Origin of the sequence: Kineococcus rubinsiae (assembly GCF_011839805.1) — a bacterium.
GTDB classification, from domain to species: domain Bacteria; phylum Actinomycetota; class Actinomycetes; order Actinomycetales; family Kineococcaceae; genus Kineococcus; species Kineococcus rubinsiae.
In genome coordinates this window covers 1-57,671 of record NZ_VWPY01000005.1, presented here as the reverse complement: position 1 = coordinate 57,671, position 57,671 = coordinate 1, and the positions used below count along the sequence as shown (strand labels likewise).

Here is a 57,671-nt window from a genome sequence, read left to right as displayed (position 1 = left end):
TCGTGCAGCTCGCGGGCGATCTCCTGACGTTCGGCGCGGCGCACCGCGGCGACGAGCATGCGCTGCTGAGAGTCGACGGCGCGCAGGCCGATCCCGGTCGCCGCGGCCGCGGTGACTCCGACCGCGAGCAGGGCGGCGTATAGCGGCGCGTCGCGCACGTCTTCCCGTAGGGACTGGGCGAGGACCGCCACGACCAGACTCCCCATTAGAACCCGGTCCTTTCGACCGGTCGCGGAGCGCCACCGCGAGGCTAGGAGCAGCAGCAGGACCGCGGTCTCGGTGAGTCCCCATGTTCCCAGGTACCGGTAGTCCAGACCGGCAAGAACTGAGGTCCCGGTGAGGGAGAGCAGCACCGCGGCCACGGCCAGGGCATCGCGGCGGTGCGGCTCTCCGATCGCCAGGGAGGCACCCGCCAGTGCGGGGACGCCGAACACCACCGCGTAGGGCCAGCCTGGCGTGATCACAAGGCCGTCGAAGGCGGCCAGCAACACCACCAGCATCACCAGGAGGCCGGTCCACGGCCTGCCCAACCAACCCAGTGCGTTCCTCACGGGTCCCACCGTGCCAGGTCGGCGACCCAGGGTCGCCACCTCATGCGCACGGAGCCACGACGCACCGCACATGTCGACGCCGCGTGGAAGGCCCACACCTGCTGCGCAAGACCAGTCTGCAAGACGACAAGGTGTCGGGATAGCATTCGGCGGCACCCACAGGTGCAATAGAACGAGGATCACTAGACCGGGCAGTGTGCCGCCTACGTCCAATCAATCCGCGTCGAAGGGTGCAGTTCATGGCGATCCGCTTCCCCTCCTCCACCCGCGTCGCCCTGGGCGGCGTCGGCGTCGCTGCCGCCGTCGCGGTCAGCACGCTGTCCGCTGCTCCTGCGCAGGCAATTGCGAACGGCGAGGATGTGCCGGACGGCCGGTACGGGTTCGTTGCGGACCTCGAGGCCCGCGGCATCCCGGCAGTCGGCGGCGGAACACGCGACAGCGCCTGCTCCGCGGCGCTGATCGCTTCGGAGTGGTTGGTCAGCGCCGGTCACTGCTTCCACAACGGCGACCCCGCCGGGCGCACGCCCACCTCAGGTTGGGTGGGACCGGGGCAGGCCGTGCCGTACCGCGTGGACGTCCTACTCGGCCAGGCCACCCGCTCAGGCACCGGCGGCCAACGGCGTCAGGTCGTGTACGTCCAGCAGGTCCCGATCGCCGGTACCGACCTCGCGCTGGCCCGCCTCGACCGTCCCGTGACGGACGTGGCGCCGGTCCGGCTGGCGGTGGAACCTGCCGCGTCCGACGAGGTTGTCCGGCTCGCCGGGTGGGGCGCCACCGCAAGCCCCGCTTCTATTACGCAGCGGCCGAACCGGATGCAAACCGGTCTGTTCACGGTCACCGGCACAACGACGACGAACCTGACGGTACGCGGCCGCAGCCCCGAGGCCACCACCAGCCCCTGCCCGTACGACTCCGGGGCCCCGTACTTCCGTGAGACCCCGACAGGGGTGCGCCTGGTAGGCATCGAGTCCGGCGGCCCGGCCTGTCCGCACGACCAAGACGACATGGCCACCCGCACCGACCTCGCAGCGGTGCGGAGCTGGGTCGGCGGCGCGCGGCTGCGCGGGCTGGCGGAGAGCACCAGCCCGCGCTGACCCGGCGCCAGCACTCGCGCACGCCATGACGTTCGCCTGAGAACTCAGAAGGCGAGCGTTTGTCGGGACTGCGACGCCGGCAGCGCGAAAGCTCAACGCCACAGCGCTGGACGTGCGGACCGACACACCCAGCTCGGTCGCCTTACCGGACACCGAACCGTCAGCGGCCGCCGGCGACCCGCTGAGCTACAACGACGTGCCGTGCTGGGTGTACGACGCCCTGTTCGAGCTGAACGTCGAGGTCGACTTCGTGCCCCACGACGCCATCAATCTTGCCGAGTAGGCCCTCGTCCTCACCGCGGCGCTGTACGCCGCGCGCAAGCACTGTGGACGCCCTGCCCGCCTACGTTACGCAGGGTGGCCACCTCTTCGCCACGATGCGGACGGCCGTGGCCGGTGACAACCTCACGGCCTGGTACGACCGCGCCCGCACGGACTCACCGACGTCTTCGGCGTCACGCACAATCAGTTGTCCACTCCCGAGGATGCGCGGCTGTCGTTCGTCGACGTGCTTGGAGAGCGCCTCGGTGGCCCTGCTGACGTGGGGGTACCGCAGGCGCTGGCGGTGCTGGAGCTCTTGACCCCGGCCGAGAGCACTGAGGTGCTTGCTACGTACAGCCACGCCGCGTGATCGCGCTACGCCGCGCTGACCGAAAACGCCTTCGGCGCCGGCACGCCCGCACCCGAGGTCGCCGACGAGCTGGACCTCGTCATGCTCAATGACGTGGTGCAGGAGGAGTTGGTGACGGGTCCGGGAGGACAAGTGGGGGCGTCTACTGGCTCCAGCGCGGCCGGCTCGTGTCCCCAGACCGGCCCTTCGGAGAAGTCACTTCCCGGACCCGCGACGCCATCGTCCACCCGCACTCATCGGCCCCGCAGGAGCATTGGTTGATAGAGAGGGGTGCCATGACCGGAAGGTGCCCGTCGCTCGGGTGGAGGAGTGCAGTCTGCTTCTCCTAGCGCAGCCCTCGTCGACCTGGCAAGGTCGGCCGACGTGACCGGGAAGGCAGGGGAGGAGCGTAGGGAGCAGGTGTCGTTGACGGAAGTGGTGCAGCAGGCTTTCCCAATGTCGATGACTTCCGCCGTGGCCCAGGCGGCGCGAGTGCTGAACGACCAGCATCCCCGCCGTTGGCGGGAGGTGTTCGTCGATGGGGAGCTGCTGCGCATCCCCGTCCGCATCTATGAGTCCGCGGCTCCGATGGAGCTGTTCGACACGCTCGATGGGGACGCGCGGCTGATGGCGCAGTGCGCCCTGACCCGCCACCACGACGGGTACGTGCGCCAAGCGCACCTGAAGAAGATCATCGACGTCGATCGGGCGTGGGTGGCCCCTTACGTGCTGGCGTTGTTGGGTGAGTACGTCCTCGAGATCGTCCAGGACGTGCACGCGGGGTTGAGCGAGGTGGCGGTTGCCGGATCGTGGCAGCGAGCGCGGTATGCCCGTTTCGCCAGCGAGAACGCCGGCTTCATGGAGCTGACCCGTCAGCGGGCGCTGAGCTACTGGGACCTCTACTACCGCGGTCGTTACCGCACCTTCGCTGACTACCCCGCCGCGCAGACCCTGGCGATGATCGAGGCCGTCGCAGCTGAGGGCGCTTAACCCTTCAGGCCAGCCTCCTGTGTAGGCAGCGCGGCCCGGGTGAGGGGGCGCACAAGACCCCTGACGAGTAGTCATCGACATGACTACAAGGTCGCCGGCCGCGCGTCAGCGCACGACCAGCGGCATGGGCGCGCGCAGCTAGACGCTGACGCCAGTGCGCGTGAACGCAGCCCTGTGCGCCGATCGAGTGATCGACGCACTCGGCTGCAGGGCTAGAGCCATAGTGGCTTCATGCTCTTGCGCCCACTCCCGTCGTCGATGCGTGGCAGCGTGACCTGGGTGGTGATGGGGGCCGTGTACGCCGTACTGGTTGCCGGGTTCGTAGTGATCACAAGAAACTGGGCCTTGTCGCCGCTCGTCGTGTTGGGACTGTCTTGGATCGCGCGAGGACTCCTGCTCCGGAGGGCCAAGGTCGTCGTCGATGAGCGGGGGCTCCTGGTGAATACTGGTGGGTTGAAGGACCACTTCACCGCATGGCAAGACGTAGATGCGGTGAGCGTGGATCCTCCTGGTGGGCCCCGCCGGATGCGCGTTCGTCGTCGCGATGGCGGGGAAGTGCTGTTGCCTGAGCTCGCTGAGCTGGACCGCGCACGCGTGTTGGAGGCCTGGCCGCGTTGATCTCTATTGCTCTACGGGTGCCGCGGTGGGTGACTGTGGCGCCCCCATCTCGGCATAAGCGCGCCTTCACGTGAGCATCGTCATGCGCGCTGGCTGGGCGTGCATGCCGCCCCGTCACCTGCCGATGCTCGGATGGTGAGGCCACCACCGTTTGCAGGCTCGCCGTCATCGCACAAGGCCCGTCAGTGGCGCACGTCCATGGCGGCTTGGCGTCGGCAGGAGCCCTGGTCTGCGGAGGAGGACTTGCTCTTGGCCGGCTGTGACACGGCTGAGGAGCTCGAGGCGTTCGCGGTGCGGTGGGGGCGCACTTTCGCTGCCTGCGAGCAGCGTCGCCGTCGGCCTAAACCCAGGGTGGACCTGTAGGGACGCGACCGGACCTGACTGGTTCCGCACGACCAGCGGCATGAGCGCACGTTGGTCGAGCCTGCCTGACATGCTTGCCGTGTGGATGAGCCGGAGGGTGAACGTATCTGGGACCAGTTCGACAACACTTGGTTAAGAGACTTCGCGGGCCTGTCGCTCGAGGCGGCTATTGCGAAGGCGACGGCCGAGGGTCGAGCCATAAGGGTCATACGACCAGGCTCTGAGGTGACGCTGGATTTCCGTCCCGACCGCCTGAACCTGCGTTTGAATGCAGGCGGTGAGCTCGACGAGCTGAGCGCAGGATGAGGTGCATCCCGGCTTCGGCCCGGTGCCCTAACCAGCAGCGGGAGCTGCCCTTGAATGAGCGTGCCCGTCGGCGTCGAGCAGTTGCGCACCGCCGTCGACGAGCTGCGGTCAGGACGGGTGTGAGCGACCAGCCGGCGGCCAGTCTGCCGAGCGACCACGACGGGCAACCGCATAAGGGCGCTCAGCTGTCGGCGAGCAGGTCCCGCGCTGCTTGGAGGATGTCGGCGTCGTAGGCGGCACGGTGTTCGGGGTTGTCCTCCCACTCGCTGGCCGGCCCGACGAAGCGCATCAGGGCGTCCGGTTGGTCCAGGTCGAAGGAGGCGTCCAGCCAGATGCGCCGGGCAGCTTCGTAGGGCGTCATGGTCCCCTCCACGGCGGCGTGGGCCCAGGCGCGGGACATCTCCCAGAGGGCGTCCTCTTCGGTCAACGTGGGGGCACCCAGCTCGTCGAGGGCAGCGGTGAAGGCGTCTCGGACATCTCGAGCATCGCCGCCGTCCATGCCTGCGACCTCCCCCAACAAGGGGGAGTCGTACCCGTTGACCAGTGCCTCCGTGGCCCAGGCGGGCATCTGCTCCGGTGTCAGCAGGCGCAGCAGAGCGCGGGCTCGAGCACGGCGAAGGCCTTCCACTTCGGCCATGATGCCGTCTCGGATCGCCCGAAGGGCGAGAAGACCGCGAGGTGCCCGGCCGCTCGTCACGCACCCGTATCGCGGCATGAGCGGTGGACGGCCCGAGCCACCGAGACCTGCTGTGTACAGGCTGGGCGGATTGCGCTGGTGCGAGTTCAGACGCTGACAGCCTCAGAGATGCGCACGTCGCTCACATCTTCATCGATGCTCCAGCGCCCGTGCTGGATGAGCACACCGTTGTCGGCGCTACCCGCCCCACCCTCGATGAAGGGCAACGACTGCCACTGCCCACCGAGGCGTCCCTCGAGTGCCGGCGCCTCCGGCAGCGGCGACCTCCATGGCTCCAACGCGTAGGACACGAACAGGCAAGCCAGAGCATCGCCACGTGCGATCGCTGGCCCCCAGAAGCCATCGACGTCACCGTCGGTCAGGGGTCGAGCAGCGGCGGGTACGGGTGTGGAGATCGTCGCACCGCTGTGCCAGCCGGTGGCGGGTCGGAAGGCTTGCGCCTGGTGCGGGCGTCCCAGCGGGTGACCTGCACCTCGGGGTCGCTGAGGCTGGCGTGAGCGCTGAGCCATTGCAGGGGGGTCCAGACACCTCCGACCAGCGCCTCGATGGTCAGGGGGGTCGGTTCGTGGTCTGCCGGGCCGTCCAGCACCGCGACGCAGTAGGCCACCTCGCGGGAGACGACGACCGGCGCGAAGGAGCCGCGTCGTCCCGCAGTGTTGATGATTTCCTGGGTCGTACCGAAGGTCCGCAGGGCGGGCGGCGAGTCAGGTGCGCTCATGAACGCAACGTAGCGGCAACGATGGTGCCTCCTCAGGCAACAGCCCAAGTTGTTGGCGACCGCGCGACCAGCGGCATGAGTAGCCCTGTGTCAAGCGGCCGCCGCGAGGACGGTCTGCAAGGCGCGGTGTTGGGCGGGGTCGTAGGCCACGCGGTCTTGCCAGCAGCGCCAGATGACGTGCAGCCAGGCGCGGGCGAGGATGCGGGTGGCGTGCGGGTGGTCGCAGCCGCGGGCGCGAGCTTTGCGGTAGAGGTCCGCGGCCCAGGCGTTGGCGTGGTGGGAGTCGCTGGCGAAGTCGGTGACCGCCCCGCGGAGTTCTTTGTCGACGGCCCAGCGGAAGCTGACGATGCGGACCTTGCCGGACTGTCTGGTCGATGGTGTCGCCCCCGGCGAGGCTGGTCAACGACTCCGGGGTGGGGTAGCGGCCGCGGCAGTCACCGATCTCGACGAGGAGTCGGGCGGCGCGGACGATCCCGGCCTTGGGTAGCGAGGTGAACACGACGGCGTCGGGGTGCGCCAGGAGCTGGGTCTCGATCTGCTCTTCCAGTGCCTTGATCTGGGTCCGCAGCGCGGTCAGGCCGGCGACGAGGGCGGCGGTGATGTGGGCGCGGGCGTCGGCCTGGTCCCCGACCGTTCCGCGGGTCGCCGCGGCCAGGTGGGCGTGCAGCTGCTGCGCGCGGGCGGGCTGGGGGTAGTGCTGGGTGCGAAGCCAGTTCTCCAGCCGCTTCGGGGTGAGCCAGTCGACGCGTGCCTGGGTGGGGAAGCGGGTCAGGAACGCTAGGGTGATCGCGGAGTCGACGTCACGAAACAACTTGATCGCCCCGGGCAGGACGTGTTCCAGCTGCGCGCGTAGCTGATTAGCCATCCCGACGCGTGCGGCGACGAGGTCCTTGCGTGCCCGCACGGTCATCCGCAAAGTGACCGTGGCGGGGGAGTCCGGCGTCAGCGGGTGCAGGCGGCGGCGGTCGGTGCGGACGGCGTCGGCCAGGACGTAGGCGTCGAAGTGGTCGTCCTTGTTCCCGGCCGCGCCGTAGCGGTGGCGCAGGTTCTTACCTGGTTCGGGGCGATGACGAAGACGGTGAACCCGGCCTCGAGGAGCGCGTCGACGATGGGCCCGTCGCCGCGTTCGATGGCGACCTCGTTGACACCGGCGCGGGTCAGCAACCGGGTCATCCGCGCCAGGCCGGCGGTGGTGTGCTCGACCATCTCTCGGACGGTCTGGACGCCCGAGGCGTCGACGACGGCGACGGCGTGGTCAGTGCTGGCCCAGTCGATACCGCCGGTGGGTGCGGTGAAAGGGTCCTTGACCTCTCGACGTGCGGCGTTGACGTGTTCGACACTCATGGTGTCCTCCTTGCTGTTGGAGCAGCAGGTGGGCACCTGGTGGTCTCAGGACGCCGGTCGCTCACTGATCGGCGCTCGATGGCGCATAGCCCTGTCGCCAGTCACTCCCGTCCTGGGGCCACCGGACCCCGCAGTACTTATGCCGGACCTCTCCGGGTCTGCGCGAGGTGGGCGGTGGTCCGGTGGTGTCCAAGTGCACCAGCAGCCCCTTGCCGCTGGCACCGCACACGGTGCCGCAGGCGACCGCTGGCGGGAAGAGTCTGCGCAGTGAGCGCGCGTGTGGAGGGACGAGCGACTTCGTTGGGTGAGGGCAGGATCGTTCGGCTGGTCCAGGGGTGGTGGCGGTGACGGCTACGCGGGTGGGTCTTGGGCGTGAAAGCGGAGCTGGAAGGTGGCACCACCTGAGGGGGTGGGTACGACGCGGATGCTGCCCTCGTGGTGGTCGATGATCGTGGAGGCGATGGCCAGGCCTAAGCCGGATCCGCCACCGGTGCCTCGTTGGCGGGAGTCGTCCACTCGATAGAAGCGCTCGAAGACCTTCTCAGACTGCTCCCGCGTCAAGCCGGGTCCGTGATCACGAACTTCGACGACGGCTTCGGCTCCTGTTGGGGTCTCTGTGGTCCCGACCGCAACCTCGATGGGTGTCGTGGGTGGTGTGTGGTGGATGGCGTTGGCCAGCAGGTTGGTCAGAACTTGACGCAAGCTCCCGTCCTGTCCGAGCACTGGGGCAGGGCCGGGCCCGGTGTCATCGCGGAGGCCCATCAGTCGCACGCTGCGCTGCGGCGCGAGAGCTCGCGCGTCGTGAACGGCGTCTGAGGCCAGGACAGCGAGGTCGACGATTTGGTACTCGTGCTTGTGCTGGCGCTGGCTTTCTTCCAGGCGGGCCAGAGTCAGCAGGTCTTCCACCAAGACGCCTAGCCGTGTGGACTCCGCTTCGATGCGGCCCATGACGTGGGCGACGTCATCGGCCTTGCTCACCGCTCCAAGACGGTAGAGCTCCGCGAAGCCTCGGATGGCGGTTAGGGGGGTGCGCAGCTCGTGGCTGGCGTCGGCGACGAAGCGGCGCATCTGGTCATCGATGCGCTGTCGTGCGATGAAGGCTTGCTCGATCTGGCTGAGCATCGCGTTCACGGCGCTGGATAGCCGGCCTACTTCTGTAGTGGCGGCTGTGGCCGGCACACGTTGCGTGAGATCACCTGCGGCGATGGCTGAGGCGGTGCGCTCGATGCTTTGTAGGGGCCGGAAGGAGCGGCGGATCGCCACAGCGGCCAAGACAGCGCCTCCGAGCAGGGAGACGGCCTGGAAGTCGTCGACGGTCTGGCTGGTCCCGCTGAGCGGTAGGGCAACGGCGACGTTGATGGGGTAGTCGGCGGCGCTGCGGATGATCACACGCCAGTCGTCACCGCCGTCGGCGTCCGGCACGGTGAAGGGTGTCCCAGCGTGGGCGTGCACCGCGGCTGTGGTCATCCTCGGCAAGGTGGGTGCTGGGCCTTCTCCACCCTCCATATCGGACGGGATAATGTACGGAATCCCGTGTTATGATGACCAAGGAGGTACACGTCGTCGGTCTGTCAGCGTCGGCGTGGTCCGCACTGCAGCGTGCGTGGTCTGACTGACGCACGAGATCGTTGCCGTAAGACGGGAATGGGCCAAGTGAGCCTCACGCGCTGGAAGCGGTTGACGCAGTGCCTCTCATCGTGGTCCGCAGATCACGTTGATGGCGGTGATCGTCCTCTTGACCTCAACAGGGGTCGACGACGACGGCTGTGGGGCATGCGTCATTGCTCACCACGTAACCTGCGGCGACTCAGCAGCTAGGTGCAGATTCGAGCCGTAGACGTGCCGGACCATGGAAGGGTGCCGTACCTCGCCTGACCTGCAGACGTGTAGCAAAGCGGGTCACGGCCCTGAGAGGTGGGCACGCTGGGGCGACCGCCGAACCACACCTCGATGGTTTTCCCAGCAGGTACAACGAAGGCGCGCTCTGCATCACGCGACCATTGAGGCAGCTGGCCGGGCCAATCGACCCCACGATCGTGCATGTACCTGACGTACCGGTCTTCACGCCACGTGTTCGTCAGCCGGACGCCGTAGCGGACCTGCTTGACGTAGGGCCCAGGGGCGATCTGTACGCACGCGGTTGCGATGATCACGCGGTTCACGGACGGGCTGGGGTCGCACTCCACCCCGGTACCCGACGCCGAGGCGGCAGGAGCAACGACCAGCATGCTGAGGGCCAGCGCGGCAGTGCCGAACATTGCGGGGATCAGTCGACGGGGTCGGTGACTCATCACGCCTCCTAGAAGGTTGTCCCCCGTAGCCGGGACGTTCAGTGTGAGCATGCTGTGACGAACGGTCAATGGTCGCCTTATTCGCGCGGTCACCCCTAGTGCAGGGGCGGACTGGGATGGGCTGTTTGGGCCGTGACTCGCGCTACCCGCGGCCCGGGCCTGGGCCAGCAGGTCCAGCGGTGCCGCCGCCGCCTGCTTCCGCTCCTGCGCCTTCTGCTCCCAACGGGGAGGCGCGGTGAGCCTCACGCCACAGCACTATCGTCACGGGTTACAGCGGCAAAGAGCCATTGCTTACCTATCACACAACCGATAGGCACAACTGGCCCTTGTCCGTCGTCATTACCACGCTAAACCAGCAGGGTTACTCGGGTACGACTTGGTATCCGTCTATCGTGACCTGATCGATAAAAGGTAGGCACCCCTTATGTCGGAGAACGTGCGCCATCCCACATAAGGTGGTTGTCATCTCTTAGTAACCAATTTCCTCCGCGGGCCAAATCGAGATACAAGCATAATGGTGATGCCGATAACTAGTAAGAAAACGGCAGCCGCTAACAACCAACGGACCACGTCCCACTGCGCCTTACTGGCGCTATAGCACTGTTGAGTCACGCTCAGCCGGGTCGCGTTAGACATCTCTCCGCCGAAAACTTCACGACTCATTCGGCGCACGTGCCAGACCGAGCCGCATAGGACGCCACTGTCCAACCTGACTGATGAACGGAGAAGTAGCGCAGTCAAGAGTAGAAGAGCGGCGGTCATGACCCCCACCGTCCAGGCTGTGATGCGGGCAAAAGTGCTCATGGTGTGGAGCATGCTCTACGCAGTGCATCAACGTGGTCCTTCGACTGCTCGATCATCGACTCTGCTAGCACGAGACGGCCGGTGCCGGTGGTGTCGACGGACTCGAGCACCTCGCCGTCCGGCACATTCGCGACGACCGCGTCCAGTAGGACGCTGACGGGGTCGGGTACGCCCCTGGGGCTGCCCAGAGATAAAGGACGTTATCTGCGGGCGTGACCGCTAAAGCTGCTCTAACGGTCATTTCCTCACGGGGGTGATTCGAGCTAAAGCTTCCGCGTAGGAGAGCTTGAGGGCGGCGAGACGTCTGTCGACGGGGTGGCGGACTCAGAGACATCGATGACCCGATGATCCGGAGGTGCAGGCTTAGGAGGTGCAGGCGAGGCAGTCGACACGCTAGCCACCAGGCCGGCGGCAACCTGAGGTGAGACTGCGGCCAACGCAGTGAGCTCCGGCAGTTGGGCCATGAGGTTTCGGTGGGCCCGTGAACGTCTGCAGGCGTCGATGAGCGAGGGCACTGAGCGGACGAGCCGAAGGAGCATCCAGAGCGCGGTCACGAGTGCTGCTGGGCCGGAGACGGTGGGCAAGGAGTCAACAAAAATATGCACATAAAGGTATTCGGCTTGAGCACGCTCCGACTTGACTCCATTACGTCCGCCACGTCGTGCATCGGCAGATCTGCGCAGGACTTGAGGATCCGACTGGTGTGACTTGGGTCACTGCTAAGGCAATGGCTCTGCGGTCAGCTCAGCAGGATCGAACAGACTTAGCTGACGCTGCGCCACCTTGGGCGTCAGTGCTTTCCGAGCAGACGACGGTGGTGGTGGCGGCTATGTTGCGCTGGTGGTTACTGCTGTGGAGGTGCGACTGGGAGGCGCTGCGGCCGGTGTGCCCGCTCGCGCCTACGCCAGTGTGCTGCAGCAGGTGACTTTCGCGCTTGAGGAGATCGACCGGATCACCCACCCGATGCGGGCCACCCGGCCGGCATGGTCGGTCACCCGCACCGACTGGACGGCCAGCAGTGGTCCGGTGGTCATCTTGACTCCCGATGCCGACCCGCGGCGCCGTTCGGAGGAAGACATCAGCCGGCCCGCACGGGCTCTGGTCGACGGCGTCTTGACCCTCAGCGAGGTGCCGGAGATCCCCGACGGCTTCAGCGAGGGGGTCATCGAGCGCATCGGCAATGTGCGTCGGCAGGTCGACGGACGCCACCGCGGCCTGCAGGCGGTCACCCTCATCAGCGTCAACGGCGCCCGCTCTATCCCGGCGGAGGTCAGCGAAGCCGTCGACCGCAATGCCCGAGCGGCGGTGACGGGCACTTCCTACGCCTACGGCTCACTGGTCGGCACGCTCGACGTCATCAGCGCCCGTCGACACAAGCGGCGCATCGGCCTGCTGCCTGACTACGGCCCTGCGGTCAGCTGCAACGTCGACAAGCTGGCCGATGACGTGGTGGTTGGCTTCTTCAACAAGCGGGTAATCGTCGGCGGGCTGCTGCGCCGCAACAGCCGTGGACAGGTCGTGCGCTTGGACGCCGACCACTTGGAACTGGTCCCAGGCTTGTCGCCAGTGCGGGCAGCGGACCTAATCGGAGCCTTGCCGGATCTCGGGGACGGCTTGAGTGTCAGCGAATACCTCGCGAGGCAACGTGCCCGTTAGTCGTCCTCGCGTCTACGCCGATGCCGACCTCTTCCTCAGCGTCTTGAAGGGCGAGCCGCGCCACGCAGAGGCCTTGCGGGTCCTAGAGGCAGCCGAACGCCGTGACATTCAGCTGGTCGCCTCCAGGCTGTTGGCCGTCGAGGTCGGCGGCTACGGCGGCGACCGCCCAGGCCCAGGACCCGCCGAGGACCTGCTCACCCGCTTCCTGGACGGAGTGGGCACCGAGTGGGTCGAGGTCGACCTGCTCGTGACCCGGGAGGCTCGACGCCTGGCCTGGGAGTACCGCCTGCGTGCCGGTGATGCCGTCCACCTTGCGACCGCGGTGCGCCGCAAGGCCGACCACTTCATGAGCTTCGACCGGGGCTTCCCGCACGGCCAAAACGTCGAAGGCACCGCCGTCAGCGAGCCTGTGGTGGTCTGGCAGCCCACCCTCTACGACCAGTAGTCGCCAGCACCGGATTAACTGTCCTGCAACGCTCGATACAAGGTGGCGCGCGAGACGCCTACGGCGGCCGCGGCCCCGCCCACTGAATGTTGCCCATCAGTGAGCAGCGCCTTCGCCGCGGCCAGCTTGGCTGGGGTCATCAGCGCCGGCCGCCCGCCGCGTCGCCCGCGTGCTGCTGCGGCCTGCAGCCCCGCGGCGGTGCGCTCACGAAGCAGGTCACGCTCGAACTCGCCCAGTGCGCCGAAAAGGTGCAGAACGAGGCGGCCGGTGGCGGTGGTGGTGTCGATGGACTCCGTCAGAGAGCGGAAGCCCACTCCCCTGCTCGCCAGCTCGTCGACGAGCTGCAGCAGGTGGCGCAGAGAGCGGGCCAGGCGGTCCAGTCGCCACACGACGAGGACATCGCCGGGACCTAGGCGTTCGAGGACGTCGTCCAGCGCAGGGCGGGCGGTCAGGGCACCGGAGGCGGTGTCGGTCCACACCCGGTAGCAGCCGGCCGCAGTGAGGGCATCGTGCTGCAGGGCGGGGTCCTGGGCGGTGGTGGAGACGCGGGCGTAGCCGAGCAGGTGAGCAGGCGCAGAGACGGGCACAGCCGGACGGTCTCAGAAAGCGCCGACGTCGCGTGGGTGAGACGCCGGTTGTGGACACGGGTTCTGAGACGGCGTGTCGGGCTTTCCGGCCACTCCCCCGTCGCGTCTCACAACCGGTCGGTTCCGAGACGCCCACCAGCACCATGAAGCGCCATGACTCCTTAACGATCTCTCGGTCATGTCGAAGGCGGGAGGTCGCCAAGGCGTCAGGGCTGCGGCGCCACAGGCCAGCGACGAGCCCGGCAGGGGTGCAGGACACCTACGATCCAATGGTGTCTCTCGGGTACTTCTCGTTCGTCGCCTTCGCTGCCGTCCTGACGATCATCCCAGGCCCCGCCATCGTCTTGATCATGAAGAACGCGGTCCTGCGCGGCCGCAAGGGTGCCCTGATCACTGCGGCTGGGGTGTTCTCCAGCGACCTGGTCTGGGTGAGCGCCTCGATCGCCGGTCTGACCGCGCTACTCGTCGCCTACCGCCCCGCGTTCGAGGCGCTTCGCTTCCTCGGGGCGGCCTACCTGATCTACCTCGGTGTCCGGCTCTTCCTCAACCGCGGGCACGGCAGCGACGAGGACCAGGCGCCGGCGCAGTCCGCGCGGGGCCGTACAGGCCGGGCCTACCTCGAGGGGGTCCTGGCGGAGCTGTCCAACCCCAAGACGCTGCTGATCTTCACCACGCTGATCCCGCCCTTCCTGCCCGCCCACGCCACCCCCGCAGACGTGGCCGTCTACGGCCTGACCTTCGCCGTGGTCGGCTTCGCAGCGAGCGTCGCCTACGCGCTGGTTTTCAGCGCCTCCCGACGCCTCGTGGCCGGCCAACGAGCCAAGAAGCTGCTTCTGGGCGGCAGCGGTGGCGTCCTCACGGCGTTCGGTGTGGGCCTGGCCGTCGAGGGAGTCCGCGAGATCTAGACGCCCCGCCCCCAGGGGTCGGTGACGCATGAGGCGGGCACTAGCCCGCCGGTGCTTAGCGAGTCGCCGACCACTCCTGCGCCAGCAAGGCGTACCCAACCCCGTCCAGCCACCCCAGGTCGCGGTGCAGGAGCTCAGCGGGGGCGTAGAGCACCCGGCGCATCCCCACCCGTTCAGCCAGCCGGCACGAGGCCTCGTTCGCAGCAAAGGCGTTGGCCACCACGCGGCGCACGTGCAGGTCCTCGAAGCACATCCGCAGCACCTCCCGCAGTGCCTCGGTGGCGTATCCGTGTCCTCCCACGCCCGGGTCCAGCGCCCAGCTGAGCTCAGCCTGCACTCCGCGGGCGTGGTCGCGGATCTCACGCTGGGCCCAGCCCGCCACGACCTTCACCATGAAGTCGCCCACGATGCGGCCGTCGAGCTCGATGACGAGCACGTCGCGCAGGCGCGGCGCCAGAATCGTCCGCCAGTCCTCCTGATCGACGGGGCCCCAGGACCCCCACTGACTGACGTCGTCCAGTCGCCGGTAGACCCACATCGAGTCCTCGTCCTCAGCGGTGGCCCGCCGGATGCTCAACCGGGCAGTGTGCAACGGCCACGACACCGTCTGGAGCGGGGTGGGGTCCTCTTGATCAAGATCAGTCACCGATCAAGCCTGCCAGGTAGCCCGCGAAGTATTCACGATCACGCCGCGCTCAGTGCGCAGTCGGCCCGCCATGTAGCGCCGTCAGCAAGACGCCGCTCACCGCTGCAGGTCACACGCTGAGGCCGTTCCTCCACCGCGTCTCACAACCGGTCGGCTGTGGGACAGGAGATGCCGTTGTAGAAATCTCCAAGGTGACTGACCGGTGTTTGGCCGCGCCCGACGACGGCTCCGTGGGGTGACCCTCATCCTGAGGGGCGGGCGCCACGCAGAGTCGGCACCTCGGTCCCGCGTCTGGCCTGGGCAGGAGCGGCGTAGCCAGGCTGTAGGCATGTCCGACGTCAGGCGACTAATCATGTGTCCATCGACATCGACGAAACGGCGGACCTGAGTCCAACAACGATCGCCGGATGTCCACCCCCACCAGCGAGACGACGTCCCCACTACCTGCACGCTACTGACTGCCGCTTATCCACTTAGCGGCAAACGAAAGTGCCCCGGCCACCTTGGGTCGGGGCACTCCCATTGTTCTCGGTTCGCGAACTCAGACGAGAGGGCACTTTAGCGCTCTTGCCCCTGCTCGCCGCTGTAACTTGCTTGCGAGGTCGGCAAGGAGCGGTCGAAAGCTGGTATGTGCCCCTCGGGAGAGGGTCGTCCCCTCAACCGACGCCAGCTTTCGTGCAAGCTGTAACGAAAAGACGCGGCGCGGGATCGCAGTGTGATGTGTGGATGCAAGTGCTCGAACTTCATTGTCTCCTCCACCTGGAACCCCAGATAGTCAGCAGCTGACGCGAAGGTAGTTTAACGACTGCACGGATCCTGTGGAGGTGCCGCCGGCCGCCTTCCCAGTCGTGACAATACGGTAGGTGTAGGTACCGTCGCCACTGCAGTCATAGCCGACGCCGTAGAGCTCCGAGAAGGAACTCGAGCTCCAAGACGACGACTGACTGTGCATGCCCTGCCACCCGTACCAGCGGCTGCGCTGCACGGAAACGGTGAACCTCTGAGGAGCGTAACCGGCGCCACTGCAGAACTGGCTGCCGTCCCCGTCGATGAAGATGCCGGCCTTGCGGGGGTCAGATGCGTAGACGGTGCAGACCCAAGAGGCGGCAGCAGCCTGAGCGAGGCTGGCAGGCGCAACGGCCTGACCGCTGCCTTGGGTGGTGTAGTTCGCATGACCCTTGGGTAGATCAGTCGAGGTGGCAGGGACGATGGTCGTGGTTGGTGTCGGCGCTGTTGTAGCGCTCGGGACGGGACTGGCGGCGTGGGCGGCTGCCGTTGGCAACAACGTGACGACGGCGGCCAATGCCGCAGCCCGTACAATCGAACGTCCGTTCATGAGGACCCCCCGTTCGAGTAAGGCCGGCCATCTTCGCCCGGCCCGGAAATCCTAACGCTGGACAACAGTTTCGCGGCCCCCCTTAGGGGCGCAAAACTCTGGGAGATCTATGCATTTTCCTGTGCGGGCTACTCATGCCGCTGACCTTGCGCGGTCGACGTCTCATAACGGGTCGGCTGTGGGACGCGGGATGCTGTATGGATAACTGCTAAAGGGACCGATCGGTGCTGGCCGGGTCCGTGCAGGACCGTCGTGAGTCACGCTGCAGGCATGTGCGATGCCAGGCGACTGATCACGTCCATCGACATCGACGAGACGGCAGGACCTGAGCCCAACGACGATCGACGTCTGTCCGTCTCTGCGCTGCACGAGCTCACTGGTGGACGGCGACTGACGTTGCTCGACGACCGCGGCTGAGCCGCCAGTGGCCCCAGCGGTATCTGGTCCTACGAGTCGGTGGAAACGCTGACGCAGACCGCACGCACGGTGGTCGGGCCCGACGAGCCGCTCGAAGGGCGCTCCTATGAAGAGGGTGCGGCGCTGCACTGGGCCTACCTGGCGGGTATCGCCCAGGAGCAGGGGGTGCCCGTTGGGGCGGGCGAGCTGGCGGCGTTTCCCCACGACGTGGACATCAGCGCCCAGATCCGAGCACGGCTGACCGGCGTCCCGAGCCCCGGGTAATCTTGCCCTCATGTCGAGATGCGGGCGATCTCAAACAAGACCACCAGCTACCTTCGATCAATAGTGCTCACCCACCGACGAAGAGGTCACCATGGGCAGCGAAGCCTCGTTCTTCCCCATCCCAAGCGACACCCTGGCTGCCGACGACCTCGATGACGTCCCTTTTTCCACCCCCGTCTGGGCCGCGCCGCCGGCCGACCTCATCCCCGGCGTCGTCGGTTTCAGCGTCGAGCTGGGCCGCTCAACCAACACCGTGGTCCTGCTCGAGGGAGCCCGCGCCTACCCCCACGGCGTCGAGTTGCGGCTGGTGTTGCGCTTCCGCGAGACCCACCGCCGCGCAGCACGGGACCTGGTCGAACGGCTAAATCTGCACCACGGCCGCGGCAGCCTCAGCCTGGCGCTGCCCGCCGGCGGCCTGCGCTGGGGAGTGCAGTTCGCCGACGGCCAGAAGGTCACCTCACTAGATGAGTCCCCATGGGAGGCCACCGGGGTGCCTGAGGGCGTGGATCTTGCCGAGTGGCTGGTCGATCACCCGGTCATGGAGGCCACCACCCGCCCCAGCACTTTCATGAATACCTGGAGCCGGGACGTCTGGTTATGGCCGCTGCCGCCGCCCGGGGTGCTGCGCCTGGTGTGCTCCTGGGCCGAGCGGGGCATCGGCGAAACGGTCACCGAGGTCGACGCCGAGGTCTTGCGCCAGGCCGCCGAACACTCCCGTCTCCTGTGGCCCTGACTGGTCACCTGCGCGCTCATACCGCTGGTCGCGCGATCATGCCGCCACGGTGGCGCCTCAGTGCATCAGCCAGCGGCCGTCGCGGGGACCCCAGGCGTTCCCCCGTCGCTAAGCAGGGGGTCCTCGCCAAACAGGCGCAGTAGACCTCGCGCGTCGGCATCGCTCGTTTCGACGTAGGCGACGAAAACGCGTCCTTGAGCGTGACGGTGCGCCCACTCCAAGACCTCCTCGACGTCGCCGGCTCCGCTGATCCGTCGCTCATCGCAGGCCCGTGCGACATCCGGCCCCGGCAAGCCCCAGAAATACACGCGGTAGACCGGCTGAGCTAGCTCCCAGCTGATGTCGCGGGGATCTACGCCGTGGACGTCCATCCCGCCATGGTCACAGGTCGCACACTCGCCCGAGGCGGAACGTCCGGTCATGCCGCCGTCCGCGCGCGATCAAGGACGGTCGACGACTTCACGATCTTGCCGACGAGCGAGTGGCATGCTGCCCTTTCGCACCGACACGCGCAGGAGGACCACCCGTGGACTTCTTCCCCGACCCGCCCCCGCCCTCCGACGACGGGGAGCACGACGACCCGCCGCAACCGGTCTGGTCCAACGCCCCCGATGACGTCGTCCCCGGCGTGGTGCCTCTCGAGCTGGTCCTAGGCCGCTCCGAGAACGCGGTGGTCCTGCTGACCGGTGTCCGTGCCTTCCCGACCGGGCTCGCCATGACCCTGGGTGTGCGCATCCGCGGGCGGGCACAGGGCCACGACCTGAATGCCGAGGTCTTCGACGGGCCCTACGCCCACAGCATGGGACCCGATTGGCAGGCGGGGCGGTTGAAGTGGGGCTTCGAGCTGGCCGACGGACGCCGGGCCACCAACGTCGACCCCCCGGTGTGGGACGAGCAGCCCAACCAGGACCATCAAGGCGCGGACGACCGTCTGTGGCAGCCCGACCGCCCCGTCCTCAACGGCGGCGGCGGAGGCGGCGGTCCGCGCTCGGTCGACCGGGACTACTGGCTGTGGCCGCTACCGCCAGTGGGGCAGCTGAAGCTGGTTTGCCAGTGGATGGACCGGGGCATCGAGACCACCGTCCACGAACTGGACGCCCAGCCCTTCCTTGACGCTGCCGCTCGCGCTCAGCCGGTATGGCCCTCCCTCTGACCTGTTCATCAGCACCTCGAAGAACGAGCGGTGATGCCGCGACCAGGACGTCGACGACGTCACGGTCTTGTCGAAGAGCGCTGAGTCGCTGATCTTTTACGACGTCCGGTGACACACTTCCTGCCCTAGTGGACAGGTAGGGGATGTGAGAGCACTGCAGCCCGAGCGTGAAGCACGCTTCCGGGCGCTGTACGCAGACGCACACGCCGACGTGCTGCGCTTCACGCGCCGTCGCGTGCACCCCACCCAGGCCGAAGACGTCGTCGCCGACGCCTTCCTCGTGGCCTGGCGACGCCTGGACGATGCACCCAGCAGACACGACGACGCGCGAGCGTGGCTGTTCGGCATCACCCGCCACTGTTTACTTAACACCCACCGCGGCCAGCAACGCCAGCAAGCCCTCGCCGTGCGACTCATCGACGCGGCCGCACTCGCCTCCACGGAGAACTTCAGCGCCGCCGACGCCCAAGCCGACCTGATCGCCCAACGCCTGGACCTGGCCGCCGCCTGGCGACGTCTGAGCATCGTGCAGCAAGAGGTCCTCGCCCTGACGTCGCTGGACGATCTGACCTCCCCGCAAGCAGCCCAAGTCCTAGGGATCAGCGCCACCGCCTACCGCCTGCGGCTGGTGCGCGCCCGCCGCGCACTGCGCGCCCACCTCACCCCCACCGACACTCCCTCCACGCAGCTGGAGACCCAGCCATGACCACGCCCACCACCCCCCGCCCCGACGACTCCGACCTCAGGGCTGCACTGCGCTCTCTAGACCCGGCTGCCGCGGCCCTTACCGCCCAGGAGCAACAGCGCGCCGGCGCGACGCTTGAGCGGATCCTGGCCACCGACCCCTCCACCGAGCCCGCCACCGGGGCCGGCCACCCGCACGCCCCCGCACGACAGCCTGCGCGACGACACCCCGGGCGGCGTGTCCTTCTGTCCGGCGCAGCCGCGGCCACCCTCACCTTCACCTGCCTGACCTTCCTCAACCCAGGAGACGACGACATGGCCTACGCGTCCTGGACCCCGCAGCCCGCACCTCTGAGCGAGCATGAAATCGACGTGGTGGCACCCGCCTGTCGAGCCCAACTGCGCGGAGGTTCCCTGGACCTGCAGCAAGCCCGCCTAGTATTGGCTGAGCGGCGCGGCGATCACGTCGTCCTGCTGTATCGCACCGAGGACCCGGACATGTCCGGCGCCTGCCTGGCGCGCAATCCCCGCGGAAGCGCTGACGTCGACGACGTTTCCGCCGGCGCAGCGGGCAGCGACGGACCGGCCCAGGTCGCTTCGGCGAGGGCTTTCACCCAAGGGGCAATCTTCGAGTACCACGAGGCGTCAGTCACCGACGGCGCGGTGGGGACCGAGGTGCTGGGGGTGACCATCCACGCCGGCGCGATCCTCGTGCGCGCCTCGGTCGCAGGTGGGCGATACGTAGCCTGGTGGCCAGGAACCGCTTTAGAGCACGAACCCGCCCAACCCAGCGGTCGGCGAGGGCCAGAGCCGGTCCTGACCTACGACCTCACCCTGGTCGACGGCACCGTCTTGCACGATGTCCAGCCGACCCTGCCCTCTTAAGCAGTCAGTGCCGCCAAGCAGCCAGGCTCCTGCGGCATCGACCACGCGGCGCTACCGCCGAATATCTGCTCATGCCGCTGGCCGCCCGGAACGCGTGCTCATGCCGCGTTGCGGGAGGTCAGGACAGGCGCAGCGCCCATGCTCTAGCGGCGACCAACGCAGCGCCGGCCAAGCCCAGCACCAGCCCGAACTCCGCCGCCACCACCAGGGGCGCACTGCTGAAGCGGCTCACATGTCCAATGGCCACCGCCAACGGCACGGAAACGGCGGCCGAGACAGCAATCAGCACTGCCCCCGCACTCAAGGTCTGGCGCAGCTGCACTGCAGCCTTGAGCCCCCACCGCACCGCAGTCAGCACCGCCGCCACGAACCCCACCCCGAAGAGTGCGTACATCGCGTACACGATCCCCGCGTTCAGGCTGCTCTCGCGATAGCCCTCGGCGTCCGAACCAGCCCACACGAGGACGTGACCAACGGCCGCGAGCACCAGGTACATCGACGGAAGCACCAGGGCGAACCCAGCCAGTATCGCGGCCGCTGCGCCCACGGCTGCACTGGCCAGTAGACGTCCGTACATCGGCCACGCCACCAGCCAGCCGTTCTCACGGGCCACCTGCTCGGCGAACTCCGCCACCGTCATCCCCAGAACCGTCTCCGGGGTCCGTCCTTGACCGTAGGCGGCGTGCAGGTCAGCGCAGACGTCCGCGACCACCGGGTCCCGCAGCGCACGGGGCACGCCTAGTCGTCGCCAGGACCGTTCCGCGTCCCGGACCACCGACTGCACCGCGGCCGGCGCGTCCCGGTCCCGGCCTGACGGAGTGATCATCGTCGCTCCCCCGCCCAGACCCCGGTGGCCCGCAACACGGCCTCGACGTCACTGGTGCTGCGCTGCCATAGCGCCAGCCAGTCGGTGAGGGCCGCGCGCCCGGCCTTGGTCAGGGAGAAGACCTTTCGGGCTGGACCCAGCGGGCTGAGTTGTTGCTGCTCGTGCAGCAGACCGGATCGACGCAGCCTGGTGATCAGCGGGTACACGGTGCCGTAGCTGACCTCACCCAAGCCCGCCTCGGCCAGGCGGGTGGCGAGCTCGTAGGCGTGGCTGGGTTGCTGATCGAGTGCGGCCAGGACACACAAGTCCAGCGATCCGCGCAGCAGTTGCGCTCGTCGTTCACCATCTGCGGCGGTACCGGGCCCAACTATCATGCCTCACAAGGTAGCGGCCCACTACTGAGTCGTCGACCTCGTCGAGCAGGCCCCGAACATTTACCGCTCATGCCGCGGCGCGGGACGAACGATCAAGTCGCGAAGCGCGTTGTCACGCAGTCACGGCATCCTCTGCGGGACCTTGTGATGTCGTCACACTTTCCGCGCGAGCTCGTGCAACCTCCCGGACGGCTGCTGCGTACATGAGGCAGGAGGTGGTGCCTGATGAGACAGGAGCTGGAGGCGTCGTTCGACGCCTTCGCCGTTGCAGCCATGCCCCGGCTACGGCAACTGGCCTTCGCCTGGAGCCGGGACTGGCACCGCGCCGACGACCTCGTCCAAGACACCTTCGAACGCGTCTACGCCGCCTGGCCACGAGTGCGCCGCGACGAGCACCCCTTCGCCTACGCCCGCACCACCATGCTGCGCCACCTCATCTCCGAGCAACGCCGCCCCTGGCGCCGACGAGAGACCACCGGACTCCACCTCGGCCTCCACGCCGACGAAGACCCACCAGACCCGCAGACACCCACCGCTGAGGCCACCAGCCTCAACCTCGACCTGCTCACCGCCATCGCCGCACTACCAGCGCGGCAACGCGCCGTCGTCCTGCTGCGCTACGTCGAAGACCTCACCGTCAGCGAAGTCGCCGACACCTTGAACATCAGCGAAGGCACCGTCAAGAGCCAGGCCCACCACGCCCGCACCGCTCTGCAGGCCCATCTCGGACCCGGCTACCGCGATGACTACGGCGACCACCACCGCGGCGGCCCCGAACCTCGCGTCAGCCCCGCTCGTCCTTCAGGTGAGTGCACGAAGACCGGAGGCCAGTCATGACCCGCTCCTTCGACACCACCGGCCCGGCCGGTCCGGGCGGGGCCACCGACCCCCTCGCGCGAGCCGTGGCCGACGCCATCACGGGCGTCCGCCCCCCACCCCCGAGTATTGACCTGGACGAGGTACGTCAACGCGGCCGCCGCCGACGCACCCGGCGCCGCACCCTGGTGGCCCTACCGACCGCCGCCGCCCTGCTCGTCGTCACCGGTGCGCTGTGGACCTCGCACGGGTCGTGGACATCCACCACCCAGGTACCGGTCGCCAGCGCACCGCCGGCCAGTCCGAAGCCGGCTGTCCCGTCCCCGTCGCGGATCCCTGACCCGCAGTCCATCGCCACCACCGTCTTCCGCGACGCCCTCCTCAGCATCGACGCCGACCTGAACCGGACCGTCTCAGTCGGACCGGTGAGCGACGGCGACACCGGGAAGATGCTGGGCTGGTCGATGACCTACCAGGACCGGCGCAGCACTCCCCTAGCTGCCCTCAGCGTCCAAGTCGGCAGCCTGGCCGACGGCTTCATCTCCACCGAACAGACCACCTGCCTGCCGCAGGCCCAGTGCACCACCGAGCAACTGACCGAAGGCATTCGGCTGGTCACCACACGAATCCTCGACACTCGCCTCGTGCGAGAAAATCAGTCACCTGGGGGCGAGCTGCAGGGCTGGCACACCAGCGTCACCGCGATCTACCCCGATGGGCGCGTCGTCAGCGCCGACACCCGTCTCGACGCCAGTACCGAAGCCGACCTAGCCCCTGGCCGCTCCTTCGACTCCCCTCTCATCAGCACCGCCCAGCTACGAGCCCTGGCCACCAACCCGTCCTTCACCGACATCTCCTGGCCATAGGAAGCCGTCCAGGCAGGCCGCTGGCTGTGCGCTCACGCCGCCGTCCGTGCGGTCGCGCGGCTGACGGCGACCGCAGATGCCGCTCGGCCAGCGTCTACCGGATGCCCGCGAGCTTGTCCTCCACCGGGGCCGCCGAAGGCAGCTGGTCCTCCTGGCGGTCGCGCGGGCCCAGATGCCTGCTGCCTCGCGTTCGGCGTCGATACCTTCCGCCAGCTCGACCGTCAGCTTCTCGTCCGTGGTCCGCATCAGTCCATGCTGCCGGGCGTCGGGGACCAGCCAGCCAACGCACCTTCACGGGAGGGTCCCAGCAGGGCCTGGCTACCAATCGTGACGCCCCCAGGTCCCGGTGATCTTCGACAAGGACAGGTTGGATGAGACAGGTCGGGCCCCGACCGTCTCAAGTGACCTGTCCTACCGCTGGTCACAGCCTCGAGCTGGGACAAGATGACTGAGAACGGACAGGCGGCGGTTTGTGTCCCGTCCCAGTAAAGATGTCCCAATCCCAGTGAACCTGTCCCACGTCCCAGTCTTGTTGTCCCAACGTCCCAGCTACTTGTCCCAGCGACCCCAGGCTGCACCCGGCAACGAAGGACACGCCAGCACCGAAGGTGCTTCGACTGGACGCGGGTCAAGCAGCACCTGAAGGGGCTCCAACGCCCCATAGGTGGCCGGGCGGACCTGACCGTGACCGCGACCAATTCGGACTCAGGGCCGGCGCCCAGTAATCACCTGGCGGCGGCCGGGTCACCTAACGGACGCTGAGAGCCGCCAGCAAGATGACGGCACACAGGGTGATCTACTCCCCCGCCGAGGGACGACGTCATGGTCACCGCCAAGCGCATGTAGGGACCCTCCTGCGTGCGGTTGCCTGCCGGGGTGCGCAGACACGTCTTGCTGCGCACGTCGCCTCGGCTGTCACGCTCTTGGCCCGTGACGCATAGGAGTGTGGTGACCAACGAGTCGACAGATGGTGAGCTCTTGGCCCGGTCGTTGCTGCGCCCGGAGGCCTTGGGTGAGCTCTACGAGCGGCATGCGGCGGCAGTGTTCCGCTTCATCGCCCGGCGCGCCGGGCCGGTGGCGGCTGAAGACCTGCTCGGTGACGTCTTCGTCGCGGCGCTGGAGGCTCGGGAGCGCTACCGCCCCCACAAGAGCGGCTCAGCCCTGCCCTGGCTGTACGGCATCAGCGGCAACATCGTGCGGGCCCACCTGCGCAAGCAGCGACCCAGCGCTGTGATCGACACCGACGTGGGGGTCGACTGGCATGCGGTCGACGAGCGAGTCGATGCCCGCGCGCAGCGCGACCAGCTACGCCAGGCACTGGCATCACTGAGCCCTGCCGAACGAGAGGCCTTCCTCCTCGTCGCCTGGGAAAGACTCAGTGTCACCGAGGCCGCACAAGCCCTCGGGGTGGCCTCGACGGTCGTTCGTACGCGTCTCTTCCGGGCCCGCCAGCGGGCTCAGACCTTCTTGGCCACTGCTGCTCGCTCCCTCGTTCCGTTGGAGGACTCCCCATGAACATCGACATCCTCGCCAAGCAGGCCGGCAGCGTGAGCGAGCCGACCCACGATCAGCTGCACACCGGGCACCGTCAACTCCAGGACGCGATGGGGCAGGCCGACACCGGCGTCGTAGCGCTTCGCCGTCGTCGCTCGCGCCGCTGGGCCATCACCGCTCTGGCCGGCGCAGCCGCTGTAGCCGCGACGGTCTTGGTTCTGCCTCTGGCCACTGCCCCGTCAGCCTCAGCAGAGCAAGTGCTGCTCGTGACCGCTAAGGCGGCAGGTCAGCAGCCCGACCCGGCCACCGGGGCCCCGTACTGGTACGTGCGCTCCGAAGTCGACTACCCCGCTACCAAGCCGTACCAGCGCGAGATCTGGTTGGGACGAACCCAAGAGAGCGTCATGCGTGATGAGGGCAGCGGTGTGACCGGGGATGTCGTCGACCCCACGAAGGTCCGGACGGATTCAGACGGTGTCCCGGCCAGGTTTCCCGCCGGCGGTGGCGCCGCGTTCTCCTGGCAGGACCTCGAGGCCCTGCCCACCGACCCCGACGCACTCGGGGCCCTGCTGCGCGAGAACGTCGCCGGCCATCCTTCCGGGGAGGACAACGAGCTGTGGGAGACCGTGACCGGCATGTTGCGGGAGAGCCCCGCATCACCGGCACTGCGTCAAGCGCTGTGGGAAGTTGCCGCGCAGATCCCCGATGTCGAGCTCGTGGGTCCCATGACCGACGCCATCGGCCGTCACGGCACCGCGATCGAGCGTGATGAGCTCGACCAAGGCTGGTTCCGCATCGTCTACATCCTCGATCCCGAGACCGGGACCCTGCTCGAGAGCCACTACCTCGACGAGCACGGGGACGTGGAGTGGCGCATGACCCAGCTCGTGCAGGAGCCCAGCGACACCGCACCCCAAGCGCAGCCCCCACTGTGCGGGCCTGGCTCGGTGCCCGAGCACAGCTGCTGAAGTGGGTCGGCGGTGCGGTGACAAGAGAGGAGCTGCACCGCCAGACCCACCGCAGGAGACCCGCACTGATGTTGAGACGTCGTTGCCTGCGCGATCCCAGCCAAAGGTGGCGTCTTGATCGAGGGTGTACCGCCACGTCCTTGAAGCAGGCGTCTAGGTCCCCCCAGAGGTGGATGCTTTCGTTCGGCGGCATGGACCACGCTGACCAGGTGAACAGGACGCATTGGGAAGACTCCACCGAAGCCGAGCCGTACCTGTTGGCCCTGGCCCGGCTCACCCTGACCACCCGCACCCTCGAGCACCAGCTCATCGAGATGGGGCGTGCCCTCGGCGTGGACGTGGACGCTGCAGCTCCTCTCGAGGCTGTGAGCATGCTGCGCAAGCAGCTGGAAGAGCTACCGGTCCCACCGTGGGCTGATCCGGAAGCCAGTAGCGGAGCGCTTCAGTCCTGGTTGACCAGCGCTGCCGAGTGCATCAAGCAGGGACGAGCCTTTACAGCGGCTTTGCAGGCTGGACAAGGGAGCCCTCAGCTCATCGATGTCACGATCGGGCGCGCGACCAGCCTGGCTCCTGATGATTTCGACCAGCTCACCCACCGCTGCCGCAACTACGTCGACCTCGGCGCCGACGCGATCGACGCTCTGGCTATGCGCACGGAGTCTGGTGGGCGCTTGTTCGGGTACTTCGCCATCGCCCACGCTTTGTGGAGCGCAGCCAACAACGAGCCAGGTGTACGTCCCGCTACGCAGCGCCTCGGCGCTGCTTCACAGAGCTGATTGGGGCTGCCCGACTCTATGGCCAGACGCACGGTCATAGCGCCGGTGGGGTGAAGACGCACTCACGCCGCCGTCCGCGCAGTCGGAGTCTGCGACGTACCAACGTGACGTGCGCCTTAGAACTGGATGTCGACCTCCGCCGCCGGGTCGATGGAGTAGTCAGTCACCATCGCCGGCACCAGGGCGGCGTAGACGCACCAGCCTTCGGCTTGGGTGAAACAGGCGATGGTGGCTGTGGCCGTGGTTCCCTCGATGGTCGCGCTCACCTGCTTCGGCTCACCGCGCACAGCTCCTACGACGACTGTGCTGCTCGCGCCAGCTCCCTCCCCACCGTAGGTCGCGAGGTCGTACTGGCCTTGTGGACGCTGCTGTTGTGTCCACTCCTTCATGTCCATCCAGCTATAAGCACCGTTGGGGTAGCCAACATTGACGACGTCACCTTCGCGCCAGGCCTGCAGCCCGTTGCCCATGTCGACCCGGTCTGTGTCGACCTGTACCGACCCCTGCGAACTCGCGCTCAAGGTGAGGCCTGCCGCCACCAGCTCGTAGCCACCGCGGCCTGGGTGCTCGAGGGCCACACCGGTGGCGATGACCACCGCGAGGGCGGGGACGACCGCGGCCAGAACACGTCGCTGGCGGCGTGCCCGCAGGCGACGGCGGCCGGTGGCGATGATGGCCGCAACATCGACCGCGCCGGTGACGGGGGCGGTGCGTAGGTGTTGGCGGATCTGCTGCTCACTGATCGACACAGCTGCTGTCCTTCCTGGTAGCGCGACTGACGAAGCGGGAGATGCCGAGCCCACGACCGGTGGTGAGCTCGGCGCTGCCGAGGGGCTCAGCGCTCTTGCCCACCGGTGAGTGCGCAGCGACGGCTGCGCCGAGCGGGCTGGGTGGTTCATCGCTCATCTGTGCGCTGGCAGGGTCCGCGCGCAGCTTGGCCAAAGCTCGAGAGTGCAGGGCCTTGACGGTGCCGATGCTGACGTTCAGCAGGGCAGCGGTGTCCTTCTCGGTCAGGTCTTCGAGGTAGCGCAAGACGATGACGGCGCGTTCGCGCGGTGTCAGTCGTCGCAGCGCCTGATCCACCGCGTCATGGTCGGCCACCGTGTGCGCGGGATCGGCCCAGGTCGGCGCGCCAGCAGCGGCACCGGCAGGTGGGTGAGCAGGCAGGTCTTCGGGGGCGGTGGTGTCCTCACGCCAGCGACGTCGCCGCCAGGTGTCGGTGTGGGCACTCAGCAAAGCTTGCCGGGCGTAGGCGTAAGACACCTTGCCTTGAGCCGCTGGCCAGGCCAGGTAGGTCTTGGTCAAGGCGAGTTGGACAAGGTCCTCCGCCGCCCACGGGTCACCGGTCAAGAAGTGGGCGGCGCGCAGCAGCGCGTCGCCGTGTTGGGCGACGAAGGTGGTGAACTCCTCGTCGCGCCGGCCCAGTAGCCCCATGTCTCCTTCAACGAGGTCAGCGTCTCGAAAGGTTGACAGAGCATCGCGCCGATCGACTCAAGCTCGCGCGACGGACCCCCGCATCTCAAGGTCATGCCGCTGCTCGCGCCAAGCACAGGGCACAGGACAGCGGCGTGTCGGACGTCGACATGTCGGCTACCAACCTATGGTCGGTTCATGCCTCCGCTGCGTGAGCCCACCTACTTCACCCTCGCTGCCCTGCTGGACGGTCCTAAGCACGGCTACGCGATCCTCCAACAGGTCAGTGCTCTGTCCGAAGACCGTGTGCACCTGTCCACGGGCACCTTGTACGGCGCACTGGACCGCCTGGCCGGCGAGGGACTCATCAGTGCGGGGGAACCTGAAGTGGTCGGTGGCCGCACTCGCCGCACTTACTCCCTGACTTCGGCCGGACGGACGGCGGTACACGCGGAGGCCGAGCGGATGACCGCAGCTGCACGTGTCGTGACGGGCGCAGCCACGCGTGGTCGAGGCATCGGTGCGGCCGGCACCGCTTTCGCACCTGGATGGGGGATGGCATGAGCTCCGCGCAGCAGTCGACCAACCGGGCGCAGGAACGCTCTCTGCGGGTCGAGCGCACCTACCGCCGGTGGCTGCGCCTGTACCCGGGCCCCTTCCGCCATGAGCACGGCGAGGAGGCGCTCAGCACCTTGCTGGACACCGCCGGCGACCCGCCCCGCGTACGAGCTCAGGAGGTTCTCGCACTGGTCAACGGCGCGCTGCGCGCCCGCGCGCAGATCGGACTCAGCCAGCGCCCGAGCACCCTCCTGGAGGGCTTGCGCTGGGCGATGGTCCTCCTCCTGGCTAGCTCGATGTCGGGCCACATTTGGTTCCTGCTCGCAGGGGCCCGTGGCGACATCTCCACGACTCCGGTGTTGACCGGCCTCGGTGTCGCCAGCCTGGTGTCAGCGCTGGCCGGCTTCCTGCTGGTGATGCGCGGGAAGGTCACTGCGGCGGCGGTGATGGCGGCGTTGAACCTGCTGACCGTGATGGCCAACAACCTCGTGAACAGCGGCCCCGGCGAGACAATCAGCCGCTACGGCGTGGTCAACCCGTGGCTGGACAACCTGGGGTTACCGGTGTTCGCGCTACTACTGGTGGCCGCAGTCGCTGTCGCCTCATCTCGCAGCGGGGTAGCCGCAGTGGCGGCGGCGACACGGCCGTGGCGGTGGCGGTTCAGCTGGCTGGTGATGGCCGTGGCCGGTCTGGGTGGCGTGTTGCAGGCGACAGCACCGAACAGTCCGCAGGACACCGCTGTAGCACTTGCACCGCTCATCGCGCTGGCGCTACTCGTGCTGGCCAGCATCGTCGATGGCCGCGCCGCCTTAGCCGCGGCAGTAGTGCTGAGCCGGCAGGCACTGCTGACCGCCTCGTGGCAGTCGCCCACCTTCATGTCGATCTTGTTCCTGCTGGCCGTGCTTCTCCTCGTTCGGGCGCTTCGGCGCGGCCGCCGGAGTGTCGGCGCCGCCGCGCACTGAGGTTCGGCAACGCCCGGTCGAGCCGGTGCTGGTGCGGACTGCCTGGGAGGGGACGGTCCGCACCGCGCCGGCTCAGCCCAGCTGAGGTCCTCACTGCCTTCGCGTGACCGCACGGTCATGTCGTGTGTTGTGAGCTCAGCACTGCCCGGTCAGTAGCAGCAGATCCTCGTCGTCATCACCGACCCAGAGCCCGCCGGTCCAGACGACGTCGCCACGCAACTGTGGTGTCTGACTAGTCAAGGCCTGGCGCACGACCTTCCACTGCTCCACGGCTTCGGTGCCGTCGAAGTAGTCGAGCTGCCGACCACCGAACCAGTAGAGGACCAGCGGAGCCCCACCTGCGATCAGCGGGTCAGCGTCTCGACGCTTGATGCGGCTCGAGCGGCGCGTGAACCGGCGGCCGGCAGGGCTGATCACCTGCCCTGACTCCACTGCGTTCCACTGCTCATCAGTCAGGCTCGCTTGCACCGATCCAGCATCACCTACACACGCGCGGTCATGGCGCGATTAGGTGCGGCGCCGTAGGTGCCGCTTGCGGCTGCGGAAGCCCACCAAGGCTCCGATGGTGCTGACCCTGGCGTCCAGGACGGGGCAGACCCACACCGCGTGATCGTCGTGCTCACGCGCAGCCAGAGGGTGCCGGTCGGGGTGGTACGGGCAGGCCGGCCACGACGCTGGCCGCCCGAGCTGCCACAGCGCCTCCACCGCCCACTCCTGCACCTGGTCGGCCAGGGCGAGCACCTGCACGGTGAAGGGCTGCCCGGTCTGGACCCACCCCCATGCCGGTGCCATCGGGGCTGTGCAACCAGCAGCTGGCAGCACCGGGGTAGTCCTGCCACTCACGGTTGCCCACGGTTGGCACGACACCGCTGGGCACCTGCAGGTCGACCAAGAGCGGTGCCAGCGCTGCGTCCAGCTCGGGGTGCATGCAACCAGCATGGCAACCCAGCACGCCCTCGAGCAGACCGCCGACCTCGCGATCATGGCGCCGTCCGGGCGCGATCTTGGGGTACCACTCCCCCCGCCTCACTGCCGGGCGCGGCGCCCCAGGGTCCCGGTGACCTTCGACAAGGACAAGTTGGATGAGCCAGGTCGGGCCCTGGTTGTCTCAAGTGATCCGTCCCACCGCAGGTCGCAGCCTCGGGCCGGGACAAGATGACTGAGAACGGACATCTTGTCCCGTCTCAGTACAGATGTCCCAGTCTCAGTGAACTTGTCCCACGTCTCAGTGGACTTGTCCCAACGTCTCAGCTACTTGTCCAAGCCAGGTGGGGGTCAGGTCCCGGCCTCACCGCCGATGAGGCAAAGGAAGACCGGAGGGACCGTTACCAGCGGAAGCAGACCACTATGAGCACCGTCGACCAGGTCAGGTCCATCTACCGGTCCGCCGCCACTTCAGCAAGCACCCCCATCGCCAGGGTGACCACCCCCCATGCTGCACCCAAGGTGGGCACCAGCACCGCGGGCACGGCTGGGCCTACCGCTGTCGACAGCGTCCAGATCAGTGGCCGAGCGACGATGCTCAACCGCCTCTTCCACGGCGACTCCACCGCGCAACCGAAGTCCGCCTACGGCCCTCAGCCCTCCAGCGGCCTTGTCTTCAACTACCTCACCGCCACCGACCGCGACGCGTTGAGCACCCTGTACGACACCGCACGTGAGCAAGGTGTCGATCTTAAGCGTGTTGACGAGATCGCCTTCGACCTCGCTGACTACCGCAGCGTCCCACCAGAGATTATGGTCGATGCCGTCGGAAAAACGTTCAACGAGCACGGTCAGCCCGTGGTCTTCGAGTTCAGCCCTGACGATGAAGCCGCCGCCCAACGCATCCTGACCAGCAAGGCGATCAAGGACAGCGCTCTGCCGGAGGACTTCCTGCGCCAGCGCCTCAACCCCGGGTTGGCTCCCATGGGAGCCAGCGATTTCAACGCCTTGGAAAGCTTGGTCTACGCCACCTCTAGGACCGGCTCCAATGGTGAGAGCGACCCCTCCGCGGTCTTGGCGCCCCGCCCCCGCCAGCGCCTCGCCCTGCTCCAGGCTGCCGGCGCAGTACTCACCCCACAACAGGTGCTCGGCGGCATGGGCCACAGCACCAGCGGCGGTCAAGATCGATTCGCTGCCTTCGCCTCCCGCCTACGTGGCGCGGCCGCGAGCCTGACCGACAACGACAAGGACACGCTGGGCTCGCTCTACACCTCCACCGCCGAGGCCTATGGTGCTAACAGCCCGCAGATGCGCGACGTCGACCGCATCGCCCGCACCCTCGTCGCACTACGCACCGGTGGCGAAGACAGCACCATCCACCTCTGGCAGTGGCTGCTCGACAGCGAAGAAGACACCACACGTCCGACCCCCCACTGACTCCAGCTCTTCGCGCTCACTGCGCAGACTCTTCCCCGCCAGCGGTCCCCTGCGGCACCGTGTGCGGTGCCAGCAGCACCAGGCTGCTGGTGCACTTGGACACCACCGGACCACCGCCCCACGCGCGCTGACCCTCCAAGTCCGGCATGAGTACTGCGGGGTCCGGTGGTCCCAGGACGGGAGTGACTGGCGACAGGGCTATGCGCCATCGAGCGCCGATCAGTGAGCGACCGGCTTCCACGTCCTGAGACCACCAGGTGCCCACCTGCTGCGCCAACAGCAAGGAGGACCATGAGTGTCGAATACGTCAACGCCGCACGTCGAGAGGTCAAGGACCTTTTCACCGCACCCACCGCGGGTATCGACTGGGCCAGCGCTGACCACGCCGTCTTCGTCGTCGACGCCTCGGGCGTCCAGACCGTCCGGGAGATGGTCGAGCACACCACCGCCGGCCTGCACCGGATGACTCGCCTGCTGACCCGTGCTGGGGTCGGCGAGGTCGCGATCGAGCGCGGCGACGGGCCCATCGTCGACGCGCTGCTCGAGGCCGGGTTCGCCGTCTTCGTCATCGTCCCCGGGCAGGTGAAGAACCTGAGCCACCGCTACGGCGCAGCAGGGAACAAGGACGACCATTTCGACGCCTACGTCCTGGCCGACACCGTCCGCACCGACCGCCGCCGGTTGCACCCCCTCACCCCAGACTCCCCCGCCACGGTCACGCTGCGGATGACCGTCCGGGCCCGCAAGGACCTCGTCGCGGCCCGCATCGCGATGGCCAATCAACTACGCGCGCAGCTCGAAGACGTCCTACCCGGGGCGATCAAGCTGTTCCGTGACGTCGACTCCGCGATCACCCTCGCCTTCCTCACCCGCTTCCCCACCCAGGCCAAGGTCGACTGGCTCACCCCGCGTCGACTCGAAGCCTGGTTGCGGACCCAGCACTACCCCCAACCCGCCCGCGCCGAGCAGCTGCACGCCCACCTGAGCGCGGCGACCCGCGGCACGGTCGGGGACTAGGCCGAGGCCCGAGCCCACATCACGACCGCCCTCGTCGCCGGCCTGAGCGCGCTGCGGACGCAGATCAAGGCACTGGAAGAGCAGATCGAGACCCAGCTGCTCGCGCACCCCGACGCCGTCGTGTTCACCTCGCTACCCAAGGCCGGGATCGTCCGCGCCGCCCGGCTGCTCGTCGAGATCGGCGACTGCCGCGGCCGCTACCCCAACGCCGGAGTCCCTGACCAGCCTCGCTGGGGCGACGCCATCGACCAGGCAGTCCGGCAAGGTCCGCATCGTCAGCTTCCGCTGGGCCGTCGACAAGGAACTCAGAGGAGCGGTCACCGACTTCGCCGGGGACTCCCACCACGCCAACGCCTGGGCTGCTGACCTCTACCGCAAGGCCCGTGCTCGCGGCTGCGACCACCCCCACGCCACCCGCATCCTCGCCCGCGCTTGGCTCCACGTGATCTGGCGTTGCTGGTAAGACGGCGTCGCCTACGACCCCGCCCGGCACCGGGCCCTACAGACCGTTCTCGCGGCGGCTGGTTGACGGTGAAGATGAGATGGTCGTGCAGCCGCCGGGTCTGACCTCATGCTTGACCGACTCCACCACGGTGGATGTCTTACCTGTGATCTGTCGACCCGGCAGCTGCACGACCACCTCGGCGGCGCTGAGCCGGGCGGACGTGACCTCATAGGACCCTGCCCAGAGCCCGTCACCGTCTTGTCCGCCCGACCCGGCCAGCCCGCCCTCACCGCGAGGAAAGGGACGGACATGACCAGCATGACCGCAGCAGTCGTCGATGTCAGCAGCGGCAAAGCCGCCGAGGTCATCGCCGGCGTCGACACCCACAGCCGCACCCACCACGCCGCCGCCCTGGACGGCCAGGGCCGGTTGCTGGGCTCAGCCCAGTTCACCGCCGACGCCACCGGCTATGAGCAAGTCCTGACTTGGCTGCGAAGCTTCGGAACCCTGCACGTGGTCGGGGTCGAGGGCACCAGCAGCTGCGGCGCCGGGCTAACCCGCTACCTGCAGCAGGAACACGTCAGCGTGCTGGAGGTCAACCGCCCCGACCGGCGACTACGGGCTCTGCGCGGCAAGTCCGACTCCCTCGATGCGGAGAACGCCGCTCGCCGCGCCCTGGCCAGTACCCACACGGCGACAGGCTCCACGACCGCCTCAACTGAACCGGCACGAGGCCGGCGCAACACCACACGGACACTTCCCGGCGAGGCGGTGGCCACCCCGAAGGACACCACCACGGTCGTGGAAGCTGTTCGGGCGCTGCGCGTTGCCCGTCAGGGAGCCGTCAAAGCCCGCACCGCGGCGCTGAACCAGCTCAAGGCTCTGATCATCACCGCTCCTGAGCAGCTGCGAGACGAACTACGCCAGCGTCCGCTGAAGACCGCGGCCGCGGAAGCGGCCCGCTACCGCCCCGACGCCGCCCGGCTGCACGAGCCGCTGCAGGCCACGAAGTGGGCGATGCGATGCATCGGCCGCCGCGTCGAGGACCTCACCACCGAGATCGACGGCCTCAACGTCCACCTCACGAACCTGCTGACCACCACAGCACCCAAGACCATGGCCCTGTTCGGGGTCGGCACCGAGCACGCCGGTCAACTCCTGGTCACCGCCGGCGGCAACCCACAGCGGCTGAGCTCCGAATCGGCGTTCGCCGCGCTCTGCGGAGCCAGCCCGATCCCCGCCAGCAGCGGAATCACCAACCGCCACCGCCTACAACGAGGCGGTGACCGGGCCGCCAACTCCGCCCTCTACATGATCGCCGTCGTCCGGATGCGCTTTTGCACCCAGACCCGCGCCTACGTCGAACGCCGCACCAAAGAGGGTCTGTCCAAGCGGGACATCCTGCGCTGCCTGAAGCGCTACATCGCCCGCCAGGCCTACCACGCGATCATGGAAGACTTCAGTCAGCTCAACGTCTCGTCAGCACTCCAACCAGCTGCGATGACGACTTGACGATCTATAGGACCATCGGTGAAGTCCCAGGCCTCCAAGGCGCTGCGCACCCTGCGCCGTCTCAGCGGCGATCAATCCGGGCCCGCCGAGCGGCAGCAGCCGTCTCAGGAGGAGCCCCGACGCCAGGCCACTGACGCGGCAGACTCACGAGGACCATGGAGGGTGCAGTGATCGATTCCGAAGACCACTTCGAGACCCGCCTGCGGCAGCAGCTGCACGACACCGCCGAGCAGCTGCCTGTGCCTGAAGGGCTGAGCCGGCGGGCTCACAGCGCAGGTGTGCGCCGTCATCGACACCGTCGCGTGCTGCAGTCCGTGCCCCTCGCCGCGGTGCTTGTGGGTGTGGGCGTGCTGGGCTGGTCCCACCCGTGGGCGCAGGAACAGGTGCCCTTGACCCCAGCCACCTCCGACCCGCATGTCTCCACAGGCACGCCGCTGGACGTGACGCCCGACGTCGAACGCGCCGTCACCGCCCTACAACCGCACGGTCTGCAGGAGGGTACGAATGACCCCTTCATCCAGGAGATCCCAGTGGCCGCGGACACGACGCCGGTGTCCTGCTCACGCCTGAGCGAGCACCTGGGCATCACGTTGCCGACCTTCCCCCGGCTCAGGGGCTACCGGATGCTGTGCACCAGCGGCACCGGTGATGCCATCTTCGATCGCGACGTCCCGCTCACCGGATCAGGTGTCACCGACGCCGACCTGACCCAGGTCGAGATCTTCTACCTGCCTCCCAGCGTCGACGAGCAGACAGCGACCACGGCTGAGGCTGCCGCCGAGGGGATGAGCTGGATCCTGCTGTCTTACGGCAGTGACCTGCAGGCGATCCAGGGTCAAGGGCAGGCACATCGTCCGGACGCAACGAGCGTGACGCTGAATAACGACGAGCCTGCGGTGGTGCAGCTTGCTGAGTCCGGAACCAGCATCGGATGGATCTCCACCAGCAGTGGGCACTCCTACGGCTTGACCATGTACCAACCGCGTACCGCGCTCAACAGCATTGAGGTGTTCAGCAGAGGGACCAACGTCCCGATGTAGCCGCCCGTACCGAGTCGGACGCCTCCGAGCACTCGGTCACGCCGCAGATGGCGCGCTCGGGGCACCGCTTGCTTCTAGCGACGAAGTGCTGACAGCCCTTGACGCAGCAAAGGAGGAGCCGCTAGCAACGCCGCAGCCGCCAACGCACTGAAGACGAGATCGTCGGCCCGCACCTCCGGCAACGCCCGCGCCTGCGCCACCAGCAGCGTGGCCACCGCGAAGGCCAAGTGCACCGGGGCCAGCACCCATACGCCCACCCGGGTTCGCCTCACCAAGCCTTGTTGCCGCCCGCCGCGACCCGCACGAGCAGCCTCACGCCGGGTGGGCAGCACCTTCACAACAGCACCGATAGCGGCCGCGCTGCAGAACCAGGCCAGCTCGTACAGCAGGAAAGCTCCTGGGACCGCCGACAACGCTGGCACCTGCCCCACCGCTTCAGATACCGCACCGAAACCAGCGATCAGCAGCACCGCGCCGACCACGTCTACCCCCGCCAGCAGCGCCACGTCACGTCGACGTGGCAGATGCTGATCGGGCAGCACGTGCCAGCCGGCGCGCACCTGCACCGCGTCGGCGGCGAACCACACGGCCAGCGCCACGACGACCAGCAGCCCCCACCCGACCGCGCGGCTGCTCTCAGCCAACGCCGCGGCGTACATCGCCATCGGCACCACCATCAGCAGCGCCACCGTCACCCGACGCAGCAGCTGCGCTGCCATCGCCCACCGGGCGGCACGGTGAGCATCCTCCTCAGCGCCGGCCGTAGCGTCCCCCTGCACCAGAGAGCTCACCGCTCTCCTCCTTAGTCCGTGCTCTGCTTCGTTCGACCGCCTTGAGCGATGCGAGTCTGGTCAGCCGGCTGCAGCCCTAGGGGGCGAGGATCTACCGGGCGCAAGCTCGCGGGGTGATCGTGCAGTGAACCGGCCGTGCGGGCGGCGCGGTGCACCGCCTGACGGCTGACTCCCTGCGCACGGGCGACCTCGGCCAGACTGTGCTGCTGCAGCAAGCTCGCGTACACCTGCCCGCGCAACGTGGCGGCCCGCTCCAGCACAGCGGCGGCATGAGCTTGCAGCTCCGTCAACGCTGCCGCGACGGCGACGGCTCCACCGAACTCCTCAGCCCAACGCCCACTCCCCTCCGCCGCTGCTTCTGCTGCGGTGGCCGCTGCGGTCAAAGCGTCTCCAGCATCGAGCAGCACCTGCCCTACGCGGGCGACGTCAGCGCCACTGGTCTGCAGTCGCGCTCCTGTCTCATTCCGCTCGTGCGCCGGTCGGTGCACCAGCACTTGTCCCCATCCGGCCAGGTCGTCCATGGCGCCAAGAGAACCGCGACTCGGAGGAACCGTCAACCCCCTGTTAACACTCTGGAATGGCGACCCGCGGAGCGCGCGGTCATGCCGCGCTCAGTGGGCAGTCGGCCCGCCATACAGCGCCGCCAACAAGACGCCGCTTACCGCTGCAGATCACATGCTGAGCACTCCCCTGCCGCGTCTCACAACCGGTCGGCTGTGGGACACGACTTGCTGTTGTAGAGAACCTCCCAGGTGACTGACCGGTGCCCGACTGCGCGCCCGACGACGGCTCCCATGGGGTGACCTCCACCCGGCAAGTACTGGCGTCACGCAGAGTCAGCATCTCGGCCCCGCGTCCGGGCTTGTGCAGGACTGGCGTGCGCCACGCTGTAGGCATGCCCGATGCCAGGCGACTGATCACCTTCATCGATATCGACGAGACGGCCAGGAGTTGAGTTCGACAACGATGACCGTTTGTCCATCTCGGCGCTGCACGAGCTCGAGCTTGCCGCTGGGCGGCGGCTGACGTTGCTCGATGACCGCGGCTGGTCCGCCAGTGGCCTCAGCGGCATCTGGTCCTACGAGTCGTTGGAGACGCTGACACAGACCGCGTGCACGGTGGTCGGCCGACGAGCCGCTCGAAGGGCGCTCCTACCAGGAGGAGGCGGCGCTACCGCACGACGTGGATATCAGCTCCCGGATCCGAGCACGGCTGACCAGCGTCCCGAGCCCCAGATGATCTTGCACTCATGTCGATCTGCGAGCAGTGGTTGTTCCGGCACCAGACTGACCGGACTCGCACCTGCTGCTGGACGTGACGCGGCACCCCACGTCACTGCTGGTCGACGCTGACCTCAACCTTCCGCGTCTCGCCGGTGAGAGTGAAAGTCCACGTGCAGGTCCAGCTGACGTCATCGGATGCGCCATCCACTCGGAACGACTCGCCGTTCTCGATCGACAGCTCGCGTACGTCAAGGTCGTCACCTGCGTCTTTGAGGTCGTACTGCTCGGTCGCCAACTGCTTGCAGCTAGCGACGGCGGCCTCACGTCCCTCCAGAGGAGCGGACCCACCGCACCCGCCGAGCACGACGGCCAAGAGTCCCGCACCACAGATTTGACGTCCTCGTCTGCTGTCCTGCCTCATCCTCGCAGCCTGGCATGACACCTCAGCTCCCGCCTGAAGATCAAACACCTCTACCGGTCATGCCGCGATGAGCGCGCGGTCAGTGCGGCTGACCTGGCACCGTCGTGAGCGTCTGCTTGGCTTCGCCGGTGCACACCGTTGCCGTCGGTATCCTCATCCACGACCACCGCGTGCTCCTGGCACGGCGCAGCGCCGATCGCCGCGCCTACCCCGCCACGTGGGCCTACCGGGAGGCCACGTCGAGCCGGGCGAGTCCGAGCTCCAGGCCCTGCACCGAGAGCTGCACGAGGAGCTCGGCATCACCGTCCTCGACTGCGAGGATGAACCCACCTCCCGGCTACACCTCACCCCCGGCGCACCCGACACCGAGCTGCACCTGAGCACCTGGCGGGTACGGACCTGGAGCGGACAGCCCACCAACACCTGCCCCGACGAGCACGACCGCCTCGCCTGGTTCAGCGCCGACGGGCTCGATCAGCTGCTCTGGGCGCACCCTGAGCACTGTCAGATGCTGAGCGACATGCTTAGCCATCCCACCCTCGAGGCAACCTGACGGGACTTGCCCGACTTCACGGTCATGCCGCGCTCGGTACGCAGTCGGCCCGCCATGTAGCGCCGTCAGCAAGACACCGCTTACCGCTGCAGGTCCCACGCTGAGGCCCCTCTCCTACCGGGTCTCGCAACCGGTCGATGGCGAGACGAGGCGCAGCTGTCGCCGTCATGCCAGCGCACGGGATAAGGCAGCGAATCCGGCCCGCTGGGGCCTCGCTTGAAGTCGGCCGCCCTGTGCCTCGGCGTGAACGCTCTCGTCGGCTCCACGCCGTGCGTGGTGCACGGCCCAGGCCTGAGGCTGCCGGCCGATGGCGGGGTCTTCCGAGGCCCCGTGTGCCGCCCCGGCTGCTCAGCCTGCGGGACGCGATCGCCTGCATGTCGCTAGCGCAGGGGTGCGGTGGTCACCTGGCAGGGTGGGTGGTGTGAACGAGCAGCCGTTGCGGGACTCCCTTCCCCCACGCCGGCCTGCTCGCAGCTCCACCGTGGCGGCGGACACCGACGCGGTGCAGCTGCTCGAGGACGTCCCCCTGACCGACGTCGAAGCCGGGTACGTCGACGCGGCTCGGGCGGCGAACACGATGCGCGGGTATCGCTCGGACTGGCGTGAGTTCACCGCCTGGTGCGCTGGGCGTGGTGTGCCGCCGCTGCCGGCGGCGCCGGCGACCGTGACTGGCTACCTCACCGACCTCGCCCACGCCGGCGCGAAAGTCGGGACCATGAGCCGTCGCCTGTCGGCGTTGAAGTTCGTTCATCAGCTGCGCAACCTGCCCGACCCCACCCGCAACGCCCGCGTTGTGGCCGTCTGGGAGGGCATCCGGCGCACCCATGGTGCGCCTCCGGAGCAGTCCGCCCCTCTCATGCCGCCGGAGCTGTTCGACGTCGTCGAGGCTTGCCCGCCCACCAAGGTGTGGAAGACCAAGGGGCGTGTCGCCGAACCGGACCTGGCCGGGGCCCGCGACCGCGCCCTGCTGCTGGTGGGCTTCGTCGCCGCCCTGCGCCGCAGTGAGCTCGCTGCGCTGCGGGTGGAGGACATTGAGGAGCACGCCAACGGTCTGGTCCTGACCTTGCCGCGCTCGAAGACCAACCAGACTGGGGAGAGCACCGAGCTGGTCGTCCTGCCCCGGGCCAGCAACCCCGACCGGTGCCCGGTCACCGCCCTGCAGCGGTGGATGTCACTGGCCGGCGTCGTGGAGGGGCCCGTCTTCCGGGGGGTGGGCAAGAACAACCGTGCCACCGACAAGGCACTGCACCCGGAGTCCATCAACACCCTCGTCCAGGCCGCGATCACCCGCGCCGGCATGGACGCCAACACCTACTCCGCGCACAGCCTGCGGGCGGGCTTCGTCACCTACGCCCACCTACGCGGCGCCTCCGACCGAGCCATCGCCCATCAGACACGTCACCGCTCTCTGGCGACCCTGGGCACCTACGTCCGCGTCCAGCAGGCCTGGACCGACAACGCTGCCACCCTGCTTGGGCTGTGAACCCCGGTCGCCCGGGCGTACCTGCGCGTTGAGCGGCCCGATGGCCGGCGGCCGCGGCGCCCCGTGGTTGAAGGTGCGCCGCTGCCCCACCTGTGGGCGGTGCGGCGGGTCAGTGCGCCTTGTCGTACTCCTCCAGCAGCGTCTGCGAGACGCGACCACGGTCGGCGACCTCGTGACCGTTGGAACGCAGCCACGCACGGACCTCGTTCAGGTCACGGCCACTCCCAGAAGCACCAGCGCTGACACCGCTGCGCCGAGGCTTAGTGCCCCGGGAGCCGGTCACCTTACGAGCGGATTCGATCCAGTCATGAAAGGACTCCTCCAACGCCGACGCGTGGTCGTCGTTCAAGTCGATCTCATACGACACACCCTGAAAAGCGAAGGTGACCGTCTGGGTCGCCTCCGACCCGTCAATGTCATCGGTCAGCACAACCTGCGTCTTTTGAGCCATAACCACATCATTGCACATCGTACGCACCACGAATGTCATCGTGAAGCCAAGAAGTCGTATCACCAGTCGGTCCCCGGTGGTATCCCATGCAGCCTTCGCTTGAGTTTGCTTGAGGGTCCAGCTGACCAACGCTGTGACGTAGTGCGTGGCTGAGGGACGCCAACTACCGCGAGAAAAGGGTGGGTCCGCGCAGGGACGTCCTTTGTCACCGCGTGGCAGGACCCTGCGTCGAGTGGATCGGGCTCGCGGAGCACCGGTGGCCTAGTTGAGGCAGGTCGCGGGCTGGCATCTCGCAGCTAAGGCTGCGGCCTCGGTGCTGCCGACGTCGCGCGGTAGGCCACTGGCCGGCGGGGCCATGCCGGGTGACACTGCGCGACGCGAGCGACTCGTAGTATCCGAGTGGAGTCCGGCGGTACGGGGCTCACGAGTCGTCCTGCTCGACGACCGGACTTGACGACGCCCGACCCAAGCCCGCGACTATATATTCGCTTCATGCGACACTTGCCCCGAACCTGTCGCAGATAACGAATGTAGGGGCGGTCCGATGAGTAGCGGCAGTACCGCAGCCTTCGAGCCCACCGATCCTGTTGAGGAGGAGACGGCCCGCCGGGTCACGGCTGCCGGGGTTCGAGCCTCCACGCTTCGAGCGCTTCCAACCACTCCGGTCTTCCGGCCTGCCGACACCGGCTTGAGCCATCCCACCTTGCGACGCCTGCTACAGGCGGGGATCATCGAGAAGGTCGGGCACGGCCTGTACCGGCGCCTGGACGCACCCCTCGTCGACCTAGACCTGGCTGAAGTCGCGGCCCGGGCGCCTCTAGGGACCCTGTGCCTGGTCAGCGCCCTGGCCCGCCACGACCTGATCACCGCTATCCCCGAACACCACGACATCGCCCTCCCCCGCGGTCACGGCTCGGTCACTACGCCCGCCCCAGTGGCCTGGCACTACTTCGACGCCGCCACCTTCGACGTGGGCCGTACCCAGGTGTCCATCGAGGGCACCGCAGCGACGATCGGGCTCTACAGCCCCGAGCGCAGCATCGCCGACGCGTTCCGGCTGCGTCACCAAGTCGGTCAAGAGGTCGCGGTGGAGGCGTTGCGCACCTGGCTACGCCGGCCCGGAGCGTCCCCCGCAGACCTGCTGCGCACCGCCGCCCAACTGCCCCGAGCCCGCCGGCCCATCGCCGAGGCGTTAGCGGTACTGCTGTGAGCCCTTCCGAGCCAAGCCCCGGCTCCTTCGCTGAACAGGCGGATCCGGCCGTGGCGCGGGCGAAGTACCTCGCGTGTCAGCGTCAGGCGCGCACCCTGGGGCGTACCACCGCGAGCATCCAGACCTTGTACGCGTTGGAGTGCTTCCTGCGTCGCCTGACCATGACCGACTATGCCTCGCACTTCCTGCTCAAGGGTGGCGTGCTTCTCGCCGCCTACGACGTGCGCCGCCCCACCAAGGACGTCGACATGCAGGTCGTCGACCACCCCTTGGACGCCGACTACCTGCGTCGAGTCGTGCATGCGGTCGCGGCCGTCCAGGTCAGCGACGGCATGACCTACCTCAGCGACGACATCACCATCGACGCCATCCGCGAGGGAACCGATGACCTTTACGTCGGTCACCGCGTCCGCTTCGACGCCACACTGGCCAGCGCACGGCTCCGCATGCAGCTGGACATCAGCACCGGCGACCCCGTCAGCCCCGCTCCAGCCCTCGTGACGATCCCCGGGATCCTGCCCGGTGAGCAACTCACGATCATGGGTCACCCGCTGGGGAACGTCATCGCGGAGAAGACCATCACCATGCTCCAGCGCGGTGCCGCCAACACCCGCTGGCGTGACTTCCTCGACGTCTACGCCCTGTCCTGCCGCCAGTCCTTCGTGGCCGACACCGTGCGCGAGTCCCTCGAGCGCGTAGCCGCATCCCGTCAGGTAAGGCTCGAGACCATCGGCGGACTGGCTGAGGAGTTCGACGCGCAGGCGCAAGCGAAGTACGCCCGGTGGCGTGGGGACCTCGCAATGGACCAAGCGGCGCGAGACGACCTTTGCAAGCCGCTGCTGAGCGATCAGGTGCGCGCGGTAGCCGCCTTCATCGACCCCGTCATGATCGGCTCTATTGCTGGTGAAACGTGGAACCCCGCCGTCCAGCGATGGACGTAGCGACCAACCGCCAGTCATGACAGGCCCGACACGACCCCGTATGACGCGAACACGCACGGGGGGATCGGTTGTAAGCGACAAGTCATCTGGTGCTGCTATTGCACACCATTCTCTACATTATCGTATGTGATGTGCCCAGCTGGAAGGGTCAAGTCTTGCGTTGAAGCAGTTGCCGTCTGTCCCTGGCACGCTCTAGCGATCTTTGACTAGGACAAGTTGGATGAGACGAGCAGCCTGCCGGGCGTCATGCGCGACTTGTCCCCGCTGCAGCTCACGAACGCGGGTCTGGGACAGATCCGGTGAACGGACTCTGTCGGGGGCGCCCGATAGCGTGCTCAGATGGCCGGCGACCGCGACATCCGCCTTCACGACATTCGCTCTCATGAGGGCTCCCAGGCCCGGGCATGGGAAGAGCTCGCCTACCAGCTGCGGCCGACGCCCGGGCCTGGCCACGTAGAGACGCGGAAGACCCGCGCCCCCGACGGTGGGGTCGAGTGGTATGAGGTCTACGCCGATGGCCACGAAGAGGGCTTCCAAGCCAAGTTCTATCGAGACCTCGCCGCGACCCTCGGCGGCATGGATCAGTCGGTCAAGGCCGTCACCATGAAGCGGCCCCAGATGACCCGTCTGACGTTCGTCGTGCCCTACGACTTCAGCGACAGTGGGACAGACGACAGGATCACCGACCAGGACCGATGGACGAACAAGGTCGCCACGTGGAAGAAGAACGTCTCAGGGGCCAGTGACATCGACTTCCGCATCATCCGCGGCGGTGACATCACCGCCCAGCTGACGCGCGCAGAGCACGCCGGCCGGCGCGCGTACTGGTTCAAGCAGCTGGAGCTGACTGACGAGTGGTTCAATCGCCGCTGGAACGAGGCACGTCGAGGAGCTGGGGAGCGCTACACCCCCGAGGCCGACACCCCCTCCCCCATCAACGACATCCTCGCGGCCGTAGTCCGAAGCCGCACATACCTCCACCAGCTCCGGGTTCAGGTGGAGAAGGTCCTCAGCGCCTGCCGCAGCGACATCGGCATGTGGGGGGATGAACCCGTCGGAGAGCTGCTCATGCGCCTCGACGCCTGGCTGCAGGTGACGGCACCCCAGGTCGGGTCGGGCGGTGACGACCTTGTCGCAACTCACGATCCCGACTTCGCTGCCCTCAGCGACCTGACAGGCACCCTGTCGACGATGGCGTGGCAGCGCCATGGAGTGCTGGATCCCTACAGGCGGGGGAACCTGCAGGACGCGCTCTCCGCGATCGACACCCTCGACGCTTCGGCCAGGAGCAAGCGCGCCCGTGTCTGTACCCAGCGTGTCGCCGCCGTGGTCGGCGCGGCGGGTCAAGGTAAGACCCACGCTCTGCTGCGCTGTGCTCGAGGTCTTCTTGACGCCAAGCTCCCCACCGTGGTGGTGCTCGGAGACCGCATGCGTGGCGACAACTGGTGGCCTGCCCTCGCCGGCGTCCTAGGCGGTGGTCTCACCAGCAGTGACGAGTTCTTCCAGGCCCTGGACTCCATGGCTGAGGCCCGCGGCTGCCGCGCCGTGCTCATCATTGATGCCCTCAACGAGTCGGAAGATCCCTACCGTTGGCGCACCGAGCTGCCCGCCCTCCTCGAAGCAGTTCGTGAGCACCCGCACGTAGCGCTGCTGGTCTCCTTCCGCAACGACTACCGCGATGTCGTTCTCTCCTCAGACGACCTCCTGCCGGTGTTCAATCATCCGGGGATCGCCGGTCATGAGCAGGAAGCTCTTCAGCGCTACTGCCGCCTCTTCAACGTCGCCGTCCCCGCCGACTCCCTCCTGGACGCCGCGTTCACCAACCCGCTGTTCCTGCGCATGTACTGCGAGGTACTGGCCAAGGAGCCAGCCGCAACGCTCACTTCACCGACTCGGTCCACCCTGTTCTCTCGCTTCGCCAAGATCAAGATGGACCGCGTCCGTCACCGGCTCCGCCTGACCCCCACCGCCAAGCTGGCTCAGCAGGCCCTGGACCAGGTGTCAGATCTTCTCATCGCCAACCAGGGCCGCCCCGTGCCGCGTGGTCCCGCCGAAGCCGGCGTGGACGCGCTGCTGCCAGGGCGGTTGTGGCCAGGAACGCTGTTCCAGAGCATGGTCAGCGACGGCGTCCTAGAACTGCGCCCCGCCGCCGGCGGCGACGAACACGTAGGCCTACCCTTTCAGGCTCTCTCCGAGCACGTTCTCGGCACCCGCCTGCTCGCCCTGCACGACGCATCCCATCCCCTTGACGCGTCCAGTGAGGCACCGGCGCGGACGGCACTAGCGGCTCGTCTGAGCAGTGAGCGATGGTTGTGGCGGTCACTAGCGGTACTACTGCCTGAGCAGCAGGGTGTGGAGTTGATCGACCTACTTGGTGACCGTGAAGACGAAGCCTCGCTCACCTCCGTCACGTGGATCAGCTTCCTCGAGCGGGCCACCTCCGCCTTCAGCCCCCGCACCTTGGAACTTCTCGAGGCAAGCCTGGACCTACACAACCCGGGCATGCTCGAGGTGCTACTCTCGCTGGCTCCGCGGCCGGGGCACCCCGCCAACGCCGACTGGCTCACCGAGCGCCTGCTGGCCATGGCCATGCCCGAGCGTGACGCCTGGTGGACAGTGGCCACCGTCGACGTTCAGGAATCCGGCGCCTACCAGCGCCTGGAAGGCTGGGTACGCACGGGCATCTCACCGGCCAGCCCATCCGAGCAGATCCGCCTGGCCGGGCTGCTGCTGATGTGGCTCCTCACCTCCTCCAACCGGTTCCTGCGTGATCACACCAGCAAGCTGCTCAGCCTGCTGCTGAGCCAGCGCTTAAGCGTCACCGCGTACCTGCTGGAGACCGCACGCCAGGTCGACGACCTTTATGTGCAGGAGCGGATGCTGACCTGCGCCTACGGGGCCGTCATGACCGGTGGCGACGCTGACCTCGCCGGGGTGCAGGAGGTGTGCACGGTCCTTAGCCACTGGCGCGCGGCGCAGCTGCCGATCAACGTCCTGGCCCGTGACGCCGCCCGCGGGATCATGACCTGGGCCCACCACCACGGATTGATCGATGCCGCAGAGCTCCAGTGCTTCGAACCGCCCTACGGTGCCTCCGCGCCGACGGAACCGCCCACCGCCGAGGCGCTGGAGCAGCAGCAGCACGGCCCGCTGAAGGACGACACCGGCGACTACACGGACTGGCGTGCCCACTCCATCCTCTCCTCCTGCCTGGACTGGATGGGCGACTTCAACAAGTACGTCGTCAAGAGTGACGTCGGCTACTTCAGTCTCCACCTCCTGGCCTGTCCTCCTCCCACCGATCGGTACAACGACCCCCTCGGCGAGGTCAACGCCAACTGGGCCGGACGCTGGATCGCTCACCGCGCCCTCGAGCTGGGCTGGAGCACGGAACGCTTTGACGCTTTCGAGTCCTCCCGCGACCTGCACAGCGGCCGAGACGCACACAAGGTCGAACGCATCGGCAAGAAGTACCAGTGGGTCGCCCTACACGAGCTTCTGGCCCGCCTCGCCGACAACTACCACCCCGCCCATGAAGGCTGGCGCGAAGGCCCTGCGTCCTACCAAGGCCCTTGGCCCTGGTACGGCCGAGACCTCGACCCAAGTCTCCCTCCGAGCCGCAATCGCGACGGCCGCCGCGTCTGCCGCCTGCAGCAGCCTCAAATCCCGCAGGTGTGGCTGCCAGCCCCCAATCTCAACTACCCCACCGACCCTGACGCATGGGTAACCTCAACCGCAGACCTCCCCACTCCCGAGCAGCTGTTCAACCCCGTCGACGAGACCGGCCGGTCGTGGGTGGCGCTGCACCGCTACGCCAGCTGGAACCGCGACGACGCCCGCCGCCGCGACATCAGCACCCGCGACCGCGACACCTTCATCCTCCAGTTCGCCTGGCTTGCCCCTCGCGGAGACGGTCAGCGTCTCCTCGACGTGCTCCGCACGAAGAGCATGTGCGGGCGGTGGATGAAGTCGATGGAAGGACAACGCACCCATGGTCAGTACCTCGGTGAAGCAGGCTGGTCCCCCATCGAGCAGAGCAGGCAATCGGGGCTGCACATGCCGCAAGGCATCCTCGACGCGAGGCTGCACGACATCAGACCCGCTGGCGAAGAGTGGCTGTGGGAAGGCAACACCAAGGACTGCTCACTGGACGAGACCATCAACCTCACCCTGCCCAGCATCGAACTTCTCGGCGACGCGACATGGCAGCCCCACACCACCTCCTGGGCCCACGACGGCACCACCGTCTGCCTCGCCGTCGACGCCGGCAACGATGACGACGGCTTGGGAGCCGACGACGGGCAATCAGTTCTGCTCGCCGACGCCAACTGGCTTCACCACCGGCTTGACGAACTCGACGCAGACCTGGTCCTTGCTGTGATGAGCGAAAGGCATGCCATGTCCCCCGACGAGGACAACGACCGCAGCATGGCCTTCTCCGACGTCACCTACGTCGGGCTCATCACCGCGACTGACCCACCGAACGTTGCTGGACCTGCGCTGACGCTGCGCCGCGACCTCGCTGGCAATATCGACAACGCTTGATCGAACTTCTGCTAGCGCACAACAACTACTCTGCTCAGTATCGCTGACTTCAATATCCTCACCGACAGGGACTGCCACAGGTGCTGGAGGTTGCCTACTGCGAGGGCCGGGTCGCCAAGCGCGTGGAGAAGCAGATGATGGCCGACCTAAAGGCCCTCGGGGCTTACCCGGCCCGAACCAAGGCGTCGATGCCCTTCGGGGGTTACCGCGAAACCTACGCCACGGTCCTAGCCCCGCACTTGAGCTTGCTGCCGTACTTGCCGGAGGTTTTTACCGGTCGCTCTGCTCAAGCCGTCCCTGAGGCTCGGCTTGCATGGGTGCGTTCCTGAGAGCCATCACCGTGCACCCCACTCGGAAGGATTCCCGATAATGAACCATGACGACCTGCCCGACCCCATCACCCGCGACGACTTCTACGCTTCCTCACCCACGGCGCCGCACGAGGAGACAGGGCACTGCCTGGAGGACGTCCTGGCCCAGCACCTGCACGACGTCGACGCAGAGCACGCGCTGCTGCTGCGGATGTGGAACACCCCGCACCCCGCCGACGACGAAAGCACCCCCGACGATGACGCCTCCGCCGCCGGCGACGTCCCGAAGCACGCTGCCGCTGGGCTCGAAGCGGCCCCGGGCCACGTCACCGTGCTGCACCAGGCCCGGGCCCTCACCGTCGGCGATCTGCGCGCAGCCCTGCTCGGTGTCCCTGACGACCGGCCCATCGCCATCGACGTCCCCCTGGACCCCGGCGGGTTCGAGCTGCACCGTCACGTCCTGACCATCACCGGCGGCGCGTATCTCCTGCTGGCCGACGAGGAAGAGGTCTTGGACCCCTCCTTCGTCCTGCGCACCGACTTCTCCACCGGGCTCTACGAGCTCCCCACCGACACCACGCCCGGCGCGGCCGGCACCGATCCGCGCTGAGCGCCGGCGCCCACCGCGCGCTGACGTGACCTGCACTGACACCCAGCACGATCACGCCACCCGATCTCGCGCCTGCACCACCGTCGCAGCACCACAGCCCCAGACGTCTTGACGAGCTCGCCCCACCATGACCTGCACCACCGGAAGGGAGAGCACCCGTGAGCAAGCGGACCCACGGCTCCCCCGAGACCTCTGCGGGCGCGGAAGTGGCAGCTGAGACCCCAGCCGCTGAGACCCGGTCCGTGGAGGCCGAGCGTCTGTCGCAGCTGCGGGACAAGTCCCTCTCCGACTCCACCTGGGCCACCTACCTCAGCGCGTGGCAGCGGTGGGCCACCTGGGCCATAGCGAACGATCGCCCGGTCCTACCGGCCGACCCGCACGACCTTGGTGCGTGGGCCAACGCCTCGGTCTACCCACCCACCACCGACACAGCCGCGGCCCACGACCTCGAGCACACCCGAGACGCCAGCACCCGCGGCTCCACCTCTGTGAAGTCGCGACGCACCACCTCGTCACCCGCCCGCTCGTCGAGCACCCCGCGCGGCATCAGAGCCTCCACCTTGAACACGTGGATGGCTGCGGTCGCCTTCGTCCACCGCCGCGCCGGTCACCCCAGCCCGCTGGAGGACCCCGCCCTGAAAAGCGTCCTGCGCGGTCTGCGCCGAGACATGGTCACCACCGCAACCCCGCCCCGTCCGGCGCCGGCCCTGCTCACCGAACACGTCGAGCGCATCGTGACCGCCATCGACTCCTCCCCCACCCGGGGCCAGTCCCTGCTCGAGGTCCGTGACCGCGCCCTGGTCCTGCTGGCTTTCACCTCCGCGATGCGCGCCTCCAAACTCGCCGCTCTCAACCTCGACGACCTCGAACCCGACACCGCCGGGCTCATCGTGCGCATCCGCTCCTCCAAGACCGACCAGGAAGGCGCCGGCACCTTCATCGCGATCCCCTGTGCCCGCCGCGCTCACCTGTGCCCGGTCCGCGCACTCGACACCTGGCTGGACCGCCTACGCCAGCAGCTCACCGTCCAAGACCCCGACTACACCCCCCACACCGGGGCCAGCCCACGCACGAACACCACCGGTCGCTACAGCCTGCCCGCCCGCCGCGGACTGGTCGCCGACCTGCACGGGGCGGTGCTGCGGTCGCTATTCCACAACGGCCGCGTGGGCAACACCACCACCCCGAACCCTCACCAAGCTCGCATGGCCCGCCTGGCCATCACCAAGACCATCACCGCCCGCGCCCGCACCGCCGGACTCCAAGCTCCCGACACCAGCGGGCGCTACTACTCCGCACACTCCACCCGAGCCGGGTTCGCCACCCAAGCCGCCGACAACGGCGTCGCCGAACGCGACATCATGAACCACGGCCGCTGGAAGTCCGTGGCCGTCGCCCGCAGCTACATCCGCCGCGGCGAGCTGTTCGATGACTCCAACGCCGCCGGTCACCTCGGACTTTAGAGGTTTAGCGTTTCAGAACCTACTTGGAGGACCCATGGGACAGTATCTAGCGATCGCCACGAAACGCGACGGAGTCGGTAACTACCGGCTCCATAGGCTGCGACCGGAAGTATATGAAGATGCTGAAGCATGGTTAGCTGCTTGGCGATTATTAGCCGAAGTGAGCCGGAGTCCGGGCGTCCTTGTCGTTCGTGCCTATCAGACGTGGATAGACCTATGTCGCATTGTTGAGACGGACCCTTTCGGTGCGCATAGCCGACCTTACCTATCGCAGGACCTTTGCGGGTCGGCGGTAGACTATCCTGTTCGTTTCCGCATGTTCTTAGATAACACAACAGTAGAAGCACGTGGCAGTCAGGCCGCCGATTTCAAGGCCGCAACCAGTGCGGAGTATGACTCGAATGTGACGTATCGCTTCTCCTACAAGTTACGCGATTACGCACAGCACTATCGACTACCAGTCGATTTCGTATCCGTCGGTAGTCGAGTAGCGTTGTTCGCCTCTCGCGACCGACTGCTCGCTGGATCATTCAATTGGGGGGCTCGAGTAAGGTCCGATTTATTCAGTTCTCCAGAACGTCTGGACGTGACTGCCATCGTACATGGTGCGTTTGAGTCTTTCGTCAGACTGCACAACCTAATCCTGACATGGAGGAGCGACGAAATAAAACTCGCTCTCCCCATACTAGAGAGCTTTTACCAATACTGCGCAGATAGGGAGGCGGAACCCTTTTTGGTGGACCTGCCCAACCGTCCACTCACCGATGCGGACGTTCACTCGAATCTGGATCTAGGACTGTCCCCGATTGATCCTAACATCGTTGCCGTCGTTAGAGACTTACTGCACCTGAATGACCAAGCTTAATCCTCTTTCAATCTGTATAAGGCCGGGCTCGCAGCATCACCACTGGCTGCGGATTCGACTTCATCAAGCACCCTTCAGCCCCGCTCGCTCCTTCGTTGCTGGGCCAGCGCACCTACGGTGCGGGCCGGGCTCGTATCTCCGTTCGTCCTCCTGACCTGACCCCGACGCCCTACGCTCACCGAGCGTGAGCTGGTGGGACAACATCCAGAACTGGTGGGCGGGAATCGACTGGCCCGGTCCTCCCTGGGCAGGCATCCCGTGGGACAGCATCGACTGGGGCAACGCGCCGAGCTGGGCAGCCGTCACCGCGGGCTCCGTCGCCGCGCTCCTCGCCCTGGGCGCCTATCGTCGCGAGAGCCGACGAGACGAAATCAACGCTGACCAGCGACTGCGCGTTCAGGCCGCCAAGATCGGTGCCTGGGTGACTGAGACAAGTGCCACCACCGTCGCCGTGCGGTGCTTGAACCTCTCCGACATGCCAGCGGTACGAGTGACGATCGACCTGTGGGCGGGGGCACCTGGTAAGTACAAAAGGATCGTTGAGCGCTACTACCTGAGCGCTTCTGACTGGCCGCCTGGCTACTCAGAGGTCACCGTGGTCCCTCGCCTGCGACAGGGGTTCGTCAGGTCCCCCGATCCTGGACCAAAGGCCCCCGGTACGAGGCAGAGGGTTCAGTCGGGTCTGAGGTGGAGCATCAGGTGTACCTTCGTCGACGCGCAGGGCATTTGGTGGGAGCGACGCAACGGCCAGCTGACATCAAAGGGTCCGTGGCCTGGTGAGAACACGATAGAAGGCTTTCTCGAGACGCACCAGGAGTGGCGGTACTACAGGCTCAGCATTAAGAAGGGGCCCTTCGACTGGATCCTGGACCGGATCCGTGAACCTCAGCGGTTCTTCGTGGATGACATCGCGATCCCCGACCCCTACGCCAGGACGGACGTCGATACGCCCAGCGAGCCTTCGTCGCTAGCGCTTCCGGCTGTCCCTCAGCCAAAGCAACCTCGTTGGGCTTGGGCGCCCCGTAGCCCCGGCGACATCGGCCGGGAAACCTCCTCGGAGGGCACGACCGAGCCGCCCAGCCTGCGTCCGTCTCCTCCGACCGCTGACTTGACCGAGCTGGAGGAGCGAGCGAGTACGTCGGCGTCGGCCGACGCCGACCGCCCCGCCTCGGAGGAGGACGGGCGTCGCGGGGAGGGCCCGTCGGCCTAAAAGACCCGGCTGTAGTCAGCCGAAGCTCGAGTTGCACTTCAGGAGCGTCGGCCGTGGCCGACTGGACGCCTTCGTCGCGGGAGGCGGGCGGCCCTGCGGGCCGGCGGTATCGGTTGCGGGTGGTGACCGCTACCCGGGCGGTCATCGTGGCCGTGGCGGGTGGGGGCGTGATGCCACCCGGTCGGGTCGCCGCCCTTGGTCCTGGCGGACGTGCGAGGGGGTGTCGCTGCGCGCCCCCTCGCGCTCCCCCCAGCCCGGCCCCACTCCTTCGTCACCAGGCCGGTGCGCCTACGGTGCTGGCGCTCGTGCCTCGCGGTGGTCGGCCCTACGGGCCGGCGACGTCCGAGCCCTAAGACCGCGATGCGTCCGCGGATGGGCGCGCTGAGGGGTCGCATAGGAGGCGCGCGGCTCAAGCGCAGCAGGCCGTGGACGTGACCGCAAGGCCCGGCCGGGGCCCTGGAAGGCTCAGACCATGTCTACGGTGCGCAGCCGCCACCCGTCCTTCGCACCCTTCTCGCCATGCTCGAGACAGCCGCGCTCACGCAGCCACGCGGTGCGCTTTTGCCAGGCCCGATCCCCCACCCCAGCCTCCCGCGCTAGCACCGGGGCAAGGAGATCGTGCGAGGCCCGTCGTTGAAGTCGGCCGCGGCGGCCAACGTCCACACCACAGCGGTTAACGACTGCCGCGACTGACGGTGCACCCGCTCCCGCGGGACCGCCCGCAACGCCTCAGGGCGGTCTTGGCCCACCGCCGTGAGTCCATCGACGCCCCACGCGGCTCCTGGCGAAGACCGTGATCCACAGCCCACCCAAGGCGAGCAGCAACGGTCCTTCACACGTTTGGTGCAACCCCTCCCACAGACCGTCTACGTCCCCTACGCTCCGTACCTCTAGATGAACGAGGGCGTTGGCGTCAGGGGCCGACTCGGGGATTTGATCGATTTCTGCCCGGGTTCTTACTGCCCGCGCGAACGGTGACCGAGGAGGATCACGCATGGCGCAACAGTGGGGACCGGCCGCAGGTCAACCGACACAACCCCTGACCCCGAAGGGCAAAGGCCCCTCCGGGTGCGCGCTCGCCTTCTTCAGCGTCTGGGCAGCAGGCGGCCTGCTCTACTTCTTCATGTCCCTCGGGCTACAGATGCCCGCCATGGCGGTGGTCAGCCTCATCATCGGCGTGGGGCCGCCAGCCGCCTACTTCATTGTCTTGGCGACCAGGCCAGGGCGCGAGCGCACCGAACAGCAGGTCCGCCAGGACGTCGCGGCCAAGCAGCATCAGACTTGGCTCGCCGCTCGTCCGGACAGCGTCGCAGCCAAAGCACAGGACCCGCACGCGGCAGCGATGAGCCTGACCGCATCCCAAGGCGGCGGGATCTACCTTGGCTTGACGCCTGACCGCCGGGAATGGTCTACCGCGGCCCGCGAGCAAGCCGTCCTCGTGCTGGGCCCACCACGCTCGGGCAAGACCAGCGGGCTCATCGTCCCGGCAATCCTTTCCGCCTCCGGGCCTGCCGTGGTTACTTCAACAAAACTCGACGTGCTGGATGCGACAAAGTTGGCGCGTGGACGCCTGGGACGCATTTGGGTGTTCGACCCCACTCAGTCGTACTCCGTCCCCGAGGGTGCTACCGCATTGCACTGGACCCCGGTCACCAGTGCCAGGACCTGGGATGGCGCCCGCACCATCGCCGACGCCATGGTCGATTCCTCGCAAGCAGGCGCTGGCGTCGAGAACGCCTCGCATTGGACGGAATCCGCCAAGACCATCCTCGCGCCGCTCTTGCGCGCGGCCTACCTCGACGACTGCTCGATCTCCGTCGTTCGCCGGTGGATCTCGCGACCCGACTACTACCGGGACGAGGTCCTTCGAATCCTCACCGAGCACGACCAATTCTCGGCTATTGAAGACGTGGCAGCCATCCTCGAATCCACCGAGGAGCGAGAACGCAGTTCCATCTGCTCCACAGCCCGACTGGTCTTGAACGCATACGGCTCGGATGCGGTTGCCGCCGTCAGTCAGGTACAGAACTTCAAGGCCGACGAGTTCGCCGCATCCTGCGACACGGTCTACATCGTGGCGCCCTCCGACGCACAAAACATAGCCGCCCCCCTGGTCGTGGGCCTGCTCGAAGAGATCCGGCACGCCACCTACCGGGCCAACGCCACAATCAACCTGCACCAACACGAGCGTCCTCCAATGCTCTGGGCTTTGGATGAGGTCGCCAACATCGCGCCCATCAAGAAACTGCCCAGTATCGTCTCGGAAAGTGGCGGCCAAGGCTTGCAAGTCATGGCCTGCTTCCAGGACCTGTCGCAAGCACGCGTTCGCTGGAAGGAAGCGGCAGACGGTTTCCTCACCCTGTTTGGCACCAAGGTCGTATTCCCGGGCATCGGTGACGTTAAGACCCTCGACGCACTGTCCACTCTTGCGGGCGACTGGGACCGGCCCTACGTCGTCTACAACTCCACCAGCGGCCGCAGCACCAGTTTCGGCCTGCCACTGGGTGGGACCATCGGATCCAACACCTCCCAGTCCACCACCCACAGCGTCCAGCGCGAGCGTCAGTTGACCGCAGCAACACTGGCTAACATCCCAGCAGGGAATGCCTTAACCCTCCGCAGTGGTAACTGGGGCCTCATCCAGTGCACGCCCTACTACCGGGACCTACCGTGGAAGAGCATCTCGTCCGGCGAGTTCCTAGAACGTGCGCAAGCGGCGGTTACTGAGCCTGCCCCCGTCAAGGCCGTCCCACCGCTTCCAGCCGTCAACCCATACCTCAGTCAATACAGTGCCCGACCGAAAGGCTCGGGGCTCGGGCGATTCTTCGGTGGTGGTGGTGGTGGTGGCGGTGCCTGGAACTTCGGCCCGACGATCGGGCATGAGGTCGCGAAGAGCGAACCCGGGCCGAGCCGCGGAGCGCGGGATGGCGCCTCGGACGTCGACTTACGCCACGCCGAGGATATGGTTCCTGATGAGCGAGGCGAGCAGGGAACTGTCGGAGGGAAGGAAGGATGAGTGAGCCGGAACAGACTCACACGCCGCGCTGGGCACGCAAGTTTCAGCAGGCCGCTAGGGCTGGTTTGAAGCGCGGAATATATGTCGGCATGGTGGCGGCCTCAGGCTACGCAGGTACGGTGCCGACCGCCGCTCCCCCGTCGCAGCTAGTCGTTCAAAGCCGTCCTTCGGCCGTGCACTCTTCGTCCACTCCGAAGCCATTGGGGGTGCCGACCGCCAATGAGTACACCAAGGCCGTTAAGGACGGCGGCAGGCGGTATGAGAGGACGCACGACGCGCGCAATCAGCGGCAGGAGAGGATGGAGCGTGCGGTGAAGGCCAGGTCACCCGGCACTTCACAGATGCCGCCGCGTCCGCGCGGCACGCCCCCAGGCAGTCGAAGTGCCAGCCCTGAGCGGAAACAGGAAGACAGGAGGCGATCAGAAGGTGCGCGACGCAGGCCAAGTAGGGCTACTCGCAAGCGCCAGCGCGGCGGACTGTCGCCGAACCTCCCGGTTGAAGGTCGCCGGAACCGCCTTGAGACGCAGGACCGGGCGTCTGCACGTCACGAGCCGGGGTTCGTACGTAGGGGAAGGACCCAGAAGTGGCGCGGGACCGGCAGGGGCCGAGGCGCTGCATACACCCCCGCGAAACCGGCGACGCCCCCGCCGGTGGTGCTTGCACCCCGTGGAAGCCCCCCGAGCGCGAAGGATCCGAAGGTCTTCATGAGGGACTACATGGCTTCCAAGAAGGCCCCGCCTGTGAAGGGTGCAGTCATCGCGAAGGGTAAAGGTCGCGGCGGCATGTGAGTCGGATGAACAAGTGTCGGATCGTTGGTGCAGCTGTCGAGCCCGGGCAAGCGTTGTCAGAACTGCCGGTCGGCTGGCGGGCAATGCAGACGTCAGGCTCGCATTGCCGCGATCTGACCTTTGAGGTCTGCGATCATCTCGGCGAGGCTGAGGCCCTCGACGCGTTGGACGGTCAGGGCGAACCTGCTGGTTCTAGACACGCGGGACGCACTTACTGGACCAACATCCCTGGTCAGTACAGCTAGCGCACGTCTTGATCACCTGTGCTTAGGCCAGGGATTCTTCCAAGTTCTCCCCTCACCCGACTGTCAGCGTCCATACTCCCGGTGGCAGCGGTGTAGCAGCGCCGACCCGAGGACGTGGGCGAGAAGGAGTCGATCCGATGAGTCAGGACGACGCACCTCACGGCGAGCAGAGCCCTGTTTCCGTGTTAGGCCCCTACGAGCCAAAGTCACTCAGCGGGCAGCAGCGCGGGATTCTGGTACTGCTTGGAGTTGCCGCAGCGGTCCTCGGAACCCTTATGGGGGAGCGCGGGCTGTTCCATGGCGCCCCGAAACTGGGCACGCTCGGGATCATCGTGCTGCTGACGGGTCTGGCCTGCTCCGTAGCCGCTGTCCTGCACCTGCCTGTCGCCGCCCCAGAGGCTGGCGCCACTCCCCAGAGTGTCTGGGCACGTCCGGGATACGTGATCGCCGGTGGGGCTATCCTGGGTCTCGTCGTGGGCGTGACTGCAGGGCTAGCCGTCCCCATCGGAGGGACGGCGACTGGTCTGGGGTCCACCTCCTCAGACCAGACATCGTCTGATCTTGGGCAGGGGGACGTCCTGCTGCGGGGGCGAGCGCTCTCTGTCGGCGACAGTCTTACTTCTCCCAGCGGCCGGTACGCGCTGTCGATGCTTGGCACTGGAGAACTTGAACTGACCGACAACGGATCGTCAGTGTGGGTCGTGGGCAGCGACTTCTCCCCAGGTGCATCTGCAGTCTTTCGGGAGGACGGCAACTTCGGGATCTTCCCCGCAAGCGGTGATGACCATGTCTGGTGGGCCACGAACACGGACGACACGTCCGCTGACGAACTGAGGGTTGGAGACGACGGCAACGTGGTCCTGCGTTCCTCAGCCGACGGCATCTCGTGGTGGGAAAGCACGAGCGAGGTGGCGGTCACCAAAGCCCAACACCCCACACTGCCGGACCGGTTGGCGCGCGGGGAGCGATTGACTGCCGGTGACTATCTGCAGTCGGCCAACGGCCGCTACCGCTTCGCGGTCAGCAGTGTGGGTTCTCTCGCACTGTCGGCAGACGGTGTCCTCGTCTGGGAGTCCGAGCGCTCCGGCTGCACCGATGTCGCGTTGGCGATGCAGCGGGACGGCAACCTGGTGCTGTACGCCTACCCCACGAGCGCGGACCCCCGCGTACGGGCGGCAGTGGCGTCGGCGCAGGGGGATGGGTCGCCAGCCACCAGTCTGGTGCTCGGCAACGACGGGAGCCTGACCTTCGAAGACTGGCCCGGGGCGGACCTCGCCACCCAGTGGGTGACCCAGGTCACCTGCTCTCAGCGGTCATGATCACTCTGATCTCCTTGGTCGATCTCAGGCGGTAGGACGTCCACCCCGCTCGCGGGCCGGTCCCGCCAGCGATCCAACCCGCGGACGCCGCTGCGCGGCGGCGGTGTTGGTTGCGGGCGGTGACCGCTTCTCGGGCGCTCATCGGGGCCGTGGTGGACGGGGCGTCAAGCCGGGCTCGTTCGTCCTCGTTCCTCGTTCTCGGTGGGCCTGCGGCCACCCCGGCCCGCGTTTGCGTCGCGCCCTGCGGGTGACTGGCCCCGCCCGCCGCGGCCAGGGCGTGATGCCACCCGGTCGGGTCGCCGCCCTGGGTCCTGGCGGACGTGCGAGGGGGTGTCGCTGCGCGCCCCCTCGCGCTCCCCCCAGCCCGGCCGCTCCTTCGTCGCTAGGCCGCGCACCTGCGGTGCTGGCCGGGCTCGTGCCTCGCCCGGGTGGTCGGCCCTTCGGGCCGGCGGTTTCTGCTCTTGCCCCTCCCGGCGTCTCATCGTGACCGACTCCGGTGCTGAGCCAAGTCCGGGCTCGCTGCGCTCGACCCGCTACGCCCGAACCATCTTCGTCCGCTCGCTGCTCCTCGTGCCTCGTCGCAAGGACGCGACCGGCCCAAGATCGTTCGTGCTTCGGGGCAGACCTGGACTCGCGGGCAGGCCCGCGCCCTGCGGGTTTCACAGCCCCTCACGTCGGTCTCGAGGTGACTTGCCGGGAGT

The 57,671-nt window shown here is 67.5% G+C and carries 48 protein-coding genes and 2 pseudogenes (1 of these 50 running past the window's edge); 33 read left to right on the top strand and 17 right to left on the bottom strand.

The window, feature by feature from the left end; all coding sequences use genetic code 11:
- Positions 1 to 551 carry the 5' end (the start) of a sensor histidine kinase gene (locus F1544_RS26140; protein WP_167582728.1) on the bottom strand. It extends 643 nt beyond the left edge of the window, so 551 of the gene's 1,194 nt are visible here — the first part of the coding sequence; its start codon is at positions 549 to 551; its stop codon lies off the left edge, out of view.
- Between the two features lie 239 nt (positions 552 to 790).
- Here F1544_RS26140 and F1544_RS04835 point away from each other — a divergent pair, with 239 nt between their 5' ends.
- The 4 genes from F1544_RS04835 to F1544_RS04820 all read left to right on the top strand — a co-directional run bounded on the left by F1544_RS04835 (position 791) and on the right by F1544_RS04820 (position 4,532).
- Positions 791 to 1,645 carry a S1 family peptidase gene (locus F1544_RS04835; RefSeq protein ID WP_167582725.1) on the top strand — a complete coding sequence of 285 codons (855 nt, stop codon included), beginning with the start codon at positions 791 to 793 and terminating at the stop codon, positions 1,643 to 1,645.
- 112 nt (positions 1,646 to 1,757) lie between these two features.
- On the top strand, positions 1,758 to 1,928 hold the full coding sequence (locus F1544_RS04830; protein ID WP_167582722.1) for a hypothetical protein: 171 nt from the start codon (positions 1,758 to 1,760) through the stop codon (positions 1,926 to 1,928).
- A gap of 747 nt (positions 1,929 to 2,675) precedes the next feature.
- On the top strand, positions 2,676 to 3,245 hold the full coding sequence (locus tag F1544_RS04825; protein WP_167582719.1) for a hypothetical protein: 570 nt from the start codon (positions 2,676 to 2,678) through the stop codon (positions 3,243 to 3,245).
- Between the two features lie 1,062 nt (positions 3,246 to 4,307).
- Positions 4,308 to 4,532, top strand: a complete 225-nt coding sequence (locus tag F1544_RS04820; RefSeq protein WP_167582716.1) for an I78 family peptidase inhibitor — start codon at positions 4,308 to 4,310, stop codon at positions 4,530 to 4,532.
- 181 nt (positions 4,533 to 4,713) lie between these two features.
- On the opposite strand, the gene F1544_RS04815 is transcribed toward F1544_RS04820, so the two are convergent.
- The 4 genes and pseudogenes from F1544_RS04815 to F1544_RS04800 form a co-directional block, all read right to left on the bottom strand.
- Positions 4,714 to 5,169, bottom strand: a complete 456-nt coding sequence (locus F1544_RS04815; RefSeq protein WP_167582713.1) for a hypothetical protein — start codon at positions 5,167 to 5,169, stop codon at positions 4,714 to 4,716.
- Between the two features lie 418 nt (positions 5,170 to 5,587).
- Positions 5,588 to 5,947, bottom strand: coding sequence for a hypothetical protein (locus tag F1544_RS04810; RefSeq protein WP_167582710.1), 360 nt, complete (start codon positions 5,945 to 5,947; stop codon positions 5,588 to 5,590).
- Between the two features lie 90 nt (positions 5,948 to 6,037).
- Positions 6,038 to 7,291 (bottom strand): annotated as a pseudogene (locus F1544_RS04805) (IS110 family RNA-guided transposase).
- A gap of 351 nt (positions 7,292 to 7,642) precedes the next feature.
- Positions 7,643 to 8,758 (bottom strand): sensor histidine kinase, encoded by a 1,116-nt coding sequence (locus tag F1544_RS04800; protein WP_167582707.1) that lies wholly within the window; start codon positions 8,756 to 8,758, stop codon positions 7,643 to 7,645.
- Between the two features lie 2,480 nt (positions 8,759 to 11,238).
- Here F1544_RS04800 and F1544_RS04795 point away from each other — a divergent pair.
- Positions 11,239 to 12,042: a hypothetical protein gene (locus F1544_RS04795; protein ID WP_167582703.1), complete on the top strand. Its 804-nt coding sequence runs from the start codon at positions 11,239 to 11,241 to the stop codon at positions 12,040 to 12,042.
- The gene (locus F1544_RS04790; RefSeq protein ID WP_167582700.1) at positions 12,032 to 12,487 is read left to right on the top strand and encodes a type II toxin-antitoxin system VapC family toxin; all 456 of its coding nucleotides are present in this window, start codon (positions 12,032 to 12,034) and stop codon (positions 12,485 to 12,487) included. Before F1544_RS04795 ends, F1544_RS04790 begins: the two co-directional genes overlap by 11 nt.
- 14 nt (positions 12,488 to 12,501) lie before the next feature.
- Here F1544_RS04790 and F1544_RS04785 read toward each other — a convergent pair whose 3' ends face one another.
- Entirely contained in the window at positions 12,502 to 13,074 is a 573-nt protein-coding gene (locus F1544_RS04785; RefSeq protein ID WP_167582696.1) for a recombinase family protein, read from the bottom strand.
- A 272-nt stretch (positions 13,075 to 13,346) separates the two neighbouring features.
- On the opposite strand from F1544_RS04785, the gene F1544_RS04780 reads away from it, so the two are divergent.
- A complete protein-coding gene (locus tag F1544_RS04780; protein WP_167582693.1) occupies positions 13,347 to 13,979 on the top strand; it encodes a LysE family translocator in 633 nt (210 codons plus the stop codon).
- 55 nt (positions 13,980 to 14,034) lie between these two features.
- On the opposite strand, the gene F1544_RS04775 is transcribed toward F1544_RS04780, so the two are convergent.
- Positions 14,035 to 14,556 (bottom strand): GNAT family N-acetyltransferase, encoded by a 522-nt coding sequence (locus tag F1544_RS04775; protein WP_244307922.1) that lies wholly within the window; start codon positions 14,554 to 14,556, stop codon positions 14,035 to 14,037.
- Positions 14,557 to 15,400: 844 nt separating this feature from the next.
- The gene (locus F1544_RS04770; protein WP_167582690.1) at positions 15,401 to 15,961 is read right to left on the bottom strand and encodes a hypothetical protein; all 561 of its coding nucleotides are present in this window, start codon (positions 15,959 to 15,961) and stop codon (positions 15,401 to 15,403) included.
- Positions 15,962 to 16,417: 456 nt separating this feature from the next.
- On the opposite strand from F1544_RS04770, the gene F1544_RS23335 reads away from it, so the two are divergent.
- The gene (locus F1544_RS23335) at positions 16,418 to 16,642 is read left to right on the top strand and encodes a hypothetical protein (protein WP_208971309.1); all 225 of its coding nucleotides are present in this window, start codon (positions 16,418 to 16,420) and stop codon (positions 16,640 to 16,642) included.
- Between the two features lie 91 nt (positions 16,643 to 16,733).
- Positions 16,734 to 17,375 carry a hypothetical protein gene (locus F1544_RS04760; RefSeq protein WP_167582687.1) on the top strand — a complete coding sequence of 214 codons (642 nt, stop codon included), beginning with the start codon at positions 16,734 to 16,736 and terminating at the stop codon, positions 17,373 to 17,375.
- A gap of 65 nt (positions 17,376 to 17,440) precedes the next feature.
- Here the strand turns inward: F1544_RS04760 and F1544_RS04755 are convergent, their stop codons facing one another.
- A complete protein-coding gene (locus tag F1544_RS04755) occupies positions 17,441 to 17,746 on the bottom strand; it encodes a hypothetical protein (protein WP_167582684.1) in 306 nt (101 codons plus the stop codon).
- 155 nt (positions 17,747 to 17,901) lie between these two features.
- Between F1544_RS04755 and F1544_RS04750 the strand changes: the two genes are divergently transcribed.
- The 3 genes from F1544_RS04750 (at position 17,902) to F1544_RS04740 (ending at position 20,097) form a co-directional block, all read left to right on the top strand.
- Entirely contained in the window at positions 17,902 to 18,528 is a 627-nt protein-coding gene (locus F1544_RS04750) for a hypothetical protein (protein ID WP_167582681.1), read from the top strand.
- Positions 18,529 to 18,673: 145 nt separating this feature from the next.
- Positions 18,674 to 19,234, top strand: coding sequence for an RNA polymerase sigma factor (locus F1544_RS04745; RefSeq protein ID WP_167582679.1), 561 nt, complete (start codon positions 18,674 to 18,676; stop codon positions 19,232 to 19,234).
- A complete protein-coding gene (locus F1544_RS04740) occupies positions 19,231 to 20,097 on the top strand; it encodes a hypothetical protein (protein WP_167582676.1) in 867 nt (288 codons plus the stop codon). The genes F1544_RS04745 and F1544_RS04740 overlap by 4 nt, the downstream gene beginning before the upstream one ends.
- Before the next feature lie 118 nt (positions 20,098 to 20,215).
- Here the strand turns inward: F1544_RS04740 and F1544_RS04735 are convergent, their stop codons facing one another.
- Positions 20,216 to 20,833 (bottom strand): hypothetical protein, encoded by a 618-nt coding sequence (locus F1544_RS04735; RefSeq protein ID WP_167582673.1) that lies wholly within the window; start codon positions 20,831 to 20,833, stop codon positions 20,216 to 20,218.
- Between the two features lie 86 nt (positions 20,834 to 20,919).
- Positions 20,920 to 21,297, bottom strand: a complete 378-nt coding sequence (locus F1544_RS04730) for a PadR family transcriptional regulator (protein ID WP_167582670.1) — start codon at positions 21,295 to 21,297, stop codon at positions 20,920 to 20,922.
- 225 nt (positions 21,298 to 21,522) lie between these two features.
- On the opposite strand from F1544_RS04730, the gene F1544_RS04725 reads away from it, so the two are divergent.
- The 5 genes from F1544_RS04725 to F1544_RS04705 all read left to right on the top strand — a co-directional run bounded on the left by F1544_RS04725 (position 21,523) and on the right by F1544_RS04705 (position 26,217).
- Complete coding sequence (locus F1544_RS04725) at positions 21,523 to 22,134, top strand: RNA polymerase sigma factor (protein WP_167582667.1); 612 nt, start codon at positions 21,523 to 21,525, stop codon at positions 22,132 to 22,134.
- Positions 22,131 to 22,979, top strand: a complete 849-nt coding sequence (locus F1544_RS04720; protein WP_167582664.1) for a hypothetical protein — start codon at positions 22,131 to 22,133, stop codon at positions 22,977 to 22,979. Before F1544_RS04725 ends, F1544_RS04720 begins: the two co-directional genes overlap by 4 nt.
- A 948-nt stretch (positions 22,980 to 23,927) precedes the next feature.
- Positions 23,928 to 24,494 carry an RNA polymerase sigma factor gene (locus F1544_RS04715; protein ID WP_167582661.1) on the top strand — a complete coding sequence of 189 codons (567 nt, stop codon included), beginning with the start codon at positions 23,928 to 23,930 and terminating at the stop codon, positions 24,492 to 24,494.
- A complete protein-coding gene (locus F1544_RS04710) occupies positions 24,491 to 25,441 on the top strand; it encodes a CU044_5270 family protein (RefSeq protein ID WP_167582658.1) in 951 nt (316 codons plus the stop codon). Before F1544_RS04715 ends, F1544_RS04710 begins: the two co-directional genes overlap by 4 nt.
- Positions 25,442 to 25,632: 191 nt before the next feature.
- On the top strand, positions 25,633 to 26,217 hold the full coding sequence (locus F1544_RS04705) for a hypothetical protein (RefSeq protein ID WP_167582655.1): 585 nt from the start codon (positions 25,633 to 25,635) through the stop codon (positions 26,215 to 26,217).
- Between the two features lie 116 nt (positions 26,218 to 26,333).
- Here F1544_RS04705 and F1544_RS04700 read toward each other — a convergent pair whose 3' ends face one another.
- Both F1544_RS04700 and F1544_RS04695 read right to left on the bottom strand, forming a co-directional pair.
- Complete coding sequence (locus tag F1544_RS04700) at positions 26,334 to 26,966, bottom strand: hypothetical protein (RefSeq protein WP_167582652.1); 633 nt, start codon at positions 26,964 to 26,966, stop codon at positions 26,334 to 26,336.
- The gene (locus tag F1544_RS04695; protein ID WP_167582649.1) at positions 26,953 to 27,651 is read right to left on the bottom strand and encodes a SigE family RNA polymerase sigma factor; all 699 of its coding nucleotides are present in this window, start codon (positions 27,649 to 27,651) and stop codon (positions 26,953 to 26,955) included. The genes F1544_RS04700 and F1544_RS04695 overlap by 14 nt, the downstream gene beginning before the upstream one ends.
- Before the next feature lie 177 nt (positions 27,652 to 27,828).
- Between F1544_RS04695 and F1544_RS04690 the strand changes: the two genes are divergently transcribed.
- Positions 27,829 to 28,194 carry a PadR family transcriptional regulator gene (locus tag F1544_RS04690; protein ID WP_167582646.1) on the top strand — a complete coding sequence of 122 codons (366 nt, stop codon included), beginning with the start codon at positions 27,829 to 27,831 and terminating at the stop codon, positions 28,192 to 28,194.
- The gene (locus F1544_RS04685; RefSeq protein WP_167582643.1) at positions 28,191 to 29,150 is read left to right on the top strand and encodes a hypothetical protein; all 960 of its coding nucleotides are present in this window, start codon (positions 28,191 to 28,193) and stop codon (positions 29,148 to 29,150) included. The genes F1544_RS04690 and F1544_RS04685 overlap by 4 nt, the downstream gene beginning before the upstream one ends.
- A gap of 135 nt (positions 29,151 to 29,285) precedes the next feature.
- On the opposite strand, the gene F1544_RS04680 is transcribed toward F1544_RS04685, so the two are convergent.
- Complete coding sequence (locus tag F1544_RS04680; protein WP_167582640.1) at positions 29,286 to 29,618, bottom strand: hypothetical protein; 333 nt, start codon at positions 29,616 to 29,618, stop codon at positions 29,286 to 29,288.
- Between the two features lie 879 nt (positions 29,619 to 30,497).
- On the opposite strand from F1544_RS04680, the gene F1544_RS04675 reads away from it, so the two are divergent.
- The 4 genes and pseudogenes from F1544_RS04675 to F1544_RS04655 all read left to right on the top strand — a co-directional run bounded on the left by F1544_RS04675 (position 30,498) and on the right by F1544_RS04655 (position 35,525).
- Positions 30,498 to 31,511 carry a hypothetical protein gene (locus F1544_RS04675; protein ID WP_167582637.1) on the top strand — a complete coding sequence of 338 codons (1,014 nt, stop codon included), beginning with the start codon at positions 30,498 to 30,500 and terminating at the stop codon, positions 31,509 to 31,511.
- 291 nt (positions 31,512 to 31,802) lie between these two features.
- A pseudogene (locus F1544_RS26795) lies at positions 31,803 to 32,988 on the top strand (IS110 family RNA-guided transposase); the annotation flags it as partial.
- Positions 32,989 to 33,282: 294 nt separating this feature from the next.
- Positions 33,283 to 34,485 (top strand): IS110 family transposase, encoded by a 1,203-nt coding sequence (locus tag F1544_RS04660; RefSeq protein ID WP_208971308.1) that lies wholly within the window; start codon positions 33,283 to 33,285, stop codon positions 34,483 to 34,485.
- 167 nt (positions 34,486 to 34,652) lie between these two features.
- Entirely contained in the window at positions 34,653 to 35,525 is an 873-nt protein-coding gene (locus tag F1544_RS04655) for a hypothetical protein (RefSeq protein ID WP_167582631.1), read from the top strand.
- 74 nt (positions 35,526 to 35,599) lie between these two features.
- Here F1544_RS04655 and F1544_RS04650 read toward each other — a convergent pair whose 3' ends face one another.
- On the bottom strand, positions 35,600 to 36,316 hold the full coding sequence (locus tag F1544_RS04650; RefSeq protein ID WP_167582628.1) for a hypothetical protein: 717 nt from the start codon (positions 36,314 to 36,316) through the stop codon (positions 35,600 to 35,602).
- Positions 36,317 to 37,648: 1,332 nt separating this feature from the next.
- Positions 37,649 to 37,912, bottom strand: a complete 264-nt coding sequence (locus tag F1544_RS04645) for a hypothetical protein (protein ID WP_167582625.1) — start codon at positions 37,910 to 37,912, stop codon at positions 37,649 to 37,651.
- Between the two features lie 115 nt (positions 37,913 to 38,027).
- On the opposite strand from F1544_RS04645, the gene F1544_RS04640 reads away from it, so the two are divergent.
- Positions 38,028 to 38,513 (top strand): NUDIX domain-containing protein, encoded by a 486-nt coding sequence (locus tag F1544_RS04640; RefSeq protein ID WP_244307921.1) that lies wholly within the window; start codon positions 38,028 to 38,030, stop codon positions 38,511 to 38,513.
- A 421-nt stretch (positions 38,514 to 38,934) separates the two neighbouring features.
- Positions 38,935 to 39,996: a site-specific integrase gene (locus tag F1544_RS04635; RefSeq protein ID WP_167582619.1), complete on the top strand. Its 1,062-nt coding sequence runs from the start codon at positions 38,935 to 38,937 to the stop codon at positions 39,994 to 39,996.
- 109 nt (positions 39,997 to 40,105) lie between these two features.
- Here F1544_RS04635 and F1544_RS04630 read toward each other — a convergent pair whose 3' ends face one another.
- Positions 40,106 to 40,576 carry a histone-like nucleoid-structuring protein Lsr2 gene (locus F1544_RS04630; RefSeq protein WP_244307920.1) on the bottom strand — a complete coding sequence of 157 codons (471 nt, stop codon included), beginning with the start codon at positions 40,574 to 40,576 and terminating at the stop codon, positions 40,106 to 40,108.
- 415 nt (positions 40,577 to 40,991) lie between these two features.
- Between F1544_RS04630 and F1544_RS04625 the strand changes: the two genes are divergently transcribed.
- The 8 genes from F1544_RS04625 (at position 40,992) to F1544_RS04590 (ending at position 56,970) form a co-directional block, all read left to right on the top strand.
- Positions 40,992 to 41,657, top strand: a complete 666-nt coding sequence (locus F1544_RS04625) for a type IV toxin-antitoxin system AbiEi family antitoxin domain-containing protein (RefSeq protein WP_373368056.1) — start codon at positions 40,992 to 40,994, stop codon at positions 41,655 to 41,657.
- Positions 41,654 to 42,598 (top strand): nucleotidyl transferase AbiEii/AbiGii toxin family protein, encoded by a 945-nt coding sequence (locus F1544_RS04620; RefSeq protein WP_167582613.1) that lies wholly within the window; start codon positions 41,654 to 41,656, stop codon positions 42,596 to 42,598. Before F1544_RS04625 ends, F1544_RS04620 begins: the two co-directional genes overlap by 4 nt.
- Before the next feature lie 339 nt (positions 42,599 to 42,937).
- Entirely contained in the window at positions 42,938 to 47,143 is a 4,206-nt protein-coding gene (locus F1544_RS04615; RefSeq protein ID WP_167582610.1) for an NACHT domain-containing protein, read from the top strand.
- 369 nt (positions 47,144 to 47,512) lie between these two features.
- Positions 47,513 to 48,064: a DUF6225 family protein gene (locus F1544_RS04610; RefSeq protein WP_167582607.1), complete on the top strand. Its 552-nt coding sequence runs from the start codon at positions 47,513 to 47,515 to the stop codon at positions 48,062 to 48,064.
- 242 nt (positions 48,065 to 48,306) lie between these two features.
- Complete coding sequence (locus tag F1544_RS04605; RefSeq protein ID WP_167582604.1) at positions 48,307 to 49,527, top strand: tyrosine-type recombinase/integrase; 1,221 nt, start codon at positions 48,307 to 48,309, stop codon at positions 49,525 to 49,527.
- Positions 49,528 to 50,576: 1,049 nt separating this feature from the next.
- Positions 50,577 to 51,602, top strand: a complete 1,026-nt coding sequence (locus F1544_RS04600; RefSeq protein WP_167582601.1) for a hypothetical protein — start codon at positions 50,577 to 50,579, stop codon at positions 51,600 to 51,602.
- A gap of 994 nt (positions 51,603 to 52,596) precedes the next feature.
- Positions 52,597 to 54,618 carry a type IV secretory system conjugative DNA transfer family protein gene (locus F1544_RS04595; protein ID WP_167582598.1) on the top strand — a complete coding sequence of 674 codons (2,022 nt, stop codon included), beginning with the start codon at positions 52,597 to 52,599 and terminating at the stop codon, positions 54,616 to 54,618.
- A gap of 1,170 nt (positions 54,619 to 55,788) precedes the next feature.
- Positions 55,789 to 56,970, top strand: a complete 1,182-nt coding sequence (locus tag F1544_RS04590) for a hypothetical protein (RefSeq protein ID WP_167582594.1) — start codon at positions 55,789 to 55,791, stop codon at positions 56,968 to 56,970.
- Positions 56,971 to 57,671 lie beyond the last annotated feature (701 nt).

Bases quoted from the DNA above. Each gene is read 5' to 3' on its own strand.
- F1544_RS04835 (WP_167582725.1), top strand. From the start codon at position 791: ATGGCGATCCGCTTCCCCTCCTCCACCCGCGTCGCCCTGGGCGGCGTC.
- F1544_RS04815 (WP_167582713.1), bottom strand. From the start codon at position 5,169: ATGGCCGAAGTGGAAGGCCTTCGCCGTGCTCGAGCCCGCGCTCTGCTG.
- F1544_RS04810 (WP_167582710.1), bottom strand. From the start codon at position 5,947: ATGAGCGCACCTGACTCGCCGCCCGCCCTGCGGACCTTCGGTACGACC.
- F1544_RS04800 (WP_167582707.1), bottom strand. From the start codon at position 8,758: ATGACCACAGCCGCGGTGCACGCCCACGCTGGGACACCCTTCACCGTG.
- F1544_RS04770 (WP_167582690.1), bottom strand. From the start codon at position 15,961: ATGAACGGACGTTCGATTGTACGGGCTGCGGCATTGGCCGCCGTCGTC.
- F1544_RS04760 (WP_167582687.1), top strand. From the start codon at position 16,734: ATGGGCAGCGAAGCCTCGTTCTTCCCCATCCCAAGCGACACCCTGGCT.
- F1544_RS04755 (WP_167582684.1), bottom strand. From the start codon at position 17,746: ATGGACGTCCACGGCGTAGATCCCCGCGACATCAGCTGGGAGCTAGCT.
- F1544_RS04740 (WP_167582676.1), top strand. From the start codon at position 19,231: ATGACCACGCCCACCACCCCCCGCCCCGACGACTCCGACCTCAGGGCT.
- F1544_RS04730 (WP_167582670.1), bottom strand. From the start codon at position 21,297: ATGATAGTTGGGCCCGGTACCGCCGCAGATGGTGAACGACGAGCGCAA.
- F1544_RS04725 (WP_167582667.1), top strand. From the start codon at position 21,523: ATGAGACAGGAGCTGGAGGCGTCGTTCGACGCCTTCGCCGTTGCAGCC.
- F1544_RS04720 (WP_167582664.1), top strand. From the start codon at position 22,131: ATGACCCGCTCCTTCGACACCACCGGCCCGGCCGGTCCGGGCGGGGCC.
- F1544_RS04710 (WP_167582658.1), top strand. From the start codon at position 24,491: ATGAACATCGACATCCTCGCCAAGCAGGCCGGCAGCGTGAGCGAGCCG.
- F1544_RS04705 (WP_167582655.1), top strand. From the start codon at position 25,633: ATGGACCACGCTGACCAGGTGAACAGGACGCATTGGGAAGACTCCACC.
- F1544_RS04695 (WP_167582649.1), bottom strand. From the start codon at position 27,651: ATGGGGCTACTGGGCCGGCGCGACGAGGAGTTCACCACCTTCGTCGCC.
- F1544_RS04690 (WP_167582646.1), top strand. From the start codon at position 27,829: ATGCCTCCGCTGCGTGAGCCCACCTACTTCACCCTCGCTGCCCTGCTG.
- F1544_RS04685 (WP_167582643.1), top strand. From the start codon at position 28,191: ATGAGCTCCGCGCAGCAGTCGACCAACCGGGCGCAGGAACGCTCTCTG.
- F1544_RS04675 (WP_167582637.1), top strand. From the start codon at position 30,498: ATGAGCACCGTCGACCAGGTCAGGTCCATCTACCGGTCCGCCGCCACT.
- F1544_RS04660 (WP_208971308.1), top strand. From the start codon at position 33,283: ATGACCAGCATGACCGCAGCAGTCGTCGATGTCAGCAGCGGCAAAGCC.
- F1544_RS04640 (WP_244307921.1), top strand. From the start codon at position 38,028: ATGAGCGCGCGGTCAGTGCGGCTGACCTGGCACCGTCGTGAGCGTCTG.
- F1544_RS04625 (WP_373368056.1), top strand. From the start codon at position 40,992: ATGAGTAGCGGCAGTACCGCAGCCTTCGAGCCCACCGATCCTGTTGAG.
- F1544_RS04615 (WP_167582610.1), top strand. From the start codon at position 42,938: ATGGCCGGCGACCGCGACATCCGCCTTCACGACATTCGCTCTCATGAG.
- F1544_RS04610 (WP_167582607.1), top strand. From the start codon at position 47,513: ATGAACCATGACGACCTGCCCGACCCCATCACCCGCGACGACTTCTAC.
- F1544_RS04595 (WP_167582598.1), top strand. From the start codon at position 52,597: ATGGCGCAACAGTGGGGACCGGCCGCAGGTCAACCGACACAACCCCTG.
- F1544_RS04590 (WP_167582594.1), top strand. From the start codon at position 55,789: ATGAGTCAGGACGACGCACCTCACGGCGAGCAGAGCCCTGTTTCCGTG.